At 72.0% G+C, this 41,459-nt stretch carries 36 protein-coding genes and 2 pseudogenes; 17 read left to right on the top strand and 21 right to left on the bottom strand.

All coding sequences use genetic code 11. The features are described from left to right. Window positions 1–244, top strand: a pseudogene (locus AB4Y83_RS20940) (hypothetical protein); the annotation flags it as partial. 194 nt (window positions 245–438) lie between these two features. Here AB4Y83_RS20940 and pdxH read toward each other — a convergent pair. Continuing rightward, window positions 439–1,155 (bottom strand): pyridoxamine 5'-phosphate oxidase, encoded by a 717-nt coding sequence (gene pdxH / locus AB4Y83_RS20935; RefSeq protein ID WP_442276260.1) that lies wholly within the window; start codon window positions 1,153–1,155, stop codon window positions 439–441. Between the two features lie 111 nt (window positions 1,156–1,266). Between pdxH and AB4Y83_RS20930 the strand changes: the two genes are divergently transcribed. Further along, window positions 1,267–1,671, top strand: a complete 405-nt coding sequence (locus AB4Y83_RS20930; protein ID WP_442276259.1) for a hypothetical protein — start codon at window positions 1,267–1,269, stop codon at window positions 1,669–1,671. 40 nt (window positions 1,672–1,711) lie between these two features. Here AB4Y83_RS20930 and AB4Y83_RS20925 read toward each other — a convergent pair whose 3' ends face one another. Next, window positions 1,712–2,338 carry a pentapeptide repeat-containing protein gene (locus AB4Y83_RS20925; protein ID WP_442276258.1) on the bottom strand — a complete coding sequence of 209 codons (627 nt, stop codon included), beginning with the start codon at window positions 2,336–2,338 and terminating at the stop codon, window positions 1,712–1,714. A 95-nt stretch (window positions 2,339–2,433) separates the two neighbouring features. Here AB4Y83_RS20925 and AB4Y83_RS20920 point away from each other — a divergent pair, with 95 nt between their 5' ends. Together AB4Y83_RS20920 and AB4Y83_RS20915 are read left to right on the top strand one after the other, a co-directional pair. Beyond that, window positions 2,434–3,555, top strand: a complete 1,122-nt coding sequence (locus tag AB4Y83_RS20920) for a citrate synthase 2 (protein ID WP_442276257.1) — start codon at window positions 2,434–2,436, stop codon at window positions 3,553–3,555. 323 nt (window positions 3,556–3,878) lie between these two features. Next, window positions 3,879–5,876 (top strand): PQQ-dependent sugar dehydrogenase, encoded by a 1,998-nt coding sequence (locus AB4Y83_RS20915; protein ID WP_442298051.1) that lies wholly within the window; start codon window positions 3,879–3,881, stop codon window positions 5,874–5,876. Window positions 5,877–5,987: 111 nt separating this feature from the next. Here AB4Y83_RS20915 and AB4Y83_RS20910 read toward each other — a convergent pair whose 3' ends face one another. After that, window positions 5,988–6,887, bottom strand: coding sequence for a hypothetical protein (locus tag AB4Y83_RS20910; RefSeq protein ID WP_442276255.1), 900 nt, complete (start codon window positions 6,885–6,887; stop codon window positions 5,988–5,990). A 323-nt stretch (window positions 6,888–7,210) separates the two neighbouring features. On the opposite strand from AB4Y83_RS20910, the gene serC reads away from it, so the two are divergent. Then, window positions 7,211–8,335 carry a phosphoserine transaminase gene (serC, locus tag AB4Y83_RS20905; RefSeq protein WP_442276277.1) on the top strand — a complete coding sequence of 375 codons (1,125 nt, stop codon included), beginning with the start codon at window positions 7,211–7,213 and terminating at the stop codon, window positions 8,333–8,335. A gap of 153 nt (window positions 8,336–8,488) precedes the next feature. Continuing rightward, on the top strand, window positions 8,489–9,835 hold the full coding sequence (locus AB4Y83_RS20900) for a lytic transglycosylase domain-containing protein (RefSeq protein ID WP_442298050.1): 1,347 nt from the start codon (window positions 8,489–8,491) through the stop codon (window positions 9,833–9,835). A gap of 118 nt (window positions 9,836–9,953) precedes the next feature. Here the strand turns inward: AB4Y83_RS20900 and AB4Y83_RS20895 are convergent, their stop codons facing one another. The 4 genes from AB4Y83_RS20895 to AB4Y83_RS20880 form a co-directional block, all read right to left on the bottom strand. Further along, window positions 9,954–10,490, bottom strand: a complete 537-nt coding sequence (locus AB4Y83_RS20895) for a ferritin (protein WP_442298049.1) — start codon at window positions 10,488–10,490, stop codon at window positions 9,954–9,956. A 223-nt stretch (window positions 10,491–10,713) separates the two neighbouring features. Further along, window positions 10,714–12,000, bottom strand: coding sequence for an MFS transporter (locus AB4Y83_RS20890; protein ID WP_442298048.1), 1,287 nt, complete (start codon window positions 11,998–12,000; stop codon window positions 10,714–10,716). Then, window positions 11,997–12,446 (bottom strand): MarR family winged helix-turn-helix transcriptional regulator, encoded by a 450-nt coding sequence (locus tag AB4Y83_RS20885; RefSeq protein WP_442298047.1) that lies wholly within the window; start codon window positions 12,444–12,446, stop codon window positions 11,997–11,999. The genes AB4Y83_RS20890 and AB4Y83_RS20885 overlap by 4 nt, the downstream gene beginning before the upstream one ends. A gap of 201 nt (window positions 12,447–12,647) precedes the next feature. Next, on the bottom strand, window positions 12,648–14,144 hold the full coding sequence (locus tag AB4Y83_RS20880; RefSeq protein WP_442276250.1) for an NCS2 family permease: 1,497 nt from the start codon (window positions 14,142–14,144) through the stop codon (window positions 12,648–12,650). 58 nt (window positions 14,145–14,202) lie between these two features. Between AB4Y83_RS20880 and AB4Y83_RS20875 the strand changes: the two genes are divergently transcribed. Continuing rightward, window positions 14,203–14,487 carry a DUF2530 domain-containing protein gene (locus AB4Y83_RS20875; RefSeq protein ID WP_442276249.1) on the top strand — a complete coding sequence of 95 codons (285 nt, stop codon included), beginning with the start codon at window positions 14,203–14,205 and terminating at the stop codon, window positions 14,485–14,487. A 96-nt stretch (window positions 14,488–14,583) separates the two neighbouring features. Here the strand turns inward: AB4Y83_RS20875 and AB4Y83_RS20870 are convergent, their stop codons facing one another. Both AB4Y83_RS20870 and AB4Y83_RS20865 read right to left on the bottom strand, forming a co-directional pair. Then, window positions 14,584–15,486: a DUF3027 domain-containing protein gene (locus AB4Y83_RS20870; protein ID WP_442276248.1), complete on the bottom strand. Its 903-nt coding sequence runs from the start codon at window positions 15,484–15,486 to the stop codon at window positions 14,584–14,586. A 4-nt stretch (window positions 15,487–15,490) separates the two neighbouring features. After that, window positions 15,491–15,886 carry a cold-shock protein gene (locus tag AB4Y83_RS20865; protein WP_442276247.1) on the bottom strand — a complete coding sequence of 132 codons (396 nt, stop codon included), beginning with the start codon at window positions 15,884–15,886 and terminating at the stop codon, window positions 15,491–15,493. 156 nt (window positions 15,887–16,042) lie between these two features. On the opposite strand from AB4Y83_RS20865, the gene AB4Y83_RS20860 reads away from it, so the two are divergent. Beyond that, window positions 16,043–16,519 carry an SRPBCC family protein gene (locus AB4Y83_RS20860; RefSeq protein ID WP_442276246.1) on the top strand — a complete coding sequence of 159 codons (477 nt, stop codon included), beginning with the start codon at window positions 16,043–16,045 and terminating at the stop codon, window positions 16,517–16,519. A gap of 30 nt (window positions 16,520–16,549) precedes the next feature. On the opposite strand, the gene AB4Y83_RS20855 is transcribed toward AB4Y83_RS20860, so the two are convergent. Then, window positions 16,550–17,491, bottom strand: a complete 942-nt coding sequence (locus tag AB4Y83_RS20855; protein ID WP_442276245.1) for an aldose 1-epimerase family protein — start codon at window positions 17,489–17,491, stop codon at window positions 16,550–16,552. A 70-nt stretch (window positions 17,492–17,561) separates the two neighbouring features. On the opposite strand from AB4Y83_RS20855, the gene AB4Y83_RS20850 reads away from it, so the two are divergent. Continuing rightward, window positions 17,562–19,982, top strand: a complete 2,421-nt coding sequence (locus AB4Y83_RS20850; RefSeq protein WP_442276244.1) for a helicase-associated domain-containing protein — start codon at window positions 17,562–17,564, stop codon at window positions 19,980–19,982. 6 nt (window positions 19,983–19,988) lie between these two features. Beyond that, window positions 19,989–20,363 carry a DNA polymerase ligase N-terminal domain-containing protein gene (locus AB4Y83_RS20845; protein ID WP_442276243.1) on the top strand — a complete coding sequence of 125 codons (375 nt, stop codon included), beginning with the start codon at window positions 19,989–19,991 and terminating at the stop codon, window positions 20,361–20,363. Between the two features lie 12 nt (window positions 20,364–20,375). Here the strand turns inward: AB4Y83_RS20845 and AB4Y83_RS20840 are convergent, their stop codons facing one another. Further along, window positions 20,376–21,308, bottom strand: coding sequence for a hydroxymethylglutaryl-CoA lyase (locus tag AB4Y83_RS20840; RefSeq protein WP_442298046.1), 933 nt, complete (start codon window positions 21,306–21,308; stop codon window positions 20,376–20,378). A gap of 102 nt (window positions 21,309–21,410) precedes the next feature. On the opposite strand from AB4Y83_RS20840, the gene AB4Y83_RS20835 reads away from it, so the two are divergent. The 6 genes from AB4Y83_RS20835 (at window position 21,411) to AB4Y83_RS20810 (ending at window position 29,336) form a co-directional block, all read left to right on the top strand. Beyond that, complete coding sequence (locus AB4Y83_RS20835) at window positions 21,411–23,063, top strand: DNA repair helicase XPB (RefSeq protein WP_442276241.1); 1,653 nt, start codon at window positions 21,411–21,413, stop codon at window positions 23,061–23,063. A 344-nt stretch (window positions 23,064–23,407) separates the two neighbouring features. Further along, entirely contained in the window at window positions 23,408–24,130 is a 723-nt protein-coding gene (locus AB4Y83_RS20830) for a response regulator transcription factor (RefSeq protein ID WP_442276239.1), read from the top strand. A gap of 4 nt (window positions 24,131–24,134) precedes the next feature. Continuing rightward, window positions 24,135–25,667: an ATP-binding protein gene (locus tag AB4Y83_RS20825; protein ID WP_442298045.1), complete on the top strand. Its 1,533-nt coding sequence runs from the start codon at window positions 24,135–24,137 to the stop codon at window positions 25,665–25,667. 68 nt (window positions 25,668–25,735) lie between these two features. After that, entirely contained in the window at window positions 25,736–27,022 is a 1,287-nt protein-coding gene (locus tag AB4Y83_RS20820) for a S1C family serine protease (protein WP_442298044.1), read from the top strand. A gap of 220 nt (window positions 27,023–27,242) precedes the next feature. Continuing rightward, on the top strand, window positions 27,243–28,763 hold the full coding sequence (locus tag AB4Y83_RS20815) for an SDR family NAD(P)-dependent oxidoreductase (protein WP_442298043.1): 1,521 nt from the start codon (window positions 27,243–27,245) through the stop codon (window positions 28,761–28,763). Window positions 28,764–28,937: 174 nt separating this feature from the next. Continuing rightward, window positions 28,938–29,336 carry a VOC family protein gene (locus tag AB4Y83_RS20810; RefSeq protein ID WP_442298042.1) on the top strand — a complete coding sequence of 133 codons (399 nt, stop codon included), beginning with the start codon at window positions 28,938–28,940 and terminating at the stop codon, window positions 29,334–29,336. Between the two features lie 79 nt (window positions 29,337–29,415). On the opposite strand, the gene AB4Y83_RS20805 is transcribed toward AB4Y83_RS20810, so the two are convergent. From AB4Y83_RS20805 to htpX, 4 genes are all read right to left on the bottom strand, one after another. Then, window positions 29,416–29,931 (bottom strand): GNAT family N-acetyltransferase, encoded by a 516-nt coding sequence (locus tag AB4Y83_RS20805; RefSeq protein ID WP_442298041.1) that lies wholly within the window; start codon window positions 29,929–29,931, stop codon window positions 29,416–29,418. Next, window positions 29,928–30,752, bottom strand: coding sequence for a hypothetical protein (locus AB4Y83_RS20800; protein WP_442298040.1), 825 nt, complete (start codon window positions 30,750–30,752; stop codon window positions 29,928–29,930). Before AB4Y83_RS20800 ends, AB4Y83_RS20805 begins: the two co-directional genes overlap by 4 nt. Before the next feature lie 5 nt (window positions 30,753–30,757). Next, window positions 30,758–33,256 carry an aminopeptidase N gene (gene pepN, locus AB4Y83_RS20795; RefSeq protein WP_442298039.1) on the bottom strand — a complete coding sequence of 833 codons (2,499 nt, stop codon included), beginning with the start codon at window positions 33,254–33,256 and terminating at the stop codon, window positions 30,758–30,760. Window positions 33,257–33,329: 73 nt separating this feature from the next. Continuing rightward, entirely contained in the window at window positions 33,330–34,205 is an 876-nt protein-coding gene (gene htpX / locus AB4Y83_RS20790; RefSeq protein WP_442276231.1) for a zinc metalloprotease HtpX, read from the bottom strand. A 194-nt stretch (window positions 34,206–34,399) separates the two neighbouring features. On the opposite strand from htpX, the gene AB4Y83_RS20785 reads away from it, so the two are divergent. After that, a complete protein-coding gene (locus AB4Y83_RS20785; protein WP_442276230.1) occupies window positions 34,400–35,017 on the top strand; it encodes a hypothetical protein in 618 nt (205 codons plus the stop codon). Between the two features lie 51 nt (window positions 35,018–35,068). Here AB4Y83_RS20785 and AB4Y83_RS20780 read toward each other — a convergent pair whose 3' ends face one another. The 6 genes and pseudogenes from AB4Y83_RS20780 to AB4Y83_RS20755 form a co-directional block, all read right to left on the bottom strand. Next, window positions 35,069–36,664: an NADH-quinone oxidoreductase subunit N gene (locus AB4Y83_RS20780; RefSeq protein ID WP_442298038.1), complete on the bottom strand. Its 1,596-nt coding sequence runs from the start codon at window positions 36,662–36,664 to the stop codon at window positions 35,069–35,071. Then, the gene (locus tag AB4Y83_RS20775; RefSeq protein ID WP_442298037.1) at window positions 36,661–38,166 is read right to left on the bottom strand and encodes a complex I subunit 4 family protein; all 1,506 of its coding nucleotides are present in this window, start codon (window positions 38,164–38,166) and stop codon (window positions 36,661–36,663) included. The genes AB4Y83_RS20780 and AB4Y83_RS20775 overlap by 4 nt, the downstream gene beginning before the upstream one ends. Then, entirely contained in the window at window positions 38,157–40,070 is a 1,914-nt protein-coding gene (locus AB4Y83_RS20770; RefSeq protein ID WP_442298036.1) for an NADH-quinone oxidoreductase subunit 5 family protein, read from the bottom strand. The genes AB4Y83_RS20775 and AB4Y83_RS20770 overlap by 10 nt, the downstream gene beginning before the upstream one ends. Next, window positions 40,067–40,552 carry an NADH-quinone oxidoreductase subunit NuoK gene (nuoK, locus tag AB4Y83_RS20765; RefSeq protein WP_442298035.1) on the bottom strand — a complete coding sequence of 162 codons (486 nt, stop codon included), beginning with the start codon at window positions 40,550–40,552 and terminating at the stop codon, window positions 40,067–40,069. The genes AB4Y83_RS20770 and nuoK overlap by 4 nt, the downstream gene beginning before the upstream one ends. Then, a complete protein-coding gene (locus AB4Y83_RS20760; RefSeq protein WP_442276225.1) occupies window positions 40,549–41,124 on the bottom strand; it encodes an NADH-quinone oxidoreductase subunit J family protein in 576 nt (191 codons plus the stop codon). Before AB4Y83_RS20760 ends, nuoK begins: the two co-directional genes overlap by 4 nt. Further along, a pseudogene (locus tag AB4Y83_RS20755) lies at window positions 41,121–41,459 on the bottom strand (4Fe-4S ferredoxin); the annotation flags it as partial. The gene AB4Y83_RS20760 and the pseudogene AB4Y83_RS20755, both read right to left, overlap by 4 nt.

Genomic DNA, 41,459 nt, shown 5'->3' with positions numbered 1-41,459 from the left:
CGTCGCAGTCGTGGCCGCGGTCGTCGCCTTCGCCCGGATCAGTCGACGTCGGACCAGCGCCGACGACCCGACCCGCAGCGATGCCGGCGCCGAAGCCGGCGCCGAAGCCGATGCCGGCGCAGGTGCTGGCGGCACGAGCGGCACGACGACCGACGACCCGCTGCCGACCGACCCGCAGCAGCACCGACCGGGGCAGCCCGGCGGTTCAGACGGCCCCGACGGCCCCGCCGGACAACCCTCGTAAAAGGTCTTGCCGCCCGTCAGACCCCGACGTACGGTCGTGACATCGAAACCGAAGGGAGGTGATCCGAGAAGTGATTTCTTCCGGAGCGTGTGAGGTGGCCACGCGATAGCCGCGTCCCCATCCACACCATGGATGAAGCAGGGCAGTCCGACTCGTCGGGCTGCCCTGTTCCGTGTCCGGGGTGTGGGCGGGACTCAGGGCTGGAGACGCAGCCGCGTCCACGAGTCGGCGTCGGCGAGGTCGCCGTCGCCCGTGCGGCGGAAGACGATCCGGTCGTGGAGGCGGTTGCGCCGCCCGGCCCAGAACTCGACCTCGTCGCAGACGATGCGCCACCCGCCCCAGAAGTCCGGCACCGGCACGTCGTGGTCGCTGCCCGTGTCGGGGAAGCGCTCGAGCACGTCCTGCCACTTGCGCTCGAGCTCGGCCCGGTCGGCGGCCGGGCGCGACTGGTCCGACGCCCAGGCCGACAGCCGCGAGCCGTAGGGCCGGGCGTCGAAGTAGGCCTCGACCTCGTCGCGGCCGACGAGCTCTGCCGTGCCCCGGAAGCGGATCGCGCGGTAGATGGCCGGCCAGGTCAGGGCCGCCGCGACACGAGGGTTGGACTGCAGGTGCTCGCTCTTGGCCGAGCCGAGGTTGGTCACGAAGCCCGGGCCGCGCTCGTCGAAGAAGCGCATGAGGACGGTGCGCACGTCCGGCGCGCCCGTCGCGTCGACGGTGGCCACCGAGATGGCGGTCGGCTCGGGCACGTCGTCGCGCTCCTCGGCCGCCGTGAGCGCGGCATCGACCCAGGCCCTGGCCTGCAGGTAGGGCGACGCGGCCACGTCAGACTCGACGAGGCCGTCGCCGGAGTAGTCGACGCGGCGTACGGCGGCAAGGCCCTCCCGGGCCGGCTCGCGAGATGAGCTGTCCATGACCCCACACTAGGGTTGGCCCGAGAAGGTCCGCGCGGACGTCAGGCCACGGCGCGCGCGGTCCCGGCGACAGCCCCGGCCCGTCCGGGGCGCTGTGAGGAGTCACCAACCATGGCAGGCAAGGGCAAGCTCGTCACCCAGACCGTCAAGCTCGGCATCAAGTACGGCCCCCAGATCTGGGTCGCCACGCAGGCGCTGCGCGAGCCCGCCAAGGAGGCCGCCAACAAGGCGATCTCGAGCGAACGCGCCCGCCGCCAGGCGATGGCACACGCCAAGTCGCTCGCCGACGGCAGCATCCTCAAGGTCTACAAGGGCGACGTCGCCCACTGGGTCGTCTTCAGCGGTGACGAGGCGGTCGGCGTCCACCCCGAGACCGACATGCTGCTGTCGGCCCTCGTCGAGCGAGCCGACCGGACGAAGCGGATCCGGCCCGACGACAAGGTCAAGGCCACCGACCGCGCCAAGGACGCCGCCACCGCGGCGCTGCGTCGGGCCAAGCCCAACCAGATCAACTGACGCCCGCGCGGGGCCGCACCGTGCTCAGCCGCCCCTGCGCTCAGTCGGCGACGAGGATCCCGAGCTCGGCCGCGAACGCGTCAGCGAGGTCGATGACCTGCGGGCGGCTCATGGTCGCGCCCTTGAGCCCGGCGAGACCCACCGGCGAACGGAGCGTGGCCCCCGAGAGGTCGAGGGCGGCATACGTCCCGCGACCGAAGGTCGGTGACACGAGCGTGCACCCCTCGAAGGTCAGACCGTCGACGGTGGCCTCCTGGAGGTCGAGCTCGACGACGACGCAGTCGACGAAGGCGACGTCCTTGAGCCGGGCGCCGCGCAGGTTGAGGAAGTCGACCTTGCCGCCACGCACCGTGACGTCGCGCCACGTCGAGCCCCAGGCGGAGACCGCGGCCAGCCGGCACCCCTCGATGGTCGTCTCGACGAGGCTCGCCTCGGCCAGCGTCACGCCGACGCCGCCCACGCGCTCCCACTCGCACTCCGACCAGCGCGAGCCCCCGAGGTGCGCCTCGTCGAGCGTGCCGCCGAGCAGCGAGCACTCGAGGAACGAGTGGCCCTCGGCGTGGGCCCTCGTGAAGTCGGTGCCCTCGAAGCGGACCGCGTCGTGATGTTGGTCTCGGGTGGCGAACACGGCGTCACGAAACACGGTCTGGTCGGCGGCTGACGGCATACGGTGAGTCTGTCAGCCGGGACCGACGCCCACCGTCCGCATCCCGGCTGCGGCCTCCACACCGCGGTGGTACCGCCTGCACAGCAAGGACGCACATGGCAGACAGCACGCCCGACCCCGACTTCAAGCCAGGACTCGAGGGCGTCATCGCCTTCGAGTCGACCATTGCAGAGCCGGACAAGGAGGGTGGGGCGCTGCGCTACCGCGGCGTCGACATCAACGACCTCGTCGGGCACGTCGACTTCGCCCACGTGTGGGGCCTGCTCGTCGACAACGAGTTCGACCCCGGCCTGCCGCCGGCCGAGCCCTATCCCCTGCCCGTGCACACCGGGGACGTACGCGTCGACGTCCAGTCCGCGCTCGCCATGCTCGCCCCGGTGTGGGGCTTCAAGCCGACGCTCGACATCGACGCCGACGAGGTGCGCGACAACCTCGCCCGCGCCGCGGTCATGGCCCTGTCGTTCGTCGGGCAGTCGGCCCGAGGGCTCGACAAGCCGATGGTCCCGCAGAGCGAGGTCGACAAGGCCCGCACCATCACCGAGCGCTTCATGATCCGCTGGCGCGGCGAGCCCGACCCGAAGCACGTCGAGGCCGTCGACGCCTACTGGGTCTCCGCCGCCGAGCACGGCATGAACGCCTCGACGTTCACCGCCCGCGTCATCACCTCGACCGGCGCCGACGTCGCCGCCGCGCTCTCGGGCGCCGTCGGGGCGATGTCCGGTCCGCTCCACGGTGGTGCGCCCTCCCGCGTGCTCCACATGCTCGACGGGGTCGAGCAGCTGGGCGACGCGACGACCTACGTCAAGGGCGTCCTCGACAAGGGCGAGCGCCTCATGGGCTTCGGCCACCGCGTCTACCGTGCCGAGGACCCCCGCGCGCGCGTGCTGCGCTCCGCGTGCGAGCGCCTCGGTGCGCCCCGCTTCGAGGCCGCGGCCGCCCTCGAGAAGGCCGCGCTCGACGAGCTGCACGCCCGCCGGCCCGACCGGGTGCTCGCGACGAACGTCGAGTTCTGGGCCGCCGTCATCCTCGACTTCGCGGAGGTCCCGCCGTCGATGTTCACGCCGATGTTCACGTGTGCGCGCACGGCCGGATGGTCCGCGCACATCCTCGAGCAGAAGCAGACCGGCCGGCTCATCCGGCCGTCGTCGCGCTACATCGGCGAGGGTCCGCGCAAGCCCGAGGACGTCGCCGGCTGGACGCCCGACATCTCCCACTGACAGCGGGCCCACCCCGTCGAGTGGCCCCGTCGTCACACCCGGGACTGAGACCGATGCGACCGCCGGGGCCACGCGGCCACCCGAGTGAGCGCCTCGCACCAGTCGAGTGAGCGCGGCGTCCCAGGAGCGTGTGGCAGGTGGGACGACGGGGCCACTCGAGCGTGCGCTCACTCGAGTGGGACTCGGCGCTCACTCGAGTGGTGACCGGCACTGAGCGACGGTCGCCGCACCCGACGTCCCGCAGATCTCTCGACGCGCGGACCTGCCCGCTCGCGCGTAGCCTCGCGAGCAGAGCGAGCAGGTCACCGAGTCGGGGAGTCACCATGGTGCAGCGACTGCGAGTCCGAGGATCGATCGCCCTCGTCGGCGCCCTGGTCGCGGGAGGTGCGCTCGCCGTCCAGCCCACGGCCGAGGCGGCGCCGACGCTCCAGGTCACGACGGTCGTGTCCGGCCTCAGCTACCCGTGGGACATCACGTGGGTCGGCGACCTCATGCTGTACGACCTGCGCGCCGGACAGGTCTGGAGCAAGCGAGGCAGCAACGCCCCTCGACGCGTCGCCATCTCCGGCTTCCCCTCGCTGTACGTCAACAGCGAGGGCGGCCTGCTCGGCATGGTCTCCGACCCCGCCGCGGCCACGAACAAGCGCTTCTACACCTGCCAGGCCGTACGCGACTCGGCGGGCAACCCGCTCGACGTGCGCGTCCTGCGCTGGCGACTGATCGCCGACACCACCGCGGTCTCCGACGGGTCGCCGGTCGTCACGGGGCTGCCCGTCACGAGCGGTCGCCACTCCGGCTGCCGGCTGCGCTTCGGCGGTGACGGCAAGCTCTACGTCGGCACCGGCGACGCGGCCACGGGGACCAACCCGCAGAACCTCGGCTCGCTCGGCGGCAAGGTGCTCCGGGTCAACGCCAACGGCACGATCCCGACCGACAACCCCTTCTACTCCCGCGGTGGCAACGCCCGCTACGTCTGGAACTACGGGCACCGCAACATCCAGGGACTCGCCGTGCGGCCCGGCACGACCGAGCTGTGGTCGGCCGAGCACGGCACGAGCCGCGACGACGAGATCAACCTCTCGGTTCGCGGCGGCAACTACGGCTGGGACCCCGTGCCCGGCTACGACGAGACGACCCCGATGACCGACCTCGGCACGTTCCCGAGCGCCCGCGTCGCCATGTGGTCCTCGGGCGACCCGACCGTGGCGACGAGCGGTGCCACCTTCCTGCGCGGCTCCGCCTGGGGTGAGTGGCAGGGTGCTCTCGCCGTCGGCCTGCTCAAGGGCCAAGGCATCTACCTCATGCGCTTCAACCCGTCCCCCACGACGACCCGCCCCGCGACGGTGACCCGGATGGCGATCGCCCAGGGCTACGGCCGCATCCGCGCCGTACAGCTCGGGCCGGACGGGGCGCTGTGGTTCACGACCTCCAACGGCACCGACGACAAGATCGTCCGCATCACCCCGAGAGCCACGGTGCCGAGACGGTCCGGCGGCAGCCTCATCTCGCCCGTCGGCGTCACCGCTGCGCGCACCGGGTCGCAGGTCACGACCTTCATCCGCGGCACCAACGACGCCGTGTCGTTCAAGCGCAGCACCAACGACGGCGCCTCGTGGGGTTCCTGGATCTCGGCCGGCGTCACCTCCACCGATGCACCGTCCGCGACGAGCTCCCGCTCCGGACGCGTCGACCTCTTCACCCGCAACAGCGCGAGGCAGCTCGTCCACACGTGGTACCAGGACGGCATACGCAAGGGGTCGGCCAACCTCGGCGGCACCGTCGTCGCCCAGCACGGGGCCTCGCTCGGCAACGGGACGATGGACGTCTTCGCCGTCGCGACCACCGGATCGGCCTGGCGCAAGCACTTCGACGGCACGCGGTGGAGCGGCTGGATCTCGGCGGGCGGGGTCTTCACGTCGGGCCTGTCCGCGTCGGCGAACCCCGCGAGCGGCGGCATCCTCGTGACGGGCCGCGGCACCAACGGTGCGACCTACGAGCGGACCTTCTACCCGACGACCGCGACGAGCAGCTGGGTCCAGCGCGGCGACAACCTCGCGGCGTGGTCCGACCGCGCCCTCGGCGACGCCTGGCCCGGTCGAGCCCTCGTCGCGGTCGGCAACGGGGTCGACGGTCGCGCGGTCGTCCAGCGCGGCAGCCTCCTCGTCGGGACACCTCAGGCCTTCACGTCGGCCCCCGACGTCGTGACGCGCGCAGACGGCACGTTCCTGCTCTTCGGGCGAGGCTCGGGCGGCGAGCTGCGCGTCTACGACGGGCGGGTCGGCGCCTTCACGAGCACGTCGCTCGGCGGCATCGTCCGCTGACGCCCACCGGACCGGGGCGCACCCACGCGTGCGCGCGGGTCTCAGGAGTGCGCGATGCACCGCGCACTCCTGGGTTCAAGGCCCACCTCCGGGACGAGCGCACACCTGCGCTCACGCTGCCCAACGTCGCGAGTCGACGATGGCTGCCTGGGTGCGATCCCGGATGAGGGCGACGTCGTCGAGCTCGGCCCAGACGTAGCGCGCGAAGAACCACCCCTTGCGCCGCATGGCATCCTCGCGCCGCTTCTCCCCGAAGGCTGCGCGCTTGTCGGCGTACTTCTCGGCGCCGTCGAACTCGACGAGGACCCGCGTGCCGTCGATCCGGAAGTCCGCGTACCGATCCCCGACATCCGTGGCCACCTCGAACTGCGGCTCGAGCCGGTAGCCGAGTGCTCGCAGCCGGTGGCCGATGACGCTCTCCCCGGGAGACTCGATGCGGCTGTCCGCCTCTCGCAGGATCGCGCGGACCGGCCCGATCCCGCGACACCCCGCGAGCAGCTCGCAGGCTGCGGTGAGCTGCTCGGTGCTGACCAGCCCTCGATGCAGCGCGGCGTCGGCCGCCACGAGGGCGCTGAGCGGCACCCCCTCCAACCCGGCCTGCACGACACCGACCGCGGTCGCCACCCGGTCGTCCGAGGTGCCGTGCGCGACGCCGTATGCCGGGAGCGAGCGGTGGATCTTCACGTCGCGTCCGTGGCGCGTCGGGCCCACGCCGAGGCGCGTCAGGTGCACGGTCCCGAGGTCGAGCCGGTAGTCGGGCAGGCCCTGGGCGACGAGAAGGGACTGGTGGCTGATCAGAGACCGCCCCTCGAAGCGGTGCCAGGCCGCCACGGTGCGCAACCAGTGGAGGTCACGGGCGTCGCGGGGCGGGCGGACGGCATACCACCCGCGCAGCAGGGGGGTCAGCAGGCCGGCGCGCACGGCTCGCGCGACGGCAGCCGGGCCGTGGCCGGCAGCGCCCAGTCGGGCAGCGCTGACGACGTCGCGGTGGGCGAGCTGCTCGAGATCCATCGCCTCATCGTGGTGCGTCGGACGCCTCCGGCGCTCCGGGCCTGTGGACAGGGATGACACAGCATCCCGAGGGTGCGCGTTCTTGCCAGAGATGCACGTTCCAACGCGCACTCCTGGTGCGGGGGCGCATCTCCCGAACCACCGCGCACCCCGCCGCGCGCGCCGTGTGGGCGTCCACACATCGAGCAGCGATGTCCAAGGGGTGGGCACGTGAGGTTGAATGTCAACGGTGACAACGGCGTCATCCGACCTCAACACGTCCGCCACGAGCCCGTAACGTGGCCGCACTTCGCAAGGGTGAATCCGTGACCGAAGCACCAGCCGTGACCCAGCCCATCACCATCCCGGCCGAGCTCCTGCCTGCAGACGGACGGTTCGGCTCCGGACCCTCGAAGGTCCGTCCGGAGCAGATCGACTACCTCAGCTCCCTCGGTCGCACGGTGCTCGGCACGTCGCACCGCCAGGCACCGGTCAAGAACCTCGTCGGCGAGGTCCGCGCGGGTCTGCGCGAGCTCTTCTCCCTGCCCGACGGCTACGAGATCATCCTCGGCAACGGCGGCTCGACGGCGTTCTGGGACATCGCCGCCTTCGGCCTCGTCCGCGACCGCGCCCAGCACCTCGCCTTCGGGGAGTTCTCGAGCAAGTTCGGCAACGTCACGGCGGCGGCGCCCTTCCTCGGCGACCCGACGATCATCAAGGCCGACCCGGGCACGCTCGCCTCGCCGCGAGCCGAGGCGGGCATCGACGTCTACGCCTGGCCGCACAACGAGACCTCGACCGGCGTCATGGCCCCGGTCCAGCGCGTCGCGGGCGCCGACGACGACGCGCTCGTCCTCATCGACGCGACCTCCGGCGCCGGCGGCCTGCCCGTCGACATCACCCAGACCGACGTCTACTACTTCGCCCCGCAGAAGTGCTTCGCCTCCGACGGCGGCCTGTGGCTCGCGGCCTTCTCCCCCGCCGCGCTCGCCCGCGTCGACGAGATCGCCGCCTCCGGCCGCTGGGTCCCAGACTTCTTCAGCCTGCCGACCGCGGTCGACAACTCGCTGAAGAACCAGACCTACAACACCCCCGCGCTGTCCACGCTCGCGCTCATGAAGAGCCAGCTCGACTGGATGAACGGCAACGGCGGGCTCGAGTTCACGACCGGTCGCACCCAGGACTCCTCGAGCCGCCTCTACGGCTGGGCCGAGCAGACCGACTGGACGACGCCCTACGTCGCCGACCCGGCCGCTCGCTCGCAGGTCGTCGGCACCATCGACCTCGACGACTCCATCGACGCCGCCGCGGTGGCCAGCACGCTGCGCGCCAACGGCATCGTCGACGTCGAGCCCTACCGCAAGCTCGGCCGCAACCAGCTGCGCGTCGCGATGTTCCCGGCCGTCGACCCCGAGGACGTCACGAAGCTGACGCAGGCGATCGACCACGTGGTCGCTGCACTCGGCTGACCGACCGCGCGCGTCCCCAGAGGGCCAGCTCCCGTGTGCCGGGTGCTGGCCCTCTGCGCGCACGCCCGCTGTGAGCGCGTGACCTTTGGGTACGTCCCTCGTTGATCCGTGCAGACCGCCAAAGGAGGCGGCCGTCGCATCCGAGGAGTCACCATGGTCCGCATCGTCCGCGCAGGCACCACCGCGCGCCGGGTCGCTGCAGCCGTGCCGGTCATCGCCCTGGCGACCGCCGGCATCGCGTTCGCCGCCACCCGCGGCAGCGACACCGTCGCACCGACGTCGGCGATCGCCGTGCCCGACCAGGCCATCACCGGGGGCAGCCCGCTCTACCCGCAGGCCGGCCCGGCGCCCGCGCCGATGCAGCTGCCCCCGATCTACCAGACCTTCACCCAGGACTACGCCCGCGTGAACGTGGCCGGGCCGGCCAAGGGCGCGATCTCGGCGATCGACTCGCTCGCGCCGGTCCGCCTGGACGCGAACGGCATACCCGCGGTGGCCGTCACGGCCTACCAGCGCGCGGCCGGCGTCCTCGGCAGCATCAAGCCCGGGTGCGGCATCGACTGGGCCCTCCTCGGGGCCATCGGCCGCGTCGAGAGCAACCACGCGCGCTTCGGCGGCAACGTCCTCGACGGTAGCGGCATCGCCCGGCCCGGCATCATCGGCATCCCGCTCGACGGGTCCCGCGGCACGGCCCGCATCACCGACACCGACGGCGGTGCCCTCGACCGCGACACGACGTTCGACCGCGCCGTCGGCCCGATGCAGTTCATCCCGACGTCGTGGTCCATGGCTGGCCGTGACGGTGACGGCGACGGGGTCGCCAACCCGCAGAGCCTGACCGACGCGACCACCGGCGCGGGCGTCCTGCTCTGCTCGGGCGGCACCGACCTGCGCAAGCCCGGTGCGGCCTACGACGCCGTGCTGCGCTACAACCACTCCGACTCCTACGTGCGCACGGTGCTGTCCATCGCCGACGCGTACCGCCGCGGCGTGGCCGTGGTCCCGATGAGCGCGATCCCCGCCGCCCGCCCCGCTGCCGGGAGCGGCTCGGCCACCCCCGAGGGCTCGGGCTTCGCGTATGCCGGTTCGCCGGCTCCCCGTTCGACGGCTTCGCCGAGCGCACGCCCCACACCGAGCTCCTCGGCGAAGCCGTCACCCGCACCGTCCAGCACCTCGAAGCCCTCGGCGTCACCGAAGCCGTCGGCGTCGCCCAAGCCGGCCCCGAAGCCGAAGCCCGGCGCGCCTAGCGTGCCGATCCCGCGGCCGTCGGTCCCCGGCGTCCCACTCCCATCGGTCACGGTGCCGCTCCCGCCCGTGCCGAAGGTGCCCGTGCCGACCCTGCCGGCCGAGATCGTGCGGCTGCTCGCCCTGCCGCACCTGCCGCTGCTGAGCGGCGACCCCAAGGACCTCGTCCGGGTGCTCGACCCGCTCACTGCGAAGGTCGTCTGCGTCCTCGACACCAAGGTCGTGACGTGTCCCACCGGAGGTCTGCTCGGCTGAACGACCCCGTCGGGCGAGCAGCACCCCTTACCGCGAGAGCGGCCGCCCGTCCGGGCGGCCGCTCTCGTTCGTCTCCGCGGCCGGGGCGGCCGGGGCGGCCGCGCGTGACGGGCGACGGTCAGGCGCCGGCGCCGGCGCCGGCGATGGGCGGCGCGGAGGCGTCGGCCTCCTCGCTGCTGGCCTCGCGGCGGAGGTACTCCTCGATGTTCTCGACGTCGGCGCGGTTGCGCCGGACGACGGTCAGCAGGTCGGACATCGAGCTGACCTCCTCGACCTGCTCCTTGATGAACCACTGCATGAACTGGTCGGACGCGAAGTCGTGCTCCTCGCGGGCGACGGCGGTCAGCGCGTTGATCTGGTCGCTGACGCGCTTCTCCTGGACCAGGGCGAGTTCGACGGGCTCGACCATGTCGGCGAAGGTGTTGGTCGGCGCGGCCACGCCCGGGATCGCCACCGTCGAGTCGGTGTCCAGGAGGTACTGGACCATCATCATCGCGTGGTCGCGCTCCTCGACCGCCTGACGGTAGAAGAGCGCTGCCATCTGCGGCATCGTCAGGGTGTCGTAGTAGACCGCGATCGCGACGTACTGCTGGTGCGCGGCGTACTCGTGGCCGATCTGCTCGTTGAGCAGGTCGACGAACCTCTGGGCGGCCATGGTGGCTCCTCCGCACTGGTCTCGACGGGTGGGGCAGACGCCCATCCTAGGGACGCGGTCCGGTCCCGTCGGCGCCCGCCCACACGTCGGTCCGGACCGGTAGAGGCACCCGGCCCGGGTCGGCCTCGCCCGACGGCTCAGCGGTTGACGAACGCGGCGATGACGGCGATGGCGATGAAGAGCACGAGCGCCGCGACCGTGATGCGGTGGCGGAACTTGAAGTTCACTTGGTCACCTCGGGGGCCGAGGGCACCACCGAGGCCAGCTGGATCCGGAGTCGGGGGCGCCGCTGGGTCTGGATGGTCACCGCGACATTCTGCCGACGTGCGACCCAGAGTCCAACCGCGGCGAGGCTGAGGCCGACCGCGATGGTCCCGATGGCGATCGTCCAGCGGGGTCCCCAGACGTCACCGATCCACCCGATGACGGGCGCGCCGATGGGCGTGCCCCCCATGAAGATCGCCATGTAGAGGGCCATGACCCGTCCCCGCATCACCGGGTCGACGCTGACCTGGACCATGGCGTTGGCCGTGGTGAGCGCGGTCAGCGCGGCGAGGCCGGTCGGCACGAGGAAGACGGCGAACATGACGTAGTTCGGCGCCGTCGAGAGGAAGGCCGTCGACACCGTGAAGCCGGCGAGGGCGACGAGGAGGACCCGCATCCGGGGCCGGGCGCGACGCGCCGAGAGCAGGGCGGCGGTCAGGGAGCCGACGGCCATGATCGAGCCGAGCAGGCCGTACTCCCCCGGACCCTTGTCGAAGACCTTGGTGGCCATGAGCGCCATCGTCAGCTGGAAGTTCATCCCGAACGTCCCGAGCACGAAGACGAGCGCCATGATGAGCACGAGGTCGGGCCGTCCCTTGACGTAGCGCAGTCCCTCACGGATCTGCCCCTTGCCTCGGGCCCTGGGCGACGGCGTCAGCAGGCTGGTGTTCATCCGCAGGAGCGCCACGAGGACGAAGACGAAGGTCGCGGCGTTCACGTAGAGCGCGGGCGCGATGCCGAACCACGCGATGACGAGGCCGGCGACGGCGGGCCCGACGAGCCGGCCGAGGTTGAACGAGGCACTGTTGAGCGCGACGGCGTTGGGCAGGTGCTCGGTGTCGACCATCTCGGAGACGAACGTCTGCCGGGCCGGGTTGTCGACGGCCGTCGCCACGCCCTGGAGGAAGGCGAGCGCGTAGACGTGCCACAGCTCGACGACCCCGGCCGCGGTGAGCACGGCGAGCAGCAGGGCGGTGACGAGCAGCGCCGTCTGGGTGAGGAAGAGGATGCGCCGCTTGGGGAAGCGGTCGACGAGCATCCCCGCGAACGGCGCGAGGATGAGGAAGGGCAGGAACTGCAGTCCCGTGACGATGCCGAGCGCCGTCGAGGAGTGGTCGGTGAGGACGGTGAGGACGAGCCAGTCCTGGGCCACGCGCCCCATCCACGTGCCGACGTTGGAGACGATCGCGCCGGAGGCGTAGATGCGGTAGTTCGGGATCGAGAGGGAGTGGAAGGTGGGGCTCATTCGCTGGCCACCTTGGCCAGCACCGCGGCGGCCCGCTGGAGCAGCTCGCGCTCGTCGTCGGTGAGCTGCTCGAAGCGCGACAGCATCCACTCGTCGCGGTGCTTCCGGATCCGCTTGAGCGCCTTGCGGCCCTCGGGGGTCAGCGACAGGATCACCTGTCGGCCGTCGGTGGGGTCGTCGGCCCGGGCGACGTAGCCGCGCTCGACGAGCATGTTGGTCGTGCGCTTCATGCTCGGGGCGGACACGCGCTCGATGTCGGCCAGCTCGCTGTTGGTGCGGGCCGTGGCCTCGAGGCGGCAGAGCACGGAGAACTGGTGCGGGGGCAGCTCACGGTCGGACTCGAAACGGACTCGCCGCGAGATGCGCATGCAGGCGAGTCGGATGTCGTTGGAGAGCGAGACGAGCTCGGCTCTGGAGAGCCGGATGATGGGGTTCTTGGCAGTCAAGGGCGGATCCTCGGAAGTGCAGTCTGGTGGTACTTAGCCTAACTCATTACCTCTGCTAACCATTCCCAACCCTGGACAGAACGGGCACGCACCGATCCACAGGCCCGACGCGTGAAGGCCCCCTCCCGAGCGGGAGGAGGCCTTCACGGCATACGTGCTCTGGTGTGGTGTGGAGCGAACCGCCTTGTGCGGCAGCGTCACTCAGGTGAGCATCGACTCCAGTGGCGCCTTGATGAAGTAGACGACGAAGAAGGCGGCGACGATCCACAGCAGCGGGTGGATCTCGCGGCGCTTGCCACGAGCCATCTTGACGAGCACCCAGGCGATGAAGCCGGCGCCGATGCCGACGGTGATGTTGTAGGTGAACGGCATGAGCACGATGGTGAGGAAGGCCGGCAGGGCGACCTCCATGTCGTCCCAGTCGATGTTCTTGACCTGGGTCATCATGAGGAAGCCGACGATGACGAGCGCCGGGGCCGCCGCCTCGGACGGCACGACGGCGAAGAGCGGAGCGAGGAAGGTCGCGAGCAGGAAGAGCACGCCGGTCACGACCGACGCGAGGCCGGTGCGGGCACCCTCCTCCACGCCGGACGCGGACTCGATGTAGGACGTGTTGCTGCTGACGCCACCGGCGCCACCCGCGATCGCGGCGACCGAGTCGACGACGAGGATGCGGTCGGTGTGCGGCGGGTTGCCGTCCTCGTCGAGGAGCTTGGCCTCGGTGCCGATCGCGACGACGGTGCCCATCGTGTCGAAGAAGTCGGCGAGCAGGAGCGAGAAGACGAACATGACGGCCGTGACGACGCCGATCTTCTCGAACGAGCCGAGCAGGCTGAACTGGCCGAGGATCCCGAGGTCCGGGGTGTTGGTGATCGAGTCGGGCAGCTTCGGCACGGTGAGGGCCCACGCCGACGGGTTGGTCAGGGCGCCCTTGTCGTCGAAGACCCGCGGGCCGATGCTGAAGATCGCCTCGAGCAGCATCGCGAGGACGGTCGCCGCGACGATGCCGATGAGGATCGCGCCCTTGACCTTGCGGATGAGCAGGACCGCGATGAGGAAGACGCCGACGACGAAGACGAGGGTCGGCCAGCCGTCGAGGCTACCGCCGATGCCGAGCTCGCTCGGGACCGATCCGGGGGTCGTGGGACGGCGCGCGAAGCCCGCGTCGATGACGCCGATGTAGGCGATGAAGAGGCCGATGCCGACGGAGATCGCGACCTTGAGCGGTCCCGGGATCGCTTTGAAGACCGCCTTGCGGAAGCCGGTCAGCACGAGCACGAGGATGATGACGCCCTCGATGACGACGAGGCCCATGAGGTCGGCGAAGGTGATCTTGTCGGCCGAGTGGGTGATGACCATGCCGGTGATGAGGCCGTTGATGCCGAGCCCCGCAGCGAGCGCGATCGGGAAGTTCGCGACCAGCCCCATGAGGATCGACATGACGCCGGCGATGACCGCCGTGCCGACCGCGACGAGGAGCTTGCTCTCGGTCAGGTCGGTCGTACCACCGATCATGGTGCCCGAGCCGTCGACGACGCCCGAGAGGATGATGGGGTTGAGGACCACGATGTAGACCATCGTGAAGAAGGTGACGAAGCCGCCCCGGACCTCGCGAGCGACGGTCGACCCGCGCTCGGTGATCTTGAAGAAGCCGTCGAGCCCGGTCAGTGTGGGCGCTTTGCGTGTATCCGTCGACATGGCGCACACCCTAGTGGCGGCGCGTTTCGTGTGTGTGACGAGACCCTAGGCTGTCCACGTGACCGACGAGACCACCCCCGACGTGCCGGCCGACGTGCCGACCGACGCGTCCGAGCCGACGACGCCGGAGCAGATCGCGCCGCTGCCCGTGCCGATGCTGCGGATCATCGAGGTCGGGCTCGCGGCGTGGGTCGTGGCCCTCGTCGTCATCCTCGCCGTGCCCGCCCTCCACGAGGGTGACCGCGACTGGTGGCCGTGGACGTGCGTGGCCGGCTTCGTGCTCGGCGCGATCGGCTGGGTCTACGTGTGGCGCGGTCGCGGCAACGCGAGCGACGCCGCCTGAACCGCCCCACCGCCAGCCCCACCACCTCACCCACCGCCCCGGGAAACGCACGAACCACCCGGGTATGCCGGGTGGTTCGTCCGTGCGCGGGCGCGGTCAGTCGGTGACGGGGTCGTCCGAGCCGTGCGACTCCTCGGCCGGAGCCTGCTCGTCGGCAGGCCGCCCGGCCTGCTCGGAATCGTCCTGGCTCGACTCGTCCTCAGCCTGATCGGACCGGTCGGCCTGGTCCTCGTCGTCCCGCTCGACGCGCTCGGCCGGCTCGAGGTCGACCGCGAACTCGTCGACGATCGGCTCCCCGATCGGCGTCGGCTCGGGGTGGTCCAGGTCGGTCTCGGAGTGGGCCCCGCAGCCGTGGTCGAGCGAGACGACCCGGCCGTCGGACGGGCTCCACTCGTTGGCGCACACCCCGAACGTCGCGCGCAGGGCGCCGGCCATCGGCAGGAAGTAGCCGCACGTCGTGCAGTGCTCGGTGGCCTTCGTCGCGATCTCGGCGGTCGGGCCGTGGTCGCCCTCATACCAGCGGCTCGCCGCGACCTCCCGCCCCTCGGCGGAGAGCACGCGCGGACGTCCGAGCCCGAGCTCGAAGAAGGCCATCTGGTCGACGTCCTCCTCGCCCGTGGCCTCGAAGCCGGCCTCGAGGTTGGGGTCGTCGGGGCGGAAGGGCAGCACGTCGCCGGCGCCGAGGTCTCCGGGAGCCAGCCGGTCGGCATACGGCAGCCACTCGGGGGCGAGGACGGCGTCGGGACCGGGCAGCAGGTTGGTCTCGCAGACCGTCGCCACCTTGGCGCGCGACACCCGGGCGACACTGACGCCCCAGCGCCAGCCGCGGTAGCCCGGCGACGTGCACTCGAACCAGTGCATGCCGAGGCGCTCCTCGAGCAGGTCCATGCCGAGGTGCGCGCCGATGGTTCCAGGCTCGGCGACGTCCTCGAGGACGCTGCGGGCGAGGTCGGACGCGGCCAGCAGCACGGCGTCCGTCTTGGGGGCGGTGACGGTCATCAGCTCACTTCTCCAGCTCGTCCGCGAGGCCACGCAGGGCGCGAGCGACGTTGGAGGCGAGCTTGCGGTCGGGACGGCGTCCGGAGCGGTAGCCGTTGCCGACGCCGTCGAGGAGCTGCACGACGTCCTCGATGATGACGGTGAGCTCCTCCGGCGTCCTGCGGGTCTGTGCGGTCTTGTTGGCGGCGACGGACTGGACCGGGTCGAGCACCGTGACCGACAGCGCCTGGGCACCCTTGCGGCCCTCGACGATGCCGAACTCGACACGCACGCCCTTCTTCAGGGTCGTGACGCCCGCGGGGAGCGCGTTCGCGTGCAGGAAGACGTCCGCGCCCGAGTCCTCGGAGATGAATCCGAAGCCCTTGTCCGCGTCGTAGAACCTGACCTTGCCAGTCGGCACAGTCCACCTCGTTCAGATCTCGGTCGGCCGTGTCACGGCACGACTCGATGGCGCTCCTTGCGCTCCGCTCCAGCCTAACGGCTCGGGGCAAGCCGGATTCCGCGCCGCGCAGGTGCCGAGGCACCGACCGGCCGGCCGGCCGACCTACGCTGGGGCATGCCCACGCCCCTGCACCTCGAGTCGTCCCGCGCCCTGCCCGTCGAGGTCGCCGACGCCTACGACCGCCTGCTCCCCCACCCGCTGACCGACCTCATGTCGCGGCGCTACGGGCTGCTGCCGCCGATCCGCGAGGTGCGCGACCAGACCGGTCCGTGGGGCGAGGTCGGGCAGACCCGGACCATCGCCCTGGCCGACGGCGGGACGATGCGCGAGCGCCTGACCGAGGTCGTGCGACCCGAGCGCTTCGACTACGTGCTCACCGACTTCACCGGGGCGTTCAAGCCGCTCGTCTCACACGTCGACGGCCGCTGGGCCTTCGCGCCAGAGGGCACGGGCGTGCGGGTGACGTGGAGCTGGACCATGCACCCGACGAGCACGTATGCCGCCCGCGTCCTGCCGCTCGTCGGCCGGATGTGGCTCGGCTACGCACGCCAGGCCCTCGAGCAGACGTCGGACGTGCTGCTCGGCCGCTGAGGTGTCACGTGGACGGTCGGGCTGACCGGGTCAGGTCTGGGAGATGCCCCACGTGCCGGTCCACTCCTCGCCCGGGGCGAGCACGACGAGTCCGTGCCCGGAGTTGAAGGCGTCGGCCGGGCAGCTCATCGGCTCGACGGCGATGCCGACCTCGCCCTTGCGGTCCTCGGCGATAGCGGTGAAGACCTGCAGCCACGGGAAGGCGGCATCGGCCCAGAGCGTCGTCGTGCGGTCGGCGGCCGACACCGTGGCGCGCCACATGCCGTCGGGGTCGCGCAGGACGTCGGTGTAGGCGGTGTCGAGGCGCGCCTCGCCGACGGGGCGGCGATCGCGGAAGTCGTACGGCTCGCCGTCGACCGGACGGTTCGCGGCGGGGAGCAGCCGTTCGTCGACCTCGACCCACGTCGACCCCGGGATGCGCAGCTCGACGTCGGGCAGCAGGGTCTCGCCGATGGCGAGGTAGGGGTGGGCGCCGTAGCCGAAGGGCGCCTCCGACGGACCGACGTTGCGGGCGGCCGTCGTCACGACGAGGCCCGAGTCGTCGAGCAGGTAGGTGGTGCGCAGGTCGAGGAAGTGGTCCCACCCCGGCTGCGGGTGCAGGCGGTAGCCGACGGTGACGCGGTCGTCCTCGAGCTCGACGAGCTCCCACAGGGCCCAGCGCACGAGTCCGTGGCTCGCGTTGCCGCGGGCGACCTCGGTGACCGACAGCTGGTGCTCGGTGCCAGCGAACGTGAAGCGCCCGTCGCGGATCCGGTTGGGCCAGGGCATGAGCTGTTGCCCACGGCCGGACGCGCAGGTCTCGTCGGCGGCGTAACCCGCGACGACGTCGACGCCGTCACGGGTGAACGTGCGCAGGCCGCCCCCGACCTCGACGACGGTCGCCTCGAACGGGCCGTGCCCGATGGTCCACTGCTGCCCGGTCGGGTGCGCCGGGGCGGGCTCGGCGGGTGTCGCCGGTGAGAGCGCGCTCATGGGGGCAACGCTAGCGGGCGCGTCCCCGGCGCGAGTCGGAGGCACGGCGTGCGGGCAGTAGGTTGGGAGGATGGCCACCTCGAGCCGGAGCCTCGCCGACGACATCCGCGGTCGCAGCGACGCAGAGCTCATCGACCTCGTGCTCGCGCGCCCGGATCTCGCGCGCCCCGCGCCGGCCGACCTGACGAGCCTCGCCGCCCGTGCCGGCACCCGCGCCAGCGTGCAGCGGGCCGTCGAGGCGCTCGATCGGGGCCACCTCCAGGTGCTCGAGGCCGTCGTCGTCGCGGGCGACGCCGCCGAACGGAGCACACTGCTTCACCTGCTCGGCACCGACGACGCCACGACCGTCGACGCGATCGTGCAGGACCTCTGGCGCGCGGCGCTGCTCTGGCGGGGCGCCGACGGCGACCACGTCGTGCGCACCGTGCCCGAGGTCCTCGGCACGGCGGTCGCCGGGCTCGGCGCGCCCATGCGTGAGCTGCGGCCCTCGTCGCTCCCCGAGCACGCCGACCCCGACCACATCCGGGCCGCCATTGCCGAGGCGCCCGACGACTCGCGGGCGATGCTCGAGCGGATGACGTGGGGGCCGGCCTTCGGCGTGCTGCCCACGGCCACGCCCGGACGCACGACGGCCCGGTGGCTGCTCGAGCACCACCTGCTCGTCCCCGTCTCGACCGACCGCGTCGCGCTCCCCCGCGAGGTCGGGCTCGTGCTGCGGCAAGGCCGCCTGCACCGGTCGGCCGAGCTGACGCCGCCCGACATCGAGGCCCGACCCGTCTCGCTCGTCGACGCAGCTGCCGGCGGTGCCGCGAGCGAGTGCCTGACCCACCTCGACGAGCTGGCCGCGACGTGGGGCGCTGAGCCACCCCGGGTGCTGCGCGCCGGCGGCCTGTCGGTGCGGGACCTCCGCGTCACCCAGATGGCGCTCGACCTCGACCCCGAGCACACCGCCTTCGTCGTCGAGCTGGCGTATGCCGCCGGCCTCGTCGCCGACGACGGCGAGGTCGTGCCGGTGTGGGCGCCCACATCGGAGATCGACGAGTGGAGCTCGAGCGAGGCCGGGCACCGGTGGGCGACGCTGGCCGTGGCCTGGCTCGGGTCGACCCGAGCACCACACCTCGTCGGTCGGCGCAGCACGGGCACCGGTCCCGCCAACGCCCTCGGCCCCGACGTGCAGTGGCCGGCGATCCGTGCGATCCGCCGCGAGGTGCTGCGTGAGCTGGCGTCCCTCGAGCCGGGCCACGCTGCCGACCACACCTCGCTGCGCGAGCGCCTGGCGTGGCGCCGGCCGAACCGGTCCGCCGCCGTGCTCGACGAGGCCGTCGAGGCGGTGCTGCGCGAGAGCGAGTGGCTCGGCGTGACCGGTCGCGGCGCCCTGTCCGAGGCCGGCCGTGCGCTCGTCGCCCCGCTCCTCCCCCCGCCCGCACCCCCGCTTCGAGGTGATGGCGCGAGCAAGGCGGGTGTCGCGAACACCTCGAACGGCAGGCGCCCCGCCCGCGGTCGAGGTGATCGCGCGAGCGGCAGCGCTGCCGACATCACCTCGAACGGGCAGACGTCGGCCGAGCCGGGAGCCGTGGCCGAGACCGTCGCCGCGGCGATGTCGGCGCACCTGCCCTCACCCGTCGACCACATCCTCGTCCAGGCCGACCTCACCGCCGTCGCCCCCGGACCGCTCGTCGGCGGCCTCGGGTCGTTCATGCGCCTCGCCGCCGACGTCGAGTCCCGCGGCGGCGCCACCGTCTACCGCTTCACCCCCGAGTCGGTGCGCCGCGCGCTCGACGCCGGGTGGACCGCGGCCGACTTCACCGAGACGGTGCGCCGGTCGAGCCGCACCCCGGTGCCGCAGCCGCTCGAGTACCTCGTCGCCGACGTCGCGCGCAAGCACGGCCAGACCCGGATCGGCGGGGCGGCGGCCTACATCCGGTCCGACGACGAGGCCGTGCTCGACACGATGCTCGCGTCGCGCGACCTCACGCCTCTCCGGCTGCGGCGGCTTGCGCCGACGGTCCTCGTCTCGTCGGCGGACCCGCGCGTCCTCGTCGACCTCTTGCGCGACAACGGTTTCGCCCCCGTCCACGAGGGGCAGGACGGCGCCGTCGTCCACGCCGAGACACCTCGCCGACGGGCGGGTTCACGCCGCCGCGGTCCCGGCCCGATGGTCTCCCCGGTCGACCGGCCCTACACCCAGTCGCTCGTCGACGGGCTGCGCGCGGCCGAGGCGACCGCCGACCAGCGCCGCGTCGAGGACGAGACCCGACCCGGACCGCGCATCCAGGCGATGGACCCCGTCGTGACCCTCTCGCTGCTGCGTGACGCCGTCGCTGACCGGCACGGCGTCTGGATCGGCTACTCCGACGGTCACGGAGCCACGAGCCGCCACCTCATCCACCCGCAGAAGGTCGAGGGCGGCCGCGTCCGAGCCACCGACGAGTCCGGCCATGAGAAGTCGTTCTCGGTCCACCGCATCACCGGCGCGACGCTCGAGAGCTGAGCAGCCTTGGCAGGCAACGACGTCCGCGGGGGTCACCGGCCGGCATACGTGCTCCACGACCACCGGAAGCCGCGGCCGCACTTCGACCTGCGGCTCGAGGAGGACGGCGTCCTGCGCTCGTGGGCGGTGCCCAAGGGCCTGCCGACGACGAGCCGGCACGACCGCCTGGCCGTCGCGGTCGACGACCACGACCTCGACCACCTGACCTACACCGACGAGCACAAGTCGGTCGCCGACACCGGCTGGTGGGAGGAGGAGTCGCGCGACGACCACCGGATCGTCTTCGTGCTCCACGGGCAGACCGGGTCACGCCGCTACGCCCTGATCCGGACCGAGCGCGACTGGCTGCTCCACCTCACCAAGGACCAGCCCTCCGGCTGACGCGTGGGTGGGTTAGGCGCYGGCGAGGGCGCGCACGACGTTGCTCGGCGACGGGCGGCCGAGCTGCTGCGCCATCCACACCGACGTCTCGACGAGCGCATCGAGGTCGACCCCGGTCGCGACGCCCGCGCCGTGCAGGGCCCAGACGAGGTCCTCGGTGGCGAGGTTGCCGGTCGCGGACTTCGCGTAGGGGCAGCCGCCCAGCCCGCCCGCGGCCGCGTCGACGACCGAGACGCCGTCGCGCAGGGCGGCCATCGTGTTGGCGAGCGCCTGACCGTAGGTGTCGTGGAAGTGCACGGCCACACGGTCGGTGCCGATGCCGTGGGCGGCGAGGGCCTCGAGGAGCCGGTGGACGTGGCCCGTCGTGCCGACGCCGATGGTGTCGCCGAGGCTCAGCTCGTGGCAGCCGAGGTCCATGAGCCGCTCGGCCGTGTCGACGACCTGCTCGATCGGCACCGGACCCTCCCACGGGTCGCCGAAGCACATCGAGACGTAGGCGCGCACCCACATCCCGTCGGCGAGGGCACGCTTCACGACCGGCTCGAACATGGCGTACTGCTCGCTCACCGACCGGTTGAGGTTCTTCTGCGCGAAGGTCTCGGTGGCCGAGCCGAAGATCGCGATCGCACCGAGCCCGAGCTCCTCGGCGCGGTCGAGGCCTCGCTCGTTGGGCACGAGGGCCGGACGGCGACGCCCGAGCCCGTCGGCGCCGAGGCCGGCGAGCACCTCCTCGGCGTCACCCATCTGCGGCACCCACCTCGCCGGGACGAACGAGGTCGTCTCGATGGTGCCGAGCCCGGCGGCCTCGAGACGGCGGATGAACTCGACCTTCGTCTCGGCCGGGACGATGGTCTTCTCGTTCTGCAGGCCGTCGCGCGGACCGACCTCGTAGATCGTCACCTTCGGGGGCAGCCCCGTCGCCGCCTCGACCTGTGGGGATCGCATGCGCCCATACTGTCACCAGCACGCCCCGCGCCCGGGCCGAGGTATCGGCTCACGGGGGCCCGACGGAATACCTCGACCCACGCTCGGAGTTGTCCCCACACGATGAATGACGGACCCCTGATCGTCCAGAGCGACAAGACCCTCCTCCTCGAGGTCGACCACCCGAACGCCGAGGCCGCACGCCGGGCCATCGCCCCGTTCGCCGAGCTCGAGCGTGCCCCGGAGCACGTGCACACCTACCGCATCACGCCGCTCGGCCTGTGGAACGCCCGCGCGGCCGGCCACGACGCCGAGCAGGTCGTCGACGCCCTCATCACCCACAGCCGGTATGCCGTCCCCAACGCGCTGCTCGTCGACGTGGCCGACACGATGGATCGCTACGGCCGCCTCACCCTCACCAAGGAGGGTCTCGCCGACAGCCCCGAGGGCACCCGGCTCGTGCTGCGCACGACCGACCGGCCCGTCCTCGAGGAGGTGCTGCGGCACAAGAAGATCAAGCCGCTGACCGGCGAGCGCCTCGACGACCTCGCCGTCGTCGTGCACCCGAGCGAGCGCGGCACCCTCAAGCAGGAGCTGCTCAAGGTCGGCTGGCCCGCCGAGGACCTCGCCGGCTACGTCGACGGTGAGGCCCATCCCATCGACCTCGACCAGGCCGACTGGCACCTGCGCCCCTACCAGCAACACGCCGTCGACGGCTTCTGGCACGGTGGCTCCGGCGTCGTCGTCCTCCCCTGCGGCGCCGGCAAGACGCTCGTCGGCGCGGGCGCCATGGCCGCGGCCAAGGCGACGACCCTCATCCTCGTCACCAACACGGTCAGCGCGCGGCAGTGGAAGGACGAGCTCATCAAACGCACGACCCTGACCGAGGAGGAGATCGGCGAGTACTCCGGTGCGCGCAAGGAGATCCGCCCGGTCACGATCGCGACCTACCAGGTGCTGACGACGAAGCGGAAGGGTGCCTACGCGCACCTCGACCTGCTCGACGCCCGCGACTGGGGCCTCATCGTCTACGACGAGGTGCACCTGCTGCCGGCCCCGATCTTCCGGATGACCGCCGACCTCCAGGCGCGCCGCCGCCTCGGCCTCACCGCGACCCTCGTGCGCGAGGACGGCCGCGAGGCCGACGTGTTCAGCCTCATCGGCCCGAAGCGCTTCGACGCGCCGTGGAAGGACATCGAGGCCCAGGGCTACATCGCTCCCGCCGACTGCGTGGAGGTGCGCGTCACGCTGCCCGAGGGCCAACGCCTCGCGTATGCCGTGAGCGAGCCCGAGGACCGCTACCGCCTCGCGTCGTGCTCCGACGCCAAGCTCCCGGTCGTCGAGACGCTGGCCAAGCAGCACGCCGGCGAGCCGACGCTCGTCATCGGGCAGTACCTGGACCAGCTCCACGAGGTGGCCGAGCGGCTCGGCGCCGAGGTCATCACCGGAGAGACGACGGTCAAGGAGCGCCAGCGCCTCTACGACGCCTTCCGCACCGGCGAGATCACGACCCTCGTCGTCAGCAAGGTCGCCAACTTCTCCATCGACCTGCCCGAGGCGAGCGTCGCGATCCAGATCAGCGGCACCTTCGGCTCGCGCCAGGAGGAGGCCCAGCGCCTCGGACGCGTCCTGCGCCCCAAGGGTGACGGCCGCACCGCGCACTTCTACACGATCGTCAGCCGCGACACCGTCGACGCCGACTTCGCCGCGCACCGACAGCGCTTCCTGGCCGAGCAGGGGTACGCGTACCGCATCGTCGACGCCGACGACCTCTGAGCGCGGCCGACCGTCCCAGCCGGCGACTCACTGAGGTCAGACGCGCCATGCCTACCTACCATCGTCGGCGCGGGCAAGCTCAAGGCCAAGGACGTGGCGAAGCTCAAGCCGAAGTCCACGTGCTGCAAGGACAGCCCGCGGTGCACGAGGTGCCCCGTGGTGATCAAGCGACTGGGCGCGCAGGACTGCGCCTCGATGTGCGGCAAGGACTTCAAGAAGGCTCTGGCCAAGGCTCGCAAGCGCTGACTCGCGGTCGGCCGGTCCCGTTCCGGGCGCTGAGCGGGCGCCGCGACAGGTTCCGTCGTTCCCAGCGAACTCCCAGCGAACACCCTGACACTGGGACCGTGGACACCCAGACAGCTGCGGCACCCGAGGCTCGCCTGCTCGTCGTCGAGGACGAGCCGAACATCCGCGAGCTCCTCGCGACCTCACTCCGCTTCGCCGGCTTCGAGGTCGAGACGGCCGGTGACGGCACGACCGCCCTCGCCATGGCCGCCGAGTCCGAGCCCGACCTCGTCGTGCTCGACGTCATGCTCCCCGACGTTGACGGCTTCGAGGTGACCCGTCGCCTGCGCGACCGCGGCCGACAGCAGCCGATCGTCTTCGTCACCGCTCGCGACGCGACTGGCGACAAGATCCAGGGCCTCACCGTGGGCGGGGACGACTACGTCACCAAGCCGTTCAGCCTCGAAGAGGTCATCGCCCGCATCCGGGCGGTCCTGCGCCGCACCCGCGGGCAGGCCGACGACGGCGCCACGCTCCGCTTCCACGACCTCGAGCTCAACGAGGACAGCCACGAGGTGCGCCGCGGTGGCCGCATCATCGACCTGTCCCCCACCGAGTTCAAGCTGCTGCGCTACCTGCTGCTCAACCCCAACCGGGTGCTCTCCAAGCTGCAGATCCTCGACCACGTCTGGGACTACGACTTCCGCGGCGAGTCCGGCATCGTCGAGTCCTACATCTCCTACCTCCGGCGCAAGATCGATGCCGACGGCCCCTCGCTCATCCACACCAAGCGCGGTGTGGGTTACGTTCTCCGGGTGCCCCCAGAACTGACCGTTTCCTGACCGGATGGCCGACCTGACCGCCCCGGCGGCCGACGCGACCGTCCCCAGCGCCGCGCTGCGCGAACGCTCGCTGACCCGGCGCCTGCGGGCCATGCCGCTGCGTTGGCGCCTGCTCGGGGTGACTCTGGGCCTCGTCGCGGCAGCCCTCACGGTGACCGCACTCGTCATCAGTGCCCTGCTGCGCGTCTACCTGCTCAACCAGGCCGAGCAGGAGCTGCACGTCTATGCCGCGAGCGTTGCCTCCTTCGAGGCGGCCGAGCTCAGCGAGACCCAGCCTCGGCTGCCGTCCGGGTTCACGCTTCGCACGATCGACCTCGACACCGGCAAGTCCCGCTCCCTCGGCGAGGCTGTCACCGAACCCGACCAGGCCGACATCCCGGCACTGCGCGCCAACGACCCGCGCGTCACCGATGCGGCGACCTTCCAGGTCGGCTCGGTCGGGGGCGACGGGCAGTGGATCGCGCTCGCGCAGGTCGACCAGGCCGGCACCGACATCTACGTCTTCGCCCTGCCCTTGCGTCCCCTCGACAGCACGGTCAACCGGTTCCTCTTCTTCGCGACCGGCATCGGCGCGTTCGCCCTCCTGCTGACGGCGCTGGTCGGTTGGTACCTCATCCGACGCACCTTCCGGCCGCTGACGCGCATCGAGGACACCGCCGCCCAGATCGCCGTGGGCGACCTGACCCAGCGCGTCGACGTGCCCGACACCGACGACGAGGTGGCGTCGCTCTCCCGGTCGCTCAACGCGATGCTCGCCCGGATCGAGCAGAGCTTCGCGGTGCGCGAGGCCAACGAGGAGAAGATGCGCCGCTTCATCGCCGACGCCTCCCACGAGCTGCGCACGCCGCTCGCAGCCGTCGGCGGCTACGCCGAGCTCTACCGACAGGGTGCCCTGCCCACGACCGACGCCGTGACCGGCGCCATGGGGCGCATCGAGTCCGAGGCGCACCGGATGAGCGGGCTCGTCGAGGACCTGCTCACCCTCGCGCGCCTCGACGGCGAGCGCCCCCTCGAGCTGCAGACCGTCGACCTCGCCGTCCTCGCGGCCGACGCGGCCCAGGACGCGCGCACCATCGCGCCGGGCCGGCACATCGTCGCGACCGGCATCAACGGACCGATCGAGCCGACGGAGCTGCGGGCCGACGAGCACCAGCTGCGGCAGGTCGTGACCAACCTCGTGACCAACGCGCGTGTGCACACGCCCGACGGCACCCCCATCGAGATCCTCGTCGGACGGGTCGACGCCCAGCACGTCGCCCTCCACGTGCGCGACCACGGACCCGGCATACCCGTCGACGCCCGCGCCGACGTCTTTGAGCGTTTCTACCGCGCCGACCGCAGCCGCAGCCGTGGCCAGGGCGGTGGCAACGGGCTCGGGCTGGCCATCGTCCACGCGATCGTCGAGGCCCACGGCGGCACGGTCCGGGTCGACGAGACCCCGGGTGGCGGGGCCACCGTCGTCGTCGCACTGCCGGTCGCCCCCACCCAACGTGAGCCACGTCACCACCGGGCCACCCAAGGCACAGCGGATTCCTAGGAACACCACAACGTCATCCAAAGCTGGGTCGATGTCATGGAGACAACAGACCAGAGCGAGGAGGAGCCATGACCCTGGCACCTGAGGACCACACCCAGCAGATCCCGCAGGGCAGCTACTACAGCCAGTCCGCACCACCCGCGCCGCCGGCCCCGCCGACGCCGCCCCTGGGTGAGGGCAGCCGTCCGGCGCCCAAGCGCGAGAGCCGCGTCGGCCAGACCATCGGCGTCGCGCTGCTCGCGGCCGTCCTCGCGAGCGGTGGCACGTATGCCGCCACACAGCTCGGCGACCAGGGCACCGCCGCGGCGACGACGTCCACCACGTCGACGACGAACCAGAACCAGGGCTCCTCGCCGACGGTCGTGCAGGGCAACGCCACCGCTCCCGACTGGACCGCGGTCTCCGCCGCCGTGACGCCGAGCGTCGTCAGCATCAACGTCACGACCCAGCAGGGGTCGGGGGCCGGCTCCGGCGTCGTCTTCGACAAGAGCGGCCACATCCTCACCAACAACCACGTCGTCGGCGACGCGACCGGCAACGGCGCCATCACCGTGACGCTGAACGACGGGCGCACCTACGGTGCCACCATCGTCGGCACGGACCCCTCGACCGACCTCGCCGTCATCACGCTGACCAACGGACCGAGCGACCTGACCCCGATCACCCTCGGGGACTCCGAGGCCCTCAAGGTCGGCGACCCGGCGATGGCCGTCGGCAACCCGCTCGGCCTGTCGGGCACCGTCACCACGGGCATCGTGTCGGCGCTCAACCGTCCGGTCAGCACCGGGACGGCGAGCGAGTCGCCCCTCGGTCAGCAGCAGACGTCCGGCGACGAGGTCGTGACGAACGCCATCCAGACGTCGGCCGCGATCAACCCGGGCAACTCCGGTGGCGCGCTCGTCAACGCCAAGGGCGAGCTCATCGGCATCAACAGCTCGATCGCGTCGCTGGGCCAGAGCTCGAGCGGCAGCCAGAGCGGCAACATCGGCATCGGCTTCGCCATCCCCGTCAAGGAGGCCAAGTCGATCGCCGACCAGCTCATCAAGAGCGGCAAGGCCCAGCACGCGTTCCTCGGGGTCAGCACCCGCGACACGGTGGTCTCCGACGGCAGCGCCAAGCGTGCCGGCGCCCAGGTCGTAGCCGTCAACGGCGGGACGCCCGCCGCGAACGCCGGCATCAAGAACGGCGACGTCATCATCGCCGTCGACGGTCAGCGCATCGACTCCGCGACGGCCCTCGTCGCCCAGATCCGCGAGATGACGGCCGGCGACAAGACCACGCTCACGGTCATCCGGGGCGGCGCCCGCCAGGACGTCCCCGTGACGCTCGCGGTCAAGCCGGCCAGCTCGAACTGACCCCTCCACTTCGCGCCGGGTCACGGACAGGGTGACGACACGCTGGACGTGACCCGGGCGAGGCCACCCTCCCCGGTCTCGTATGCCGTCGGGCTCGCGCCCGTCCCCACCACCCTCCCGGTGGCTCGGACGGTCGCCGGCCCGGCGGCATACTCTGTCTCCGGGCCGGGCCGGGACCGTGGATTGGGGGCGGAGCGAGCTCCCCGCGTACCCTTGCGCGGTGAGTGAGACCGAGAACGAGCTGGACCCCGCTGCCGTCGTGCACCTCGACCCCGAGGACGTCGCGACCGCGGTGCGTGTGCTGGCCCTGGCGCCCTCGCTCGAGATCGACGACCCGGACTTCGAGACCCTGAAGCGGGCCGCTTCGCTGATGTACAAGCGGCTCAAGAAGGACCGGCGCAACGCGAAGACGTGGGCCGAGCGCAAGGCCGACCGGCAGGTCATCGAGTCGACGGCCACCGGATCGCCGATGCGGATCGACGACGAGACCAAGGGAATCCCCTTGGTCTCCAACGCAACCGGCGCCTTCGCCGGTGAGCTCGTCAACCCGCGCGGGTGCTACATCTGCAAGACCGACTACACGCTCGTCGACGCGTTCTACCACTGGCTCTGCCCGGACTGCGCGGCTCGCTCGCACGCGAAGCGTGACCAGCGCACCGACCTCACGGGCAAGCGTGCCCTGCTCACCGGGGGCCGCGCGAAGATCGGGATGTACATCGCGCTTCGCCTGCTGCGCGACGGCGCCCACACGACGATCACGACGCGTTTCCCCAAGGACGCGATGCGCCGCTTCTCCGCCATGGAGGACTCGGCCGACTGGATCCACCGGCTCAAGATCGTCGGCATCGACCTGCGCGACCCCACCCAGGTCGTGGCCCTGACCGACGAGGTCAGCGCGGCCGGCCCGCTCGACATCCTCATCAACAACGCCGCCCAGACCGTGCGCCGATCCCCCGGCGCCTACAGCAACCTCGTCGAGCTCGAGTCGGCTCCGCTGCCCGACGGCGTGGCCCTGCCCGAGATGGTGACCTTCGACCGGATCAGCGAAGCGCACCCGGCCTCGATCGCCGGGGCGCTCGGCACCCACGCGATCGCCCACCACGACGGCGAGTCGGTCGAGCACGCGATCGCGGCCCAGACGGCCGCGTCGATGACAGCTCTGGCCCTGACCGCCGGGCACGCGAGCCTCGAGGCGCACCGGGCCGGCACCGCCGTCGACGCCGGCGGTCTGCTGCCCGACCTCCAGCGCACCAACTCGTGGACGCAGAAGGTCGAGGAGGTCGACCCGCTCGAGCTGCTCGAGGTGCAGCTGTGCAACTCGACGGCGCCCTTCATCCTCGTCTCGCGTCTGCGGCCGGCGATGCGGGCCGCGGTCGCGGGTGGCGCGCGCAGGGCGTACGTCGTCAACGTGTCCGCCATGGAGGGCCAGTTCTCCCGCCGCTACAAGGGGCCGGGCCACCCGCACACGAACATGGCCAAGGCTGCGCTCAACATGATGACCCGCACGAGCGCGGGCGAGATGTTCGAGACCGACCGCATCCTCATGACGGCCGTCGACACCGGCTGGATCACCGACGAGCGCCCGCACGACGAAAAACTGCGCATCGCCGCCGAGGGCTGGCACGCCCCGCTCGACCTCGTCGACGGCGCCGCCCGCGTCTACGACCCGATCGTGCGCGGCGAGGCCGGCGAGGACCTCTACGGCTGCTTCGTCAAGGACTACGAGCCCAGCCCCTGGTGACGTCGCTTGCCGCCACCGGCCGATCGCGGTGGCTTGCCGGCACCTGGTGCGGGGATTCAGTCCACCGCGGAGTGACAAGGGAGGCCCGTCACGGGCGGATGCACGAACGCGACCCTCGGCCCACCGCGGACACGGGTATGCCGTCGCGTGCCTCATCGGCGTAGCGTCCCGTCCATGATCACTGCCGTGCACAACCTCGTGTACTCCGACGACGCAGCGGCGACGCGCGCCTTCTTCCGCGACGTCCTCCGGTGGCCCTCCGTGACCGACGACGGCTCGGACGGCGCCGACGACACGAACGCCTGGCTCATCTTCGGGACCGGCCCGAGCGAGCTCGGGGTGCATCCGACGCGCGGGCCTGAGGGGTCGACGTGGTCGGCGCCGCGGCACCACGCGATCTCGCTCATGTGCGACGACCTGCGCTCGACGATGGACGAGCTCACCGCGCGCGGAGCGGTGTTCACGACCGAGCCCACGGACCACGGCTACGGCCTCGTCGTCATGATGGCCATCCCCGGAGCCGACGAGATCCAGCTCTACGAACCACACCACACGACGGCCTACGACCGCTGACCGGCCGGCCCTGGCATCGGGGGCACCTGTTCGTGGAGATCCCTCGGCCTGGTGCTGGAAGATCTCCGCGAACCAGCGGTCAGCGGAGAGGCTTGGCGTACCAGACCTCGGCGTAGTCGCCGTCGTTGAACGCCGGCACCTCGACGTAGCCCTGCCGGCGATAGAGCGCGCGGGCCTCGACGAGGTCGAGACGGGTGTCCAGCCGGACCGTCGTCGCACCGAGGGCGCGAGCGGCCTCCTCCACCGCGGCCAGCAGCGCCCCCGCGAGGCCGGTCCCGCGCGCCTCCGGCCGGACGAACATCCGCTTCAGCTCCGCGACGTCGGACCGGTCCGGGACGAGGCGCACACCCAGGCAGCCGACGAGCCGCTCCCCCGACCGCGCGACGACGAAGTCACCCATCGGCGGTGCGAGGTCGTCGCTCGGCATCTCGGCGAGGCTCTGCTCGATCTCCTCGGGCGTCGAGTCGCGGTCCTCGTGCAGCCGGAACCACCGGTCGCTGACGTCGACGAGGTAGTCGCGCAGCAAGGCCGCCGACTCGGCCGACGTGACGTCGGCCCGCTCGACGACCCACCCGCCCCGGGACACCCGGCTCACCGCTCGGCGGGCTCCGTGACCGCGACGCCGTCGGCGATGACCTCCGTCATGAACGCGATGAGGTCACGGCGACGACGACCGGGGTCGGTGGCATACGTCGACGGGTCGTCGGGACGCTCCCGCACCCGGAGGCCCTCCTCGACGATCTCGCGGTGGTGCGGGTACGCCTCACGTGCCCACCGACCCGCCCCCGACTTCGACGTGGGCTGTCCGGTGACGAGCAGGTGGACGAGCCGCGGCGCCCCCAGGGCACCCCACTCGGCGGCCTGGGGCAAGGACGCCTCCCGCGGGTGGTGCTCCATCGCCTCGAGCTGCGAGCGCCAGAAGGTGTCGAGGTTCTCGCGGGTGGAGTCGTGCAGCGCGGTGTCGTCACTCGCGATCGCAATGTCACGGATGTGCCTGCCGCGCAGCGTGATCCCGTGGTCACGCAGCTCGCGCCACGTGATCTCCTTGAGGTCGCAGTGGATGCCGACGTCGAACCACTGGTGCAGGACGCCGGGTCCGTCGGGCACGTCGCCCGGAGCCCCGGCCAGGTCGCTCTCGAGAACGTAGAAGCCGTCGTAGTCGGGCTCGGGCCAGCGCCGGGCCAGCTCGCCGTGGACCTCCCGGAGCACGTCGACGTCCGCCTCGGTGGGGCGGCGAGTGGTGACCGCGACGAAGTCGATGTCGCTGCCGCCGTGGAACTCGCCGTCGAACCCGATCGAGCCGTGGAGGTGGAGACCGTCGAGCAGCCCCGGCAGGCGCTCGTCGAGGAGCGCGAGATGAGAGCCGCACACGTCGCGGACGACGTCCGGGAGCTCGTCGCGGGTCGGGACGCCCACCGCGGTCAGACGGGCGCGCCGAACGTCGCCCGCGACGCGAGGGCCTCACGCAGCTCGGCGTCGGCGTCGACGAGAGAGCGGTGGACCGCGGGGGTGAGGTCGTCACGCGCGATGGCCGCGGCGCTGAGCCGTGCCGTCTCGTCGTCGAAGACCCGCGGGAAGGCGACGAGGACGACGCGCGACAGGGCGTCCTCCCCGACCCAGGCCGACATCGCCGGGACGTCGGTGAAGTAGCGCGGCACGTAGTCGGCGACGAGGGCCGCGTCGGGCGCGACCCAGAAGCCGCGCGCGAGGTGGACCATCTCGTAGTTGGAGCGGCCCTCGCGGCCGGTCAGCTGCTCCCACGCCCAGGCCTTGGCCTGCGCGTCGGGCAGGCTCGCCCGGCACATCAGCGCGTTGAGCCCGCCCTGCAGGGTGTCGTCCTTGGCGCGGAACGCCTCCACCTCCGAGACCCCGATGAGCCCGCGCGCCGCGAGGTTGCGCACGACGATCCAGCGGAAGTCACCGTCGTCCTCGAGTCCGGCCGGCAGACCCTGACCGTCGGCCCACGCGCGCAGCAGGGCCTCGTCGTCGCTCGTGCCGGCGACGAGGCGGGCCGCGGCGAGCGACTCGGTCGTGCCGGCCGTGGCCCGCTCGAGCAGCCCCACCGCAGCCCGGTTGAGACGGGCCATGGCCGCCTCCTGCGACTCGCGCGGCACGAAGTACGGCACGATCCGGTGCTCGGCGTAGGCCGCGACCCGGGTCAGGATCGAGGAGTTCGTCTCGAGCGGCCACGCGGCGTCGAAGACGTCGAGGAAGGCCTCGGGCGAGACCGTCGCGCCGTGCACGCCGTCGATGAGCGCGGACCACACGACGGCGCGGGCCTGCTCGTCGGGGATCTGGCCGAGCTGGGACGGCAGCGCGGCCACGGTGGCGTCGGACAGGCGTACGCGAGCCCACGTCAGGTCGGACGCGTTGGGCACGACGACGGCGGGCTCCGGGGTCCCCTCGAGCTCGGCGAGGGTGGTCTCGGGTCCGGTGAGGGTGGCCATGACACGACCGAGCTCGCGTCCGTCGGTCCACCCCGCGACGTCGAAGGCGTGCGGGCGGTCGGCCGGCCGGTCCGCCGGCGCCTCGCGGCGCACGACGGCCGACTCGACGACGCCTGCCTGCTCCTCGACGTCGACCGAGATCGTGTCGCGGTCGGCGGTCAGCAGCCAGGCCCGCGACCAGGCCTCGAGGTCCTTGCCGCTCGCGGTCTCGATCGCGGCGAGGAAGTCGGCGAGCGTGCCGTTGCCGTAGGACTTGTCGTTCAGGTAGGCGCGGACGCCGGCGATGAACTGGTCGTCACCGACGTACGCGATGAGCTGGCGCAGCGTGGCCGCGCCCTTGGCGTACGAGATGCCGTCGAAGTTCTGCAGCGCGCTCTGCGCGTCGAGCGCCTCGACGCCGGCGACGGGGTGGGTCGACGGCGAGCGCTCGGCGCCGTAGCCCCACACCTTGCGCACGATCGAGGAGTCGACCCAGGCGTCGGTGTACTCGGTGGCGTCGACGAGGCACCGGTGCGACATGTACTCGGCGAACGACTCGTTGAGCCAGAGGTCGTCCCACCACTTCATCGTCACGATGTCGCCGAACCACATGTGCGACATCTCGTGGCTGACGGTGTTGGCCCGGGTCAGCAGCTCGTCGCGCGTCGCTGCACCGCGGTAGAGGTACTGGTCGCGGAAGGTCACGCAGCCGGGGTTCTCCATCGCGCCGGCGTTGAACTCCGGCACGAAGACCTGGTGGTACTCGCCGAACGGGTAGCGGATGCCGAAGAGCCCGTGGAAGTAGTCGAACGACCGCTTCGTCACGTCGAAGAGCTCGGCCGCGTGCCGCTCGAGTGGCTCGCGCAGCGAGGCCCGCGCGTGGAGGCCCAGGGGTATGCCGTCGTGCTCGTCGTGGACGGAGACGTACGGTCCCGCGCACACGGTCATGAAGTACGTCGCGAGCGGCTTCGTCGTGGCGAGGCTCCACGTGCCGGCGCCCACCTCGGAGGCGGCGCCGTTGCCGATGACCGTCCAGTCGAGGGGCGCGTGGACCGTGACGTCGTAGGGCGCCTTGAGGTCAGGCTGGTCGAAGCACGCGTAGACGCTCGGAGCGGCGTCGAGGAAGAGGTGGCCGTAGACGTAGTCGAGGTCGTCGGCGGGGTCGGTGGCCCGGTGCAGCCCCTGCCCGTCGTGGCTGTAGGCCATCGTCGCGGCCACGACGAGCTCGTTGTCGGCGGCCAGTCCCGCGAGTGGGAGGCGGCCGTCCACGACGTCGGCCGGGTCGAGCGACTCGCCGTTGAGTGAGATCGTCTCGACCGAGCGGGCCTTGAGGTCGATCCACGAGTCCGCGCCGGGCTCGGCGCACGTGAACCGGACGCTGGTGCGCGAGCCGAAGACCTCCGACCCCTGGTCGAGGTCGAGCTCGACGGCATACGACGTGACGGTGATCAGCGAGGATCGCTCGCGGGCTTCGGCCAGGGTGAGACTGCGCATAGGGGCGAGCCTGCCAGATCGACGGGCCCGCCGTCGCCGGGGTGGCCCCCTCGTCGTGGTCGACCCCGCCCGGTCAGCGGTGGAGCGGACCGCCGGCCATGCTCTCGAGACGCGCGATGCGCTGGTCCATCGGCGGGTGCGTCGAGAGGAACCGGGTGACGTCCTGCGCCCGGAAGGGGCTCGCGATCATCATGTGGCTCGCGTTGACGATGTCCTGGGAGGGTGCGAGCGGTGCGCGGGCGACGCCGGACTCGAGCTTGCGCAGGGCCGAGGCGAGAGCGAGCGGGTCACCGGTCAGCTTCGAGCCGTCCTCGTCGGCGTCGTACTCACGGGTGCGGCTGATCGCCATCTGGATCATCATCGCGGCCATCGGCGCGAGCAGGCTCATCGCCAGCAGCGCGAGCGGGTTGGGACGGTCCTCGTCGGAGCCACCGCCGCCGAAGATGCTCGAGAACATCAGCATCTGGCCGATCGAGGTGATGACGCCGGCGACCGCGGCGGCGACCGAGCTGGTGAGGATGTCGCGGTTGTAGACGTGCATGAGCTCGTGACCGAGCACGCCGCGCAGTTCGCGCTCGTCGAGCAGGCCGAGGATCCCCTCGGTGCAGCAGACCGCGGCGTTCGACGGGTTGCGGCCCGTCGCGAAGGCGTTCGGCGCCTGGGTGGGGCTGATGTAGAGGCGCGGCATCGGCTTGCCGGCTGCCGTCGAGAGCTCGCGCACGATGCGGTACATCGCCGGCGCCTGCGCCTCGGAGACCGGGTAGGCGTGCATGGCCCGGATCGCGAGCTTGTCGCTGTTCCAGTAGCCGTAGAACGTCATCGCGACGCCGATCAGCGCGAAGAACCAGATGAAGCGCCCGCCACCGACGAGCGCGCCGATCCCGAGCAGCAGGGCCCAGATGCCGCCGAAGAGCGCAGCCGTCTTGAGCCCGTTGAAGTGGTTGTGCATGTCGGGTGAACGAGCGGCTTGGAGCGCGTGTTCCCACTGGGAATCTCCTGAGAGGTGACTGGGATCCACCTCGACGACCTCTGTGACCCAGATCTCGGCCCGACATCGTTGAACCGACAACTCATCTACTACACACGGTAGTAGTTTGGCGGTGTTGGGGAAAGCGACATCCCATCCGATGAAAGAAGCACATGATGCGCAAGACACTCGACCGGCTGATCTCGTGGACGGGCCTCATCATGGCCGTCGTGCTGGCGGTGGCCGGCGCGCTCCTGATCTACGCGAGCAGCTTCGTCGCCAACAACGTCAAGGAGCAGCTGAGCCAGCAGAACATCACGATGCCGGCCGCCGCCGCGCTCGAGACCCAGGACCAGAAGGACGCCCTGCTGCAGTACGCCGGACAGAAGATGGAGAACGGCGCCCAGGCCAAGGCCTTCGCCGACCACTACATCCTCGTGCACATGAACACCCAGGCGAACAACAAGACGTACTCCGAGGTGTCTGCCGAGTACATGAAGGCTGTCAAGGACCCCAACGCGGACCCGGCCCAGGTCACGGCCCTCGGCGACCTGCGCCAGAGCCTCTTCATGGGCAACACGCTCCGGGGCCTGCTGCTCAACGCCTACGCCTTCGGCACCATGGGCACGATCGCCCTCTGGGCCGGCATCGCCTCCTTCGTCGGAGCGGCCCTGCTGCTCGTGCTCTCGCTGCTCGGCCTGCGCCACGCCAAGACCGTCGAGGACGAGGCGACCGGCCTCGCGAAGCCGACCGAGCCCACGGGTGACGCCCGGGCGGTGCCCCAGACCGCCTGACCGCTCCACCGCTGACGACGACCCCGAGGCCCACGGCCCCCGGGGTCGTCGTCAGCCGAGGAGGCGCAGGAGCAGGTCGGGCTGGACGCTGACGACGACGAGGATGGCCGACGCGAGGACGAGCCCGGCGACCATGACCGGTCGCCGCCGCGCGACGGCGACCCGGGCGGGGCCCGGGCCTTCGGAGTCCGCGGCACCGGCCACCACGTCGGGGGCGGTGATCACGGCGCGCAGCCAGCGCAGGTAGACGGCGACGCCGATGACGGCGTTGACCGCGGCGACGACCGTGAGCCAGACCCAGCCCTCGGCGACGACCGGCCGCAGGGCCGTGATCTTGCCGACGAGGCCGATGATGCCGGGCGGCAGTCCCGCGAGCGAGGTCAACGCCAGGGCGAGCGCGCCGGCCCGCCACGGGCTGCGCTGCCACAGACCCTCGTAGGCCGCGATGGACCGCCCCTCCCCGGGCCGGTCGCGCAGGGTGACCGCGACGACGGCGAAGGCGACGAGCGTCGCGACGACGTAGGTGAGCAGGTAGGTGGCGCTGGCGCCGACGCCGAGCGCGGAGATGCTGACGAGCGGCAGCACGACCCATCCGGCCTGCGCGACCGTCGACCACGCGAGCAGGCGCACGACGTCGTCCTGGCGCAGCGCCATGACGTTGCCGAGCGTCATGCTCAGTGAGGCGAGCAGCGCGATCGACAGCAGGGCGGGCGTCCCGAGAGCGGCGACCGCGCGAAGCACGACGAGCAGGGCCGCGAGCGCCGCGATCTTGGAGACCGTCGCGAGGAAGGTCGCGACGGGCACCGACGAGCCGGCGTATGCCGTGGGCGTCCACGCGTGGAACGGCACGAGCGAGAGCTTGAAGCCGACCCCGGCGACGACGAGGACCGTCGCCAGCGCGACGACCCCTCCCGAGACCGACGGGAAGACGACGGACGTCGGGGCGCCCGACGCGGCCGAGAACGCGCCACCGGAGGACAGCGCGGCGTCCGGGGTCAGGAACGGGCTCCCCGTCGCGGCGAACCACAGGGCGACGCCGAGCACGAGCAGGGCGAAGGACACGAGGGACGTCACGAGCAGCTGGGTGGCGCCGGCCACGGCCGACCGGCGGCCGGAGAGGGCGACGAGCGCGATGACGGGCAGGGTCGCGAGCTCGAGGGCGACGAGCCACGTGCCGACGTCGCGGCTGGCTGCCACGACGATCGTGCCGGCGAGGGCCGCGAGGAGCAGCACGGTCTCGACCGGTTCACGGGTGCTGTCGGTCGGGCGCCGACGGCGGGTGCGGGGCCAGGCCAGGGCGATGCAGACGAGGGCGGAGACGGCGGCTGCGAGCTGGAGGGTGCTGCCGAGCGCGTCGGCCTGCCACAGGCAGACCTGCGGCAGGCCGTCGACGCCGGCCGCCGTGGCGCCACCGGCGGCCTGTCCGGTCCGACCGGTCAGGCAGAACGTCTCGCGCGTCGACCCGCCGCCGAGCGCGAGCCCGGGCACCGTGGCCACGGCGGACCCGATCGCGGCTAGGGCGGCGACGGCGTAGGGCACCTGGCGCAGGCGCGGGTTGACGAGATCGAGCACGAGCACGAGCACGAGCCCGGCGACCGGCAGGATCGCCGGAAGCAGGATGCTGTAGTCGATGGCGAGGCCCTTCACGGCGAGACCCCCAGTCCGGAGAGCAGGCCGGACGTCGCGGCGTCCGAGAGGCCGAGCAGCAGGTGCGGGAGCAGGCCGAGCGTGATGATGACGACGACCAGCGTCATGACGACCGCCCAACGGGCGCCACGGGCGTCCGCCACGGGCTCGGCCGCAGCCCCCTGCGCGGCGTCGCTGCCCTCACCCGCCCAGACGATGCGGGCGACCCGGAGCGCGTAGGCCGCTGCGAGCGCGAGCCCCACGGCACCGAGCACGACGCAGACGCGCAGGAGCGCGACGGGCCGGTCGGGCGCGGGCGACCACGCGGCGTACAACGCGAGGAACTCACCCCAGAAGCTGACGAGGCCCGGGAGCCCGAGCGCGGCCGCGAGGCCGACGACGAGGGCGAGGCCGAAGCGGGGAGCCTTGTCACGCAGGGCGGCCCGGGCGACGTGGAGGTCAGAGGACCCCCACTGCTCCTTGAGGTCGCCGACGATGAAGAAGAGGAGGGCCGCGACGACGCCGTGGGCGATGTTGCCGAAGAGCGCCGCCTGCAGTCCCGTCTCGCTGCCCGACGCGATGGCGAGGGCGACGAAGCCCATGTGCGCGACCGAGCTGTAGGCGATGAGGCGCTTGAGGTCGCGCTCGACGAGGCAGGCGAGCCCTCCCCAGAGGATGCCGACGACGCCGAGGATCGCGAGGACCGGACTCAGCTGCGCGACTCCTGCGGGCACGGTGCCGACCGCGAGCCGGACGATGCCGTAGGTGCCCATCTTGAGCAGGACGGCGGCGAGGAGCACCGAGCCGGCGGTGGGGGCGATGGTGTGCGCCGAGGGCAGCCACGTGTGCAGCGGCCACAGGGGCACCTTGATGCCGAGCCCGAGGAGCAGGATCGCGGCGATCGCGACCTGGAGCGGCCGGGACAGCCCGGCGCCATGGCGCTCGGCGAGGACCGTGAGGTCGCTCGTGCCCTGGTGGTGGACGAGGAAGAGGATGCCGACGAGCATCAGCGTCGAGCCGAGCACCGTGAAGAGCACGAAGCGGCCGGCGGCGTCGGCGCGGGTCTCGTCTCGCACGTGGTCGTCGCCGAACCGGCGGACGAGCACCCACATCGGCACGAGGACGACCTCGAAGGCGATGAAGAAAAGGATCGCGTCGCGCGCCATGAACGTGGCGAGCGCCCCCGCCTCGACGAGCAGGATGCAGCCGAGGAAGGTCGACCCGGTGCCTCCCTTGGGGATCGGCCCGGACAGGGCGTGCGCGACGACGGCGACGGTGAGCAGCGCGGTCAGGAGCACGAGCGCCGCCGAGATCCCGTCGACGCCGAAGTGCCACCGGACGCCGAGCGAGCGGATCCACGGCACGTCCACCTCGTGACGGCCCCACACGACGAAGACGGCGAGCACCGCCGTGACGACGGTGGATCCGAGCGCGATGCCGCGCTCGACGGTGGACTCACCGGGGATCGCGATGAGCGCGATCGCCGCGAGGAGCGGCAGCAGGAGCATGAGGGTCAGCGCCATGCGGCCACCCCCAGGACGGCGACGACCACGACGCCGACGAGCAGGCTGAGCAGCGACAGCGAGGGCACGGCGCGATGGCTCCGCTCCCCCGCCCGGCCGGCGGCCCGGGCGACGACGGCGGTCGCTCGCGGGTAGGCGTCGACGACGTCACGGTCGAGCGCCACGACGAGACGCGCGACCGCGGTGACCGCCCGGCCGAAGCCGACGTATGCCGTGTCGACGCCGAAGCCACGCACCGCCGGCTCCCGGACGCGGCTGGGGACCCGGTCGGCGACGTCGAGCCGGCCGCGGTCGCTGAGGGACCACACGGCATACGCGGCGCCGGCGACGAGCAGGACGGACAGCAGGGCGCTGAGCAGCCCGACGTGCACGCCACCGCGGAGGCCGACGAGGAAGAGGGTGCCGACGACGGTGAGGGCGGCCAGGACGGACACGACGAGCGCGGCCGGGAGCGTGATGGGGGCGTGGCCGTGGGCGTGGACGCGCTCGACCTCGGCGTCGTCGGCGCTGTCGGTGGTGGTCACGACGGCGACGTCCTCCTCGGCGACGACTGCGGGCTCGACGTCGGGCAGCCGGCCCGTCGCGGCGACGGGGGTGTCGAGCAGCAGCCAGGCGCGGGTGCAGTAGGCCGCCGTGAGGACGACGGTGACGAAGAGGGCGACGACGACGAGCCAGGCGCGGAAACCGCCACCACCCGTCGCGCCCTCGAGCGCGGCGTCGATGACGGTGTCCTTGGTGAAGAAGCCGATGAGCGGCGGCACGCCGGCGAGGGCGGCGAGGCCGATCCCCATCGACCAGCGCAGGGCGCCGGTCGGACGCAGTCGACCGCGCAGGGCGGCGACGGCGGTCGCGCCGGCGAGCACCGAGAGCCAGCCGGCCCCGAGGAAGAGCAGCGCCTTGAAGAAGGCGTGGCCGACGAGGTGCGCGATGCCGGCACCGGGCCCGAGCTCGGCCGGTGCCGCGGCGAGCGCCGAGAGCATGATCGCGATCTGGCTCAGGGTCGAGTAGGCGAGCATCCGCTTGAGGTCGGTCTGCACGAGCGCGAGCAGTGCGGCGTAGACCATGGTCACGGCTGTCAGGACGGCGAGCAGGGTGCGCGCGCCGTCGTGACCGGCGTAGAGCGAGAAGAGGCGGGCGATGACGTACGTGCCGGCCGCGACCATCGTCGCCGCGTGGATGAGGGCCGACGCCGGGGTCGGGCCCTCCATCGCGTCGGGGAGCCAGTCGTGGAACGGCACGAGGCCCGACTTGCCGGCCACACCGATGACGATGCCGACGAGACCGATCGTGAGCAGCGTGCCGTCCCCGCCGGCCGTGAGCACCGCCATGAGGTCGGTCGACCGGGCCCGCACCGACAACGCGACGATGCCCACGACCATGGCGATGTCGGCCACGCGGGTGACGATGAAGGCCTTGTAGGCCGCTCGCCTCGCCGCCGCGCGCTCGCTGTCGTGGCCGATGAGCAGCCACGAGCACCAGCCCATGACCTCCCAGCCGACGAGCATGAGCACGAGGTCGCCCGACTGGACGAGGAGCAGCATGCCGGCCGCGAAGAGCGAGACGGTCGCGGCGAACTGGCCGTAGCGGGGGTCGTCGCGGAGGTACCACGCGGTGAAGACCTGGATGCCGAGCACGACGAGGGCGACGACGAACGCCACGAGGCCCGAGACACGGTCGGAGAGCAGGTGCAGCGGCACGGAGAGGTCGCCGAGCGGGAGGCTGCCGATCGACTCGATGTCGGCCGTACGCGATGGTGCGATCCACTGGATGAGCCCGAGCACCGCCACGTAGGCCGACACGGACACGGCGACGGCCGCCGCGAGCCCGCGCCGGCGCCGCGTCAGCAGCCCCACGAGGGCGGCCAGCGCCGGGAGCACGATGATCATCCGCACGATCCAGCTCATGCGACGCCCTCCCCCGCTCCCGCCGGCTCACGCGTCGCGTCGTGCGGGTGGTCGTCCCGGTCGTCGGCGCGCGGGTCCTCGGCGTCGTCGGTGTCGCTGGCGTCATCGGTGTCGCTGGCATCGCCGGTGTCGTCGGCGTCGGTCCCGTAGCCGTCGCCGGCGTCGTCCGGCTCGTCGTCGGTGAGTTCGGGAACCGCCGTGAGGTCGATGTGCCCCGTGCGGCGGAACATCACGAGGATGATCGCGAGCGCGACCGTGATCTCGGCGGCGGCGATCGTGATGACGAAGAGGGTGAGCACCGGACCGGCCGAGAGCGGCGCGCCAGGGCGGGAGCCGGCCGTGACGAGCAGCAGGTTCGCGGCGTTGAGGATGAGCTCGACACCGATGAGGACGAGGACGGCGTTGCGGCGTGCGAGGACGCCGTAGACGCCGATGCCGGCCAGGAGCGCGGACAGGGCGGCCGGCAGCGAGAGGTGAATCATCCGCGACCGTCCGCCCGTGCGCCCGACGGGACGGTGGCCGGCCGGCGCGCGCCGTGGCCGCCGTCGCGGTGCAGGACCAGACGCGACACGGCGAAGGCGCCGATGAGCGCGACGAGGAGGAGCACCGAGAGGAGCTCGAAGGGCCACACCCACGTGCCGAAGACCGCCTGTGCCACCTGCGGCGTGGTCGTCGTCGGGGTGTCGAGGTCGGCGGTCGTGCCCGAGAAGAGCGGGAGCAGGAGCGAGGCGAGCAGTGCGGTCGTCGCGGCGCCGAGGAGGGCGCCGGCGAGCCGCTGCCACCACGGGGTGTCGATCTCGGCGTGGGGACCGATCGGCGCACGGGTCAGCATGAGCGCGAAGAGGACGAGGACGACGATGGCGCCGACGTAGACGAGCAGCTGGACGAGGCCGACGAGCTCCTGCCCGAGGACGAGGTAGGCACCCGCGAGCGAGCCGAGCGACACGAGCAGCCACAACGCGGCGTGGACGACCTGTTTCGTCGTCACCGACAGCAGCGCCGACAGCGCCGTCACGGCGCCGACCGCGGTGAAGACGATGTCGCGGGTCGTCACTCGCTCCCCTCCTCATCGGTCGACACCGTCGGCAGGACCTGAGTCGAGTCTCCTTGTGCCGCAGCCTGGTCCGCTGCCCGCTCGGCCTCGGCGCCGTCGGCGGGCGGGAGGACCGAGGTCTGCTCGCCGGCCGGCATGCCCTCGGTGCGCCCAGCGGCGGTCTCGGCGGCGGGCTCAGCGGCGGGCAGCGCGGCCGTGCGCTCGACCGCCGGCATGACCCTGGTCTGCTCGGCCGCGGGCTGAGCCGCCGGCTCGGGCGCGGCAACCGACGGCGGGGTCGTGGTCTCCCGGCGCACCCGCGTCGGGCGGGCCGCGGCACCGGCCCCGCGCGTACC

It is taken from the genome of Terrabacter sp. RAF57 (genome assembly GCF_052113925.1).
GTDB lineage: Bacteria > Actinomycetota > Actinomycetes > Actinomycetales > Dermatophilaceae > Terrabacter.
This window is presented reverse-complemented; position numbering and strand designations above follow the sequence as displayed.

Coding starts and splice junctions, on each gene's coding strand:
- pdxH (WP_442276260.1), bottom strand. CDS start 1,155: ATGGACAGCTCATCTCGCGAGCCGGCCCGGGAGGGCCTTGCCGCCGTA.
- AB4Y83_RS20930 (WP_442276259.1), top strand. CDS start 1,267: ATGGCAGGCAAGGGCAAGCTCGTCACCCAGACCGTCAAGCTCGGCATC.
- AB4Y83_RS20925 (WP_442276258.1), bottom strand. CDS start 2,338: ATGCCGTCAGCCGCCGACCAGACCGTGTTTCGTGACGCCGTGTTCGCC.
- AB4Y83_RS20920 (WP_442276257.1), top strand. CDS start 2,434: ATGGCAGACAGCACGCCCGACCCCGACTTCAAGCCAGGACTCGAGGGC.
- AB4Y83_RS20915 (WP_442298051.1), top strand. CDS start 3,879: ATGGTGCAGCGACTGCGAGTCCGAGGATCGATCGCCCTCGTCGGCGCC.
- AB4Y83_RS20910 (WP_442276255.1), bottom strand. CDS start 6,887: ATGGATCTCGAGCAGCTCGCCCACCGCGACGTCGTCAGCGCTGCCCGA.
- AB4Y83_RS20900 (WP_442298050.1), top strand. CDS start 8,489: ATGGTCCGCATCGTCCGCGCAGGCACCACCGCGCGCCGGGTCGCTGCA.
- AB4Y83_RS20895 (WP_442298049.1), bottom strand. CDS start 10,490: ATGGCCGCCCAGAGGTTCGTCGACCTGCTCAACGAGCAGATCGGCCAC.
- AB4Y83_RS20890 (WP_442298048.1), bottom strand. CDS start 12,000: ATGAGCCCCACCTTCCACTCCCTCTCGATCCCGAACTACCGCATCTAC.
- AB4Y83_RS20880 (WP_442276250.1), bottom strand. CDS start 14,144: ATGTCGACGGATACACGCAAAGCGCCCACACTGACCGGGCTCGACGGC.
- AB4Y83_RS20870 (WP_442276248.1), bottom strand. CDS start 15,486: ATGACCGTCACCGCCCCCAAGACGGACGCCGTGCTGCTGGCCGCGTCC.
- AB4Y83_RS20860 (WP_442276246.1), top strand. CDS start 16,043: ATGCCCACGCCCCTGCACCTCGAGTCGTCCCGCGCCCTGCCCGTCGAG.
- AB4Y83_RS20855 (WP_442276245.1), bottom strand. CDS start 17,491: ATGAGCGCGCTCTCACCGGCGACACCCGCCGAGCCCGCCCCGGCGCAC.
- AB4Y83_RS20850 (WP_442276244.1), top strand. CDS start 17,562: ATGGCCACCTCGAGCCGGAGCCTCGCCGACGACATCCGCGGTCGCAGC.
- AB4Y83_RS20835 (WP_442276241.1), top strand. CDS start 21,411: ATGAATGACGGACCCCTGATCGTCCAGAGCGACAAGACCCTCCTCCTC.
- AB4Y83_RS20825 (WP_442298045.1), top strand. CDS start 24,135: ATGGCCGACCTGACCGCCCCGGCGGCCGACGCGACCGTCCCCAGCGCC.
- AB4Y83_RS20820 (WP_442298044.1), top strand. CDS start 25,736: ATGACCCTGGCACCTGAGGACCACACCCAGCAGATCCCGCAGGGCAGC.
- AB4Y83_RS20810 (WP_442298042.1), top strand. CDS start 28,938: ATGATCACTGCCGTGCACAACCTCGTGTACTCCGACGACGCAGCGGCG.
- pepN (WP_442298039.1), bottom strand. CDS start 33,256: ATGCGCAGTCTCACCCTGGCCGAAGCCCGCGAGCGATCCTCGCTGATC.
- htpX (WP_442276231.1), bottom strand. CDS start 34,205: ATGCACAACCACTTCAACGGGCTCAAGACGGCTGCGCTCTTCGGCGGC.
- AB4Y83_RS20785 (WP_442276230.1), top strand. CDS start 34,400: ATGCGCAAGACACTCGACCGGCTGATCTCGTGGACGGGCCTCATCATG.
- AB4Y83_RS20775 (WP_442298037.1), bottom strand. CDS start 38,166: ATGGCGCTGACCCTCATGCTCCTGCTGCCGCTCCTCGCGGCGATCGCG.
- AB4Y83_RS20770 (WP_442298036.1), bottom strand. CDS start 40,070: ATGAGCTGGATCGTGCGGATGATCATCGTGCTCCCGGCGCTGGCCGCC.
- nuoK (WP_442298035.1), bottom strand. CDS start 40,552: ATGATTCACCTCTCGCTGCCGGCCGCCCTGTCCGCGCTCCTGGCCGGC.